General features: G+C 68.5%; 51 protein-coding genes, 1 tRNA gene and 5 pseudogenes. 5 read left to right on the top strand and 52 right to left on the bottom strand.

Features of this window, described 5'->3' with window-relative positions:
* The 27 genes and pseudogenes from BQ7388_RS01285 to rpsP all read right to left on the bottom strand — a co-directional run.
* Positions 1-664 (bottom strand): annotated as a pseudogene (locus BQ7388_RS01285) (1-deoxy-D-xylulose-5-phosphate reductoisomerase); the annotation flags it as partial.
* A complete protein-coding gene (locus BQ7388_RS01280; protein ID WP_072499580.1) occupies positions 661-1,632 on the bottom strand; it encodes a phosphatidate cytidylyltransferase in 972 nt (323 codons plus the stop codon). The gene BQ7388_RS01280 and the pseudogene BQ7388_RS01285, both read right to left, overlap by 4 nt.
* A complete protein-coding gene (locus BQ7388_RS01275) occupies positions 1,629-2,414 on the bottom strand; it encodes an isoprenyl transferase (RefSeq protein ID WP_072499579.1) in 786 nt (261 codons plus the stop codon). The genes BQ7388_RS01280 and BQ7388_RS01275 overlap by 4 nt, the downstream gene beginning before the upstream one ends.
* Position 2,415: 1 nt before the next feature.
* Positions 2,416-2,961, bottom strand: coding sequence for a ribosome recycling factor (gene frr / locus BQ7388_RS01270; protein ID WP_062531165.1), 546 nt, complete (start codon positions 2,959-2,961; stop codon positions 2,416-2,418).
* An 11-nt stretch (positions 2,962-2,972) separates the two neighbouring features.
* Positions 2,973-3,692: a UMP kinase gene (gene pyrH / locus BQ7388_RS01265; protein WP_072499578.1), complete on the bottom strand. Its 720-nt coding sequence runs from the start codon at positions 3,690-3,692 to the stop codon at positions 2,973-2,975.
* 197 nt (positions 3,693-3,889) lie between these two features.
* Positions 3,890-4,762, bottom strand: a complete 873-nt coding sequence (gene tsf / locus BQ7388_RS01260) for a translation elongation factor Ts (protein WP_009279195.1) — start codon at positions 4,760-4,762, stop codon at positions 3,890-3,892.
* Positions 4,763-4,807: 45 nt separating this feature from the next.
* Complete coding sequence (rpsB, locus tag BQ7388_RS01255) at positions 4,808-5,569, bottom strand: 30S ribosomal protein S2 (RefSeq protein WP_009279194.1); 762 nt, start codon at positions 5,567-5,569, stop codon at positions 4,808-4,810.
* Between the two features lie 228 nt (positions 5,570-5,797).
* Positions 5,798-6,352, bottom strand: a pseudogene (locus tag BQ7388_RS01250) (tyrosine-type recombinase/integrase); the annotation flags it as partial.
* Positions 6,353-6,396: 44 nt separating this feature from the next.
* The gene (trmFO, locus tag BQ7388_RS01245) at positions 6,397-7,728 is read right to left on the bottom strand and encodes a methylenetetrahydrofolate--tRNA-(uracil(54)-C(5))-methyltransferase (FADH(2)-oxidizing) TrmFO (RefSeq protein ID WP_009279192.1); all 1,332 of its coding nucleotides are present in this window, start codon (positions 7,726-7,728) and stop codon (positions 6,397-6,399) included.
* Positions 7,729-7,767: 39 nt separating this feature from the next.
* On the bottom strand, positions 7,768-8,661 hold the full coding sequence (locus BQ7388_RS01240; RefSeq protein WP_129583127.1) for a DNA-processing protein DprA: 894 nt from the start codon (positions 8,659-8,661) through the stop codon (positions 7,768-7,770).
* A gap of 11 nt (positions 8,662-8,672) precedes the next feature.
* Positions 8,673-10,172 (bottom strand): YifB family Mg chelatase-like AAA ATPase, encoded by a 1,500-nt coding sequence (locus tag BQ7388_RS01235; protein ID WP_129583214.1) that lies wholly within the window; start codon positions 10,170-10,172, stop codon positions 8,673-8,675.
* A complete protein-coding gene (locus tag BQ7388_RS01230; protein WP_009279189.1) occupies positions 10,169-10,660 on the bottom strand; it encodes a YraN family protein in 492 nt (163 codons plus the stop codon). Before BQ7388_RS01230 ends, BQ7388_RS01235 begins: the two co-directional genes overlap by 4 nt.
* Positions 10,661-10,841: 181 nt before the next feature.
* Positions 10,842-11,630 (bottom strand): ribonuclease HII, encoded by a 789-nt coding sequence (locus BQ7388_RS01225; RefSeq protein ID WP_072499575.1) that lies wholly within the window; start codon positions 11,628-11,630, stop codon positions 10,842-10,844.
* Positions 11,631-11,716: 86 nt separating this feature from the next.
* Complete coding sequence (gene rplS, locus BQ7388_RS01220) at positions 11,717-12,058, bottom strand: 50S ribosomal protein L19 (RefSeq protein ID WP_009279187.1); 342 nt, start codon at positions 12,056-12,058, stop codon at positions 11,717-11,719.
* A gap of 151 nt (positions 12,059-12,209) precedes the next feature.
* A complete protein-coding gene (locus tag BQ7388_RS01215; protein ID WP_072499574.1) occupies positions 12,210-13,949 on the bottom strand; it encodes an ABC transporter ATP-binding protein in 1,740 nt (579 codons plus the stop codon).
* Positions 13,950-13,953: 4 nt separating this feature from the next.
* A complete protein-coding gene (locus BQ7388_RS01210; protein WP_072499573.1) occupies positions 13,954-15,765 on the bottom strand; it encodes an ABC transporter ATP-binding protein in 1,812 nt (603 codons plus the stop codon).
* A gap of 107 nt (positions 15,766-15,872) precedes the next feature.
* Positions 15,873-16,559, bottom strand: a complete 687-nt coding sequence (locus BQ7388_RS01205; protein WP_234946748.1) for a TetR/AcrR family transcriptional regulator — start codon at positions 16,557-16,559, stop codon at positions 15,873-15,875.
* A gap of 3 nt (positions 16,560-16,562) precedes the next feature.
* A complete protein-coding gene (locus BQ7388_RS01200) occupies positions 16,563-17,630 on the bottom strand; it encodes a deoxyguanosinetriphosphate triphosphohydrolase (protein WP_072499571.1) in 1,068 nt (355 codons plus the stop codon).
* 95 nt (positions 17,631-17,725) lie between these two features.
* Complete coding sequence (gene ppdK / locus BQ7388_RS01195) at positions 17,726-20,488, bottom strand: pyruvate, phosphate dikinase (protein ID WP_062531188.1); 2,763 nt, start codon at positions 20,486-20,488, stop codon at positions 17,726-17,728.
* A 217-nt stretch (positions 20,489-20,705) separates the two neighbouring features.
* Positions 20,706-21,110, bottom strand: coding sequence for a kinase/pyrophosphorylase (locus tag BQ7388_RS01190; RefSeq protein ID WP_009279181.1), 405 nt, complete (start codon positions 21,108-21,110; stop codon positions 20,706-20,708).
* A gap of 68 nt (positions 21,111-21,178) precedes the next feature.
* Entirely contained in the window at positions 21,179-23,275 is a 2,097-nt protein-coding gene (gene glyS / locus BQ7388_RS01185; RefSeq protein ID WP_072499570.1) for a glycine--tRNA ligase subunit beta, read from the bottom strand.
* Positions 23,276-24,184, bottom strand: coding sequence for a glycine--tRNA ligase subunit alpha (locus BQ7388_RS01180; RefSeq protein WP_072499569.1), 909 nt, complete (start codon positions 24,182-24,184; stop codon positions 23,276-23,278). It lies immediately after the preceding gene.
* Between the two features lie 39 nt (positions 24,185-24,223).
* Positions 24,224-24,784 (bottom strand): signal peptidase I, encoded by a 561-nt coding sequence (lepB, locus tag BQ7388_RS01175; protein WP_062531194.1) that lies wholly within the window; start codon positions 24,782-24,784, stop codon positions 24,224-24,226.
* On the bottom strand, positions 24,781-25,530 hold the full coding sequence (trmD, locus tag BQ7388_RS01170) for a tRNA (guanosine(37)-N1)-methyltransferase TrmD (protein ID WP_072499568.1): 750 nt from the start codon (positions 25,528-25,530) through the stop codon (positions 24,781-24,783). Before trmD ends, lepB begins: the two co-directional genes overlap by 4 nt.
* The gene (locus BQ7388_RS01165) at positions 25,527-26,051 is read right to left on the bottom strand and encodes a ribosome maturation factor RimM (RefSeq protein ID WP_062531195.1); all 525 of its coding nucleotides are present in this window, start codon (positions 26,049-26,051) and stop codon (positions 25,527-25,529) included. Before BQ7388_RS01165 ends, trmD begins: the two co-directional genes overlap by 4 nt.
* A gap of 3 nt (positions 26,052-26,054) precedes the next feature.
* A complete protein-coding gene (locus BQ7388_RS01160; RefSeq protein ID WP_009279175.1) occupies positions 26,055-26,351 on the bottom strand; it encodes a KH domain-containing protein in 297 nt (98 codons plus the stop codon).
* Between the two features lie 5 nt (positions 26,352-26,356).
* Positions 26,357-26,677 (bottom strand): 30S ribosomal protein S16, encoded by a 321-nt coding sequence (gene rpsP / locus BQ7388_RS01155; RefSeq protein ID WP_009279174.1) that lies wholly within the window; start codon positions 26,675-26,677, stop codon positions 26,357-26,359.
* A gap of 257 nt (positions 26,678-26,934) precedes the next feature.
* Here rpsP and BQ7388_RS01150 point away from each other — a divergent pair, with 257 nt between their 5' ends.
* The 3 genes and pseudogenes from BQ7388_RS01150 to BQ7388_RS01140 all read left to right on the top strand — a co-directional run.
* On the top strand, positions 26,935-27,621 hold the full coding sequence (locus BQ7388_RS01150; protein WP_062531197.1) for a response regulator transcription factor: 687 nt from the start codon (positions 26,935-26,937) through the stop codon (positions 27,619-27,621).
* 9 nt (positions 27,622-27,630) lie between these two features.
* The gene (locus BQ7388_RS01145; RefSeq protein ID WP_062531430.1) at positions 27,631-28,860 is read left to right on the top strand and encodes a sensor histidine kinase; all 1,230 of its coding nucleotides are present in this window, start codon (positions 27,631-27,633) and stop codon (positions 28,858-28,860) included.
* Positions 28,861-28,873: 13 nt separating this feature from the next.
* Positions 28,874-29,404, top strand: a pseudogene (locus BQ7388_RS01140) (Y-family DNA polymerase); the annotation flags it as partial.
* A 17-nt stretch (positions 29,405-29,421) separates the two neighbouring features.
* Here BQ7388_RS01140 and proB (BQ7388_RS01135) read toward each other — a convergent pair.
* The 23 genes and pseudogenes from proB (BQ7388_RS01135) to acnA form a co-directional block, all read right to left on the bottom strand.
* Positions 29,422-30,135, bottom strand: a complete 714-nt coding sequence (proB, locus tag BQ7388_RS01135; RefSeq protein WP_234946746.1) for a glutamate 5-kinase — start codon at positions 30,133-30,135, stop codon at positions 29,422-29,424.
* A complete protein-coding gene (rsfS, locus tag BQ7388_RS01130; protein ID WP_072499567.1) occupies positions 30,132-30,536 on the bottom strand; it encodes a ribosome silencing factor in 405 nt (134 codons plus the stop codon). The genes proB (BQ7388_RS01135) and rsfS overlap by 4 nt, the downstream gene beginning before the upstream one ends.
* A 20-nt stretch (positions 30,537-30,556) precedes the next feature.
* Complete coding sequence (gene yqeK / locus BQ7388_RS01125) at positions 30,557-31,204, bottom strand: bis(5'-nucleosyl)-tetraphosphatase (symmetrical) YqeK (RefSeq protein WP_072499566.1); 648 nt, start codon at positions 31,202-31,204, stop codon at positions 30,557-30,559.
* A complete protein-coding gene (gene nadD / locus BQ7388_RS01120; RefSeq protein ID WP_234946744.1) occupies positions 31,194-31,979 on the bottom strand; it encodes a nicotinate-nucleotide adenylyltransferase in 786 nt (261 codons plus the stop codon). Before nadD ends, yqeK begins: the two co-directional genes overlap by 11 nt.
* Positions 31,980-31,988: 9 nt before the next feature.
* Entirely contained in the window at positions 31,989-33,101 is a 1,113-nt protein-coding gene (gene proB, locus BQ7388_RS01115; protein ID WP_072499565.1) for a glutamate 5-kinase, read from the bottom strand.
* Between the two features lie 2 nt (positions 33,102-33,103).
* Positions 33,104-34,220: pseudogene (cgtA, locus tag BQ7388_RS01110) on the bottom strand (Obg family GTPase CgtA).
* 53 nt (positions 34,221-34,273) lie between these two features.
* Positions 34,274-35,020, bottom strand: coding sequence for an energy-coupling factor transporter transmembrane component T family protein (locus BQ7388_RS01105; protein ID WP_072499564.1), 747 nt, complete (start codon positions 35,018-35,020; stop codon positions 34,274-34,276).
* The gene (locus BQ7388_RS01100) at positions 35,021-36,802 is read right to left on the bottom strand and encodes an ABC transporter ATP-binding protein (RefSeq protein ID WP_072499563.1); all 1,782 of its coding nucleotides are present in this window, start codon (positions 36,800-36,802) and stop codon (positions 35,021-35,023) included.
* A gap of 80 nt (positions 36,803-36,882) precedes the next feature.
* Complete coding sequence (locus BQ7388_RS01095) at positions 36,883-37,446, bottom strand: hypothetical protein (protein WP_062531213.1); 564 nt, start codon at positions 37,444-37,446, stop codon at positions 36,883-36,885.
* Positions 37,447-37,492: 46 nt separating this feature from the next.
* A complete protein-coding gene (locus BQ7388_RS01090) occupies positions 37,493-38,044 on the bottom strand; it encodes a hypothetical protein (RefSeq protein ID WP_072499562.1) in 552 nt (183 codons plus the stop codon).
* Between the two features lie 313 nt (positions 38,045-38,357).
* Positions 38,358-38,606 (bottom strand): 50S ribosomal protein L27, encoded by a 249-nt coding sequence (rpmA, locus tag BQ7388_RS01085; protein ID WP_009279161.1) that lies wholly within the window; start codon positions 38,604-38,606, stop codon positions 38,358-38,360.
* A gap of 50 nt (positions 38,607-38,656) precedes the next feature.
* A complete protein-coding gene (gene rplU, locus BQ7388_RS01080; protein ID WP_072499561.1) occupies positions 38,657-39,004 on the bottom strand; it encodes a 50S ribosomal protein L21 in 348 nt (115 codons plus the stop codon).
* 371 nt (positions 39,005-39,375) lie between these two features.
* Entirely contained in the window at positions 39,376-40,074 is a 699-nt protein-coding gene (locus BQ7388_RS01075; RefSeq protein WP_072499560.1) for a TIGR03936 family radical SAM-associated protein, read from the bottom strand.
* Positions 40,064-41,893 (bottom strand): TIGR03960 family B12-binding radical SAM protein, encoded by a 1,830-nt coding sequence (locus BQ7388_RS01070; protein ID WP_234946742.1) that lies wholly within the window; start codon positions 41,891-41,893, stop codon positions 40,064-40,066. The genes BQ7388_RS01075 and BQ7388_RS01070 overlap by 11 nt, the downstream gene beginning before the upstream one ends.
* A gap of 204 nt (positions 41,894-42,097) precedes the next feature.
* On the bottom strand, positions 42,098-43,297 hold the full coding sequence (locus BQ7388_RS01065) for an FtsW/RodA/SpoVE family cell cycle protein (RefSeq protein ID WP_009279156.1): 1,200 nt from the start codon (positions 43,295-43,297) through the stop codon (positions 42,098-42,100).
* Positions 43,298-43,309: 12 nt separating this feature from the next.
* Entirely contained in the window at positions 43,310-45,343 is a 2,034-nt protein-coding gene (gene mrdA, locus BQ7388_RS01060; protein ID WP_062531223.1) for a penicillin-binding protein 2, read from the bottom strand.
* A gap of 8 nt (positions 45,344-45,351) precedes the next feature.
* The gene (mreD, locus tag BQ7388_RS01055) at positions 45,352-45,930 is read right to left on the bottom strand and encodes a rod shape-determining protein MreD (protein ID WP_062531225.1); all 579 of its coding nucleotides are present in this window, start codon (positions 45,928-45,930) and stop codon (positions 45,352-45,354) included.
* A gap of 10 nt (positions 45,931-45,940) precedes the next feature.
* Positions 45,941-46,954, bottom strand: coding sequence for a rod shape-determining protein MreC (gene mreC / locus BQ7388_RS01050; RefSeq protein WP_082719560.1), 1,014 nt, complete (start codon positions 46,952-46,954; stop codon positions 45,941-45,943).
* A gap of 6 nt (positions 46,955-46,960) precedes the next feature.
* Positions 46,961-48,007: a rod shape-determining protein gene (gene mreB, locus BQ7388_RS01045; RefSeq protein ID WP_009279152.1), complete on the bottom strand. Its 1,047-nt coding sequence runs from the start codon at positions 48,005-48,007 to the stop codon at positions 46,961-46,963.
* A 49-nt stretch (positions 48,008-48,056) separates the two neighbouring features.
* Positions 48,057-49,457 carry a tetratricopeptide repeat protein gene (locus tag BQ7388_RS01040; RefSeq protein ID WP_062531226.1) on the bottom strand — a complete coding sequence of 467 codons (1,401 nt, stop codon included), beginning with the start codon at positions 49,455-49,457 and terminating at the stop codon, positions 48,057-48,059.
* Positions 49,458-49,488: 31 nt separating this feature from the next.
* A complete protein-coding gene (locus tag BQ7388_RS01035) occupies positions 49,489-50,037 on the bottom strand; it encodes a peptidylprolyl isomerase (protein WP_009279150.1) in 549 nt (182 codons plus the stop codon).
* A gap of 120 nt (positions 50,038-50,157) precedes the next feature.
* Entirely contained in the window at positions 50,158-51,162 is a 1,005-nt protein-coding gene (locus tag BQ7388_RS01030; protein WP_062531229.1) for a zinc ribbon domain-containing protein, read from the bottom strand.
* A 34-nt stretch (positions 51,163-51,196) separates the two neighbouring features.
* Positions 51,197-53,617: an aconitate hydratase AcnA gene (gene acnA, locus BQ7388_RS01025; RefSeq protein ID WP_234946741.1), complete on the bottom strand. Its 2,421-nt coding sequence runs from the start codon at positions 53,615-53,617 to the stop codon at positions 51,197-51,199.
* Here acnA and aroF point away from each other — a divergent pair.
* Positions 53,501-54,244, top strand: a pseudogene (aroF, locus tag BQ7388_RS01020) (3-deoxy-7-phosphoheptulonate synthase); the annotation flags it as partial. The gene acnA and the pseudogene aroF overlap by 117 nt on opposite strands.
* Before the next feature lie 186 nt (positions 54,245-54,430).
* Here aroF and BQ7388_RS01015 read toward each other — a convergent pair.
* Positions 54,431-54,507 (bottom strand) — tRNA-Arg (locus BQ7388_RS01015).
* 169 nt (positions 54,508-54,676) lie between these two features.
* On the opposite strand from BQ7388_RS01015, the gene BQ7388_RS01010 reads away from it, so the two are divergent.
* Positions 54,677-55,093, top strand: coding sequence for a hypothetical protein (locus BQ7388_RS01010; RefSeq protein WP_072499559.1), 417 nt, complete (start codon positions 54,677-54,679; stop codon positions 55,091-55,093).
* Here the strand turns inward: BQ7388_RS01010 and BQ7388_RS01005 are convergent.
* Positions 55,072-55,991 (bottom strand): HAD-IC family P-type ATPase (locus tag BQ7388_RS01005; protein WP_129583213.1); only part of this gene is annotated, 920 nt, incomplete at its 5' end. The genes BQ7388_RS01010 and BQ7388_RS01005 overlap by 22 nt on opposite strands.

The following is a 55,991-nucleotide window of genomic DNA, read 5'->3' as shown; positions in this document are numbered from 1 at the left end:
CGATGGTGATCTTGGGCCCCATGGACCAGGTGGGGTGCTTGAGGGCGTCCGCCGCCGTGACCTTGGCCAGCTCGTCGCGGCCCATGCCGAAGAAGGGGCCGCCCGAGCAGGTGAGCCAGACCTTGTGGACGTCGCACCTGCGCTCCCCCACGAGGCACTGGTAGATGGCGCTGTGCTCGGAGTCTATGGGAAGGAGACGGCCGGGCTGGGCGAGCGGCATGAGGAGGTCGCCCCCCACGACGAGGGACTCCTTGTTCGCGTAGGTCAGGATCTTGTGCGCCCTGAGCGACTCGTGCCCCAGGCGGATGCCGGCGAAGCCCACGAGGGCGTTCACCACCACGTCCACGTCGTCGAGCCAGGCGACCTCCTCGAGGGAGCGGCCGCCCACGCGGAGCTCGCAGCCCCGGGGCAGGCCCTCGAGCGACGCGTCATGGGCGTGGCCCTCGTCGCTCACGTACACGTGCGAGGCGCCGAACTCGCGGGCGGCGCGGACGGCCAGGTCGCAGGACGAGTGGACGGAGAGCGCGGTCACGCGCAGCTTGTCGGGATGCTTGCGGCACACGTCGAGGGTCTGGGTCCCGATGGATCCCGAGGCGCCCATGACGGCGACGCGCAGAGGCCAGCGCCGAGGGGAGCTCGGGGCCGTGTCCTCGAATATGTTCACAGGATTCCTCCCATACGAAGGACGAGGTATGCCGTCACGCAGCCGAAGAGCATGGAGTCCGAGCGGTCGAGGAGGCCACCGTGCCCGGGCATGAAGTCGCCCGAGTCCTTGACGCCCACGCCTCGCTTGATGCGCGACTCGAAGAGGTCTCCCACTACGGCGATGGTGCCGACCAGGAGGCCACCGGCAAGGGCGAGGGGATAGGTCACGCCCCTCACGCCGAGCAGGGCGAGGAGGCCCCAGACGAGGACGCTCGAGGCGAGGCCGCCCCAGAAGCCCTCGAAACTCTTGTGCGGGGAGATCCTCGGCGCGAGCTTGTGCCTGCCGAAGCGCGTCCCCACGAAGTACGCCATGGCGTCGTTGAGCCAGACGGAGCCCATGACGCCGAAGGTGAGGAGGCCCCCCGAGGAGCCGGGGTCCGTGCTACGGATGAGCACGACGCAGGAGAACGTGAGCGAGGTGTAGACCGGCCCGAAGGCCGTGAGGGCCACGTCGGATATGTTGGCACGCGGCGTCGCGACGTACCAGAAGGCGCAGGCGACGAGGAGCAGGACCAGGACCAGGAAGAGCCCCTCGGTGCCGAGCAGGAGAGCCGCAGGCGGGAAGAGCACGGACGCCGTGAGGCCAAAGACCTCGTTGGGCATGCGCCCGCCCATGCGCGCCATGCGGAAGAACTCCGAGCAGCAGAGCCAGGCCATCGAGGCGACCAGCACCGTCGTGGGGACGCGACCCCAGAAGAGGACGGCCACGATCACGACGAAGTAGATGGCACCGGTGGTGGTGCGGGTCAGGACCTTCTCGGTCCACCCCCTGGCCAGCTGCCCCCTCAGCTCGCCGGCGACGCGCGCGTCCTCCTTCGAACGACGCTTGCGCTCGAGCCAGCTGATCGCCCGCTCTATGCCGGTCGTGCCAGGCGCCGTCTCCTGGGGGGAATCCGAGGAGGGACGCCGTTCCTCTTCCCCGCTCACTTGGCCTCCACACCCCCGAAGCGACGCTTGCGCGACTGGAAGGCCCTGACGGCACGGAGGTACTCCCAGCGGTCGAAGTCGGGCCAGTAGAGGTCGGTCACGTAGAACTCGGTGTAGGCGAGCTGCCAGAGCAGGTAGTTGGAGAGCCTGAGCTCGCCGGAGGTCCTTATCAGGAGGTCGGGGTCGGGCAGGCCCTCGGTGTAGAGCCTCGAGGCGAGAAGCCCCTCGTCCACGTCGTCGGCGCGCAGGCTCCCCCGCTCCACCTCCTGGGCGACCTCCCGCGCGGCGCGGGCGATCTCGGCGCGCGAGCCGTAGTTGACGGCCAGGGCGAAGGTCATGCCCGTATGGTCCGCGGTCTCATCGAGGCCCCGTTGGAAGACGTCGAAGGTCTCCTTGGGCAGGGCGGAGAGGTCGCCGAAGAAGCGCAGGCGCACGTTCTCTTGGTGGAAGAGCGGCAGCTCCCTGACGAGCGTCGTCGCGAAGAGGTGCATGAGGAGGTCGACCTCGCTCTGCGGCCTCTTCCAGTTCTCCGTGGAGAAGGCATAGCACGAGAGCACGTCGACGCCGAGCCTCACGCTCGTGGTGACGGCCTCGCGTAGGGAGTCGACGCCGGCCACGTGCCCCTCGGGGCGGCTGAGGCCGCGCGCCTGGGCCCAGCGGCCGTTGCCGTCCATGATGATCGAGACGTGGCGCGGCACCCTCGAGAGGTCGACGTCCCTCAGCGAGACGTCCTCCGGGGGCTCCGCGTAGTATTCCTCGAGCTTCTGCTGGTCTATGTTCAAGCTAGATCTCCATGACCTCGGCGGTCTTGGACTTGAGCATCTCCTCGACCTTCTCCACGAAGCCGTCGGTCACCTTCTGGATGGACTTCTTCTCGCGCGCGACGTCGTCCTCCGAGAGCTCCTCGTCCCTCTCCGCGCGGGTGTTTGCGTCGCGACGCACGTTGCGGATGGCGATCTTTGCCTCCTCCGCGTACTTGTTGCAGTCCTTCACGAGCTCGCGGCGGCGCTCCTCGGTGGGCTTGGGGAAGGGCAGGCGGATGGAGATGCCGTCGTTGGAGGGGGTGATGCCGAGGTCGGAGGCCTCGATGGCCTTCTCGATGGACTTGAGGGCGGTCTTGTCCCAGGGCTCGACCACGAGCATGGAGGCCTCGGGGACCTTGACGCCGGCGAGCTGCGTGATGGGGGTCGCCTGGCCGTAGTAGTCGACCTTGATGCCGTCGAGGACGTGCGCGTTCGCGCGTCCGGTGCGCACCTTGGCGAAGTTGCCCCTCAGGACGTCGAGGCACTTGTCCATGTTCTTCCTGGCAAAGTCGGTGTACTCGCTCATGTGTGGCTCTCCTATTCGTCTACTACGGTCGTGCCGACGCTCTCGCCGCGGAGCGCGCGGTCGAACACGTCGTCTCCCAGCAGGTCGAAGACCATGATGGGCATGTGGTTGTCATGACAGAGGGCGGTTGCCGTGGCGTCCATGACCTGCAGGCCGCGGTTGAGGACCTCCATGTAGCTGATGCTCTCGAAGCGCTTCGCGTCGGGGTTCTTGACGGGATCGCTGTCGTAGATGCCATCCACCTTGGTCGCCTTCATGAGGACCTCGGCGCCGATCTCGCAGGCGCGCAGCGCCGCGGCGGTGTCGGTGGTGAAGTAGGGGTTGCCGGTGCCGGCGGCGAAGATGGTGATGCGCCCCTTCTCGAGGTGGCGAATCGCACGGCGGCGGATGTAGGTCTCGGAGACCTGGTGCATCTCGATGGCGCTCATGACGCGGCACATCATGCCGCTGTGCTCGAAGGTGTCCTGGAGCGCGAGGGAGTTGATGACGGTGGCGAGCATGCCCATGTTGTCGCCCTGAGCTCGGTCCATGCCCGCCGCCGCACCCGAGAGCCCACGGAAGATGTTGCCGCCACCGACGACGATGGCGATCTGGACGCCGGCGTCATAGGCCGGCTTGATCGCCTTGGCGATGAGCCGTGGGACCTCGGGGTCGATGCCGAAGTCCTTGGAGCCCATGAGCGCCTCGCCCGAGAGCTTGAGAAGCACGCGCTTGTACTTGTAGTTATCCAAGATGTGACCTCCAGAGACAGGCAATCGCTAGGGCCCGACGGACGTCTGACCCCACTGATTCTAACAGAGGGGAAGACCCTACCTGCGGCGCAGGCTGCCGGGGACGGCGAAACGGCGGGAACCTTGATGAGAAAAGGGACCCGCGCCGAGGCACGGGTCCCAAGGTTCGCGTCTGTCCTGGCAGGAGGTCTCCCGGCCTACTCCTCGCCGAAGGCGAAGCGCTCGAAGCCCAGGATCTGCACGTCATCGCTCACGGCCTTGCTGACGCCCTTGGCGAGCTCGGCGATGGTCGTGGAGGAGTCCTTGATGAACTCCTGCTCGGTGAGGACGCACTCCTTGTAGAACTTCTCGAGCTTGCCGACGGCCATCTTCTCCTGGATGAACTCGGGCTTGCCGGACTCGGCCGCCTGGGCCATGTAGATGGCCTTCTCGTGCTCGACGACGTCTGCAGGGACGTCCTCGCGGCGCGCGGCGACGGGAGCGGAGGCAGCGACCTGCATCGCGACGTCGTGGGCGAAGCTCTTGAACTCGTCGGCAGTGGCGGTGGCGTCGTTGGCGAAGCCGAAGGAGACGATGTCGCCCAGCTTGCCTCCCAGGTGGATGTAGCTGGCAAGGGCGCCGGACTCGACGGAGACACGCTTGAAGCGGGCCACCTTCATGTTCTCGCCGATGACGTGGATCATCTCGGTCAGCTCGTCGGCGACGGTGGCGTCACCCATCTTGCAGGCCTTGAGCGCCTCGACGTCGGCGGGGTCGTTCTCTGCGACGACCTTGGCGAGGTCGGCGGCGAAGCCGGTGAACTTGGGGTTGGTGCCCACGAAGTCGGTCTCGCAGGTGAGCTCGAGGATGGCGCCGAGCTTGCCGTCCTCAGAGATGTAGGTGGCGACGGTGCCCTCGTTGGTGTCGCGGCCGGCGCGCTTGACGGCCTTGGCGACGCCCATCTTGCGCAGGACGTCGACGGCCTTCTCGATATCGCCATCGGCCTCGACGAGGGCCTTCTTGCACTCCATCATGGGGGAGTCGGTCATCTCGCGCAGCTGCTTGACCATAGCGGCGGTGATCTGTGCCATGTTGTGCCCCTCCTTTGGGGATGTGAGTCTGCGGAAAGGGAAGTGCTACTCGGCCGCGGGGGCCTCGACCTCGACGGCAGGGGTGGTCTCGCCGGAGGCCATCTCCTCGACCGAGATCTGCTCCTTGCCGGAGCCGGCCAGGACGGCGTCGGCCACGAGCTCGCACATGAGGTTGACGGAGCGGATGGCGTCGTCGTTGGCGGGGATGCCATAGTCGATCACGTCGGGGTCGGAGTTGGTGTCGAGCAGGCCGACCACGGGGATGTGCAGGCGGTTGGCCTCGCGGATCGCGATCTCCTCGCGCTTGGTGTCGACCACGAAGAGCGCCTGGGGCAGGGCCTTCATGTCACGGACGCCACCCAGGTTGCGCTGGAGCTTCTCGAGCTCCTTGGTCAGGACGGCCTGCTCCTTCTTGCCGCGGGCGGCCATGCGGCCGTCCTCCACCATGGCCTCGAGCTCCTCCATGCGGTCGATGCGGGAGCGCATGGTCACGAAGTTGGTGAGCATGCCGCCGAGCCAGCGCTGGTTGATGAAGGGCATGCCGCAGCGCTCAGCCTGGGCCGCGATGGGCTCCTGGGCCTGCTTCTTGGTGCCGACGAAGAGGACGCGGCCGCCCTTTGCGGCGGTGTCCTTGAGGAAGGTGTACGCCTTGTCGGCGTCCATGACGGTCTGCTTGAGGTCGAGGATGTAGATGCCGTTGCGCTCGCCGAAGATGTAGGGCTTCATCTTGGGGTTCCAGCGGCGCGTCTGGTGACCGTAGTGGCAGCCGGCCTCGAGCAGGGTGCGGATGTTGATCTTGACAGCCATGTCTAACCTCCATTGGTTTGGCCTCCGCGTGAGGTCATCCCCGCTGGGGCCACCCTGGACTTGGCTGTTGTCCCGGGCACCGTGGCCTGCGAGTCGTCACGCGTGTGATATGGATGTCGTGCGAGCACACGACAGCAAGTCATAGTACCAGCTCTGGCATGAGGATGCCAGCAGGAATGCGCGCTCGCACACACGATGCCCACCGGGGTCCCGCGGGACCGGACGAGGCTACTCCCCCCTGGGATGGGCCTGCCTCGCGGCATCCTTGAGCCTCTGGGCCGAGAGGTGCGTGTAGATCTGGGTCGTGGAGAGGCTGCTGTGCCCCAGGAGCTCCTGCACGCTCCTCAGGTCCGCGCCGCCGTTGAGGAGCTCGGTCGCGAAGCTGTGGCGCATCGCGTGCGGGGTGAGGCCGGCGTCGAGCCCCGCCTGCGCGACCCTGCGCTCAAAGGTCGTGCGCAGGGCGTCGGCGCTCATGCGCCTGCCCCGGGTCGAGAGGAAGAGCGCCTTTCCCGCCGCCCCCCGCCCCCTTGCCGCAAGCAGCGGACGGAAGCGTTCGAGATACTCCTCGAGCCGCGACACGGCGAGCCGGTGGACGGGGACGATGCGCTCCTTCGAGCCCTTGCCGAAGAGCCTGGCCTGTCCCTGCCCGAGGTCCACGTCCCCCAGGTCGAGCGCCGACACCTCGGATATGCGGGCGCCGGTGGCATAGAGGAGCTCGAGGAACGCACGGTCCCTCATGCCCAGCTCGTCGTCCTCGCAGACGTCGAGCAGGCGTGAGACCTCNGGCGGGGCGCCTCCCGTCTGTCGGGCTGGGACGGGGCCGCCCACTACGAGAGCGCCCCCGCGAAGAGCTCGGGCCTCGTCGCGAGGTAGGCGTCGAGGTCGCGCCGGGCGCGGTCCGCATATGCCTGGTAGCGCTCCCTCTTCTTCATGCGGCCGCCCCCAAGGGGAGGAACCAGGCCGAAGTTGACGTGCATGGGCTGGTAGGGCTCCGTCTTGGGGTCGGTGGCGTAGCTCACGAGCGAGCCCAGGGCACCCGTGCGCGGAAGGCCCACGCGTTCGTAGCCCCTGAGGTCGGCGAAGCTGTTGAGCGCGGCGAGGAGCCCCGAGGCGATCGCCTCCGTGTAGCCCTCGGTACCCGTGATCTGTCCCGCGAGCCTGCAGCTGGTCCCCGGGATGGCAAAGCTGCCGTCCAGCACGCGCGGGCTGTCGACGAAGGAGTTGCGGTGCATCACGCCATAGCGGAAGAACTCCGCCCCCTCGAGCCCGGGGATCATGCGGAAGACCCTCTTCTGCTCGCCCCAGGTCAAGTTGGTCTGGAAGCCGACGAGGTTGTAGGCGGTCCCCTCGGCGTTCTCCGCCCTGAGCTGCACCGCGGCCCAGGGCCTCCTGCCCGTCGAGGGGTCCGTGAGTCCCACCGGCTTGAGCGCCCCGAAGCGCAGCGAGTCCCTGCCCGTCCTCGCCACCTCCTCGACCGGCTGGCAGGCGTTGAAGAGGTCGCTCTGCTCGAAGTCGTGCGAGAGCACGCGCCGCGCCGCGACGAGCTCCTCCCAGAAGGCCTCGTACTCCTCGCGGCCCATGGGGCAGTTGAGGTAGTCGCCCCTCCCCTCCTCCTCGTAGCGGGACTGCGAGAAGACCTTGTCCCGGTCGAGCGACTCGGCGTCCACCACGGGTGCCGCCGCGTCGTAGAACGAGAGGTGCTCGCCGCCCAACACGTCGCAGAGCCTCTGGAAGAGCGCGTCGGAGCAGAGGGGGCCTGCGGCGATGACGGAGGGCCCATCGGGGATGTCGCGCACCTCTCCCCTGCTCACCGTGATGAGGGGGGAGGACTCGATCGCCTCCGTCACGAGGGCGGAGAAGCGCTCTCGGTCCACGGCGAGGGCGCCGCCGGCGGGGACCTGCGCCCTGCGCGCGAGCCCCAGGAGGACGGAGCCCATGGAGTCGAGCTCCTCCTTGAGGAGGCCCGCGGCGCTGTCGTGGCGCAGGGACTTGAGGGAGTTGGAGCAGACGAGCTCGGCGAAGCCGTCGCCATGGTGCGCCGGCGAGCTCGCGAGCGGACGCTGCTCGCAGAGGGTCACCTCGACCCCCCTCCGTGCGAGCTGCAGCGCGCACTCGCTTCCCGCCAGGCCCCCTCCGACCACCGTGACCCTGTCTGCCACCGCACGACCCCCCCTCGCCGGCACCCGCCGGCAGCCCGATCATCCGTCCATTCTAGCCTGCGTGAGGTAGGCCTCGGACGAGAGGCTGTAGCGTCCGTCCCTCAGGCGCTCCACGACGCCGCGCGACTCGTAGTCCGCCAGGGCACAGAGCACGCCCGTCACCGGCTCCCCGAGATGGCGCGCGAGGTCGTCGGCACGCAGGGGCTCCCCCACCAGGGCGGACAGGAGCCTGCCCTCGATGCGGGACGGCTCCTCGCCCACGAGCCTGAGCGCGCCGTAGTCCATGGATATGCGCAGCTCGAGGTCCCGCTCGGAGCATATGATGCCCGCCCCCTCCGAGATGAGCTGGTTGGCCCCGGCGGACTCGGGGGAGAAGATGCTGCCCGGCACGGCATAGAGGTCCCTGCCTATCTGGTCGGCCACGAGTGCGGTGCCCAGCGTCCCCGACCTCTCCCCCGCCTCCGCGATGAAGACGCAGCGAGACAGCCCCGCGATGACGCGGTTCCTCTTGGGGAAGGCGTAGCGCCGCGGCGGAGAGCCCCAGGGCTCGAGCGAGACCACGGCCCCACCCTCCCTGGGGGCGCGCGCGAACACGTCCGACGAGCTGCTGGGATAGACGAGGTCCGCCCCGCAGCCCGAGACCACCACCGTGGGGCCTCCCGCGTCGAGGGCGGCGCGCGCCGCCGCGGCGTCGCAGCCCATGGCGCCGCCGGACACCACCACGACGTCGCTCTGCGCCGCGACGCGGCCGGCCAGGCGAGCGGCGGCGAGGCCGTAGGGCGTGGCCCGCCTGGCCCCGATCACCGACAGGCACGGCCTGGACAGCGCGGCGGCGTCCCCCAGCCCGTAGAGCCTCTGGGGCGGGTCTGGCAGGTCAAGCAAGGCGGGAGGGTACCCCTCGTCGTCCCGTGCAAGCTCCCAGCGTTCTTCCATGCGTCCTCCCATCATCCAAGGTGACAGCGGTAGGCACTCGCCTCGAGCACGTCCTCGCGCGAGACGGAGGCGCGCTCGGCCAGGTCCGCCATGGTCCTCGCGACCCGAGCCAGCTTGACAATCGAACGACCTCCCAGGTTGAGCCTGGAGGCCATGCCCTCGAGGGCGGCCTGGGCGCGCGGCTCGAACGAGAGCGCGCCCACGAGCGTCTGGCCGGGCCCGGACGGCATCCTCGCCTCGCGGTCCCTCCTGAAGGCGCGGGCGCGCAGGACCTGCTCCCTCATGCTCTCGCTGCTCAGCCCCTCGGCGCAGCGAATCAGCTTCCGTGACTCCGGGCGCCTCACGTCCACGTGGAGGTCGATCCTGTCCATGAGGGGGCCACCTATCTTCGACTGGTAGCGCTCCACCCTTCCGGGCGGGCAGCTGCAGACATGGCCGGGGTCTCCCAGATGGCCGCAGGGACAGGGGTTCGCCGCCGCCATGAGCAGGAAGTCGCAGGGGAAGCTGTAGACGCCGTCCACCCGCACGAGCCGGACGACCCCCTCCTCCATGGGCTGGCGGAGCGACTGCAGCACGTTGGAGGCGAACTCGGGGAGCTCGTCCAGGAAGAGGACCCCGTGATGGGCGAGCGAGATCTCCCCGGGGATGACGGGCCTCCCGCCTCCCACGAGCCCCGCGAGCGAGATGGAGTGGTGCGGTGCGCGGAAGGGCCTCTCTCCCCTGCAGATGCCCTCCACGTCCTGGCCGGCCACCGAGGTGAGGAGGAGCGCCTCCTTGCGCTCCTGGGGCGTGAGCCGGGGAAGTATCCCCGGGACGCGACGGGCGAGCATGGACTTTCCCGCGCCGGGAGGGCCCACCATGAGCATGCCGTGGCCGCCTGCGGCAGAGACGACGATCGCACGCTTGGCCTCCTCCTGGTCGTACACGTCCGCGAAGTCCGGCCCGGGCGCGCCCGGCGCCTCGGGCGCCACCACGGGAGGCGGTGTCGGCGCGGGCGAGAGCCGCGTCCCGCCCGACCTCAGCTCGCCCAGGGTCCTAATTCCCCTCATCCCCGCCCTGAGGTCGGCGGGCTCGGGCCCCAAGGAGGAGAAGACGAGCTCCAGCCCGAGCCCCTGGGCGAGCCCCTGGTAGGCCGCGAGCCCCCTCACCGGGCGGACGCAGCCGTCCAGGCCGAGCTCTCCCACGAAGAGGCAGTCCTCGAGCCCGGCACTGGGTATCTGGCGGGTAGCCGCGAGGATCGCCACCGCTATGGGCAGGTCGAGGCCCGTGCCCGTCTTCCTCATCTCCCCCGGGGCGAGGTTCACGGTGATGTGGAGCCGGGGCATGCTGTAGTCGCAGGCCCTGAGCGCACAGCGCACCCTCGAGCGCGAGTCGAGCACCGCCGAGTCGGGCATGCCGACCATCGTGAAGCCCGGGATGCCACCCGAGAGCGACACCTCCACCGTGACGGGCTGCGCCTCGATGCCGCGGATGCAGGCGCTCCTCACCTTGAGCGAGTCCCCGGCCATCATTCGTCCCATGCGTACGCGGCCACGAGGTGTCGCAGGTGGGCGCAGCGCGTGCCCGTCACGTTTATGGCGATCACGTCGAAGCGGATGTAGCGAACGTCGCCATTCTGGAGCATGTAGCTCAGCGCGATGTTGCGGTAGCGCTGGCGCTTCTGGAAGTCCACCGCGAGCTCGGGAATGCCCTCCTCCATGCCGGCGGGGACCTGCCTCGTCTTGACCTCGACGAGCACGGTCTCGTCGTCGATCTGGGCGATGAGGTCCGCCTCGCCGAAGCGGCAGCGGTAGTTCGCCTCGAGGAGCTCGAAGCCCCGCCTCTGCAGGTAGGCCGCCGCCAGGCGCTCGCCCAGCACTCCCAGGTCATGCGGGTCGATTGCCTCGTCCAGGCAGCCGTCGGAATCCGAAAGGCCCGGGCACAGCTCGTCGTCCAGGGGGAACTCGCCGTCCGGCACCCCCGCCCCGAAGACCTGCCTGAAGCCCCTCTGGTCGTCCATGTGCGTCTCCCTCCGCTCGTCCAATGGGAGGGCAAGCATCCCCGAGGAGGCTCGCGGGAAGCTCGTCGGCAGCTTGCGGGCAGCTGCGTGACAGATAGGAAAGTCAACGAGCGCGGGCTGGGTGCGCTGATGGCGGCAGGAAGGCCTGCATGGCAGGTGGGCGCCAGAACGACAGGCGGTGTCAGAAGAGAGGGGGCGTCTCCAGGAAGTTTCCACAGAACGAGACGCGGTGTATGGGAGAGAGGCCCTTCTCCCTTATGGCCGCGATGTGCTCCGCAGAGCCGTAGCCCTTGCACCGGGCAAGGTGGTATCCGGGATACACGCGGTCGTAGGCGACCATGAGGCCGTCACGCGTGACCTTGGCGACGATGGACGCCGCGGCGATGCAGGCGACGCGCGCGTCCCCCTTGACGAGGGTCTTCTCGCGGGGATGCACGTGGACCGGGTTGCCGTCTATGAGCACGCAGTCGGGCCCGACCCCGGCATCCCCTATGGCCTGCGCCATGGCCATGCGCAGCGCGGCGGACATCCCCACGGCGTCGATCGACGCAGGCTCCACGTGGGCGATCCCGATGGCCAGGGCGACCTCCGCGATGCGCGCGGCAAGCGCCTCCCGGCGCGCGGGAGAGAGCTGCTTCGAGTCGTTGATGCCCCAGACCATGGGGGACGCGGGAAGCGCCACCGCGGCGACGGTGAGGGGGCCGGCGATGGAGCCCCTGCCCACCTCGTCCACGCCCAGGACCATGCCGTCGCCCCCCAGCTCGCGCTGGAGGCGGTACATCTCCTCCACGCGCTCGCGCTCCCTGAGGGCCGCGTCCCTGCGCCTGAGGGCCGAGGCGACCGCGTGCCGCACCTGCTTGCGCGGGTCCTCGCCATAGCGCGCGACAAGGGCCTCGAGCTCCGAGGCGTCGGCATCGTTCAGGAGCGCCGTCACCTCCCGGGCGCTGGCTGCATGGCTTGAGGCTGGCATGGTCGTCTCCCCTGGTCGAGGCCTGGTCTAAGAAAAAGGGCCGCCCCGAGGAAACGGAACGGCCCGAAGAGGCAAATCCAGACGGACTAGCGCTTCTCGCGGATGCGCGCGGCCTTGCCCACGCGGTCGCGGAGGTAGTAGAGCTTCGCGCGGTGGACGTCGCCGTGACGGACGACCTCGAGCTTGGCGATCTTGGGGCTGTGGAGGGGGAAGGTGCGCTCGACGCCGATGCCGAAGCTGATCTTGCGAACGGTGAAGGTCTCGCGTGCGCCAGAGCCGCTCAGGCGGATGACGTCACCCTGGAAGACCTGCTCGCGCTCGCGGTCGCCCTCCTTGATGCGGTAGTGCACCTTGACGTTGTCGCCGACCAGCACCTGAGGGATGTCCTCGCGGATCTGCTGGCGCTCGATTGCGCGGATGTAGTCCATGTTCTTCCTCGTCTCTAGAGGTGCCGTGGCCTTAGCAGCGGCACATAGCTTTACACACGGTGTGCGATTATATGCCATGCCTTGCAGGGGGGCAAGGACGTCTCGTGGCCCTCGCCCCCGGGGCATAAACTCACCATAACGCCCGGCATGCCTAGCCCCGCGCTATCTTCCATCCGATGGCACGCTCGCGCATGCCGACGAAGTCGCGGTATATGCCCTCCTCCCGCATGAGGCTCTCGTGCGTGCCCCGCTGCACCACGCGTCCGGCGTCCAGGACCACGATCTGGTCGGCGTCGCGCACGGTCTTGAGCCGGTGCGCGATCATGATGACGGTCTTCCCCCTCTTCAGCTCGGCAATGGCGCGCTGGAGCTCGAGCTCGTTCTCGGGATCGACGTTTGCCGTGGCCTCGTCCAGGACCACGATGGGGGCGTCCTTCAGGATGGCCCGGGCGATGGACAGGCGCTGGCGCTCGCCGCCCGACAGGGTCGCGCCGCCCTCCCCTATGCGGGTCCCGTAGCCCTCCGCGAGCCTCTCGACGAAGTCGTCGCAACAGGCGCGCCGCGCGGCCTCCACGACCTCCTCGTGCGTGGCCTCGGGACGACCGAACTTGATGTTGTTCTCGATGGTGTCGTCGAAGAGGTAGACGCCCTGGAAGACCATGGAGAAGTTGGAGAGCAGCGCGTCGACCTCCCAGTCGCGCACGTCGCGCCCACCCACGAGGACCCTGCCCGACCCGACGTCCCAGAAGCGGGCCATGAGCTGCGAGAGGGTCGTCTTGCCGCTGCCGCTTGGGCCCACGATGGCACAGGACGTCCCCTCGGGTATGGAGAGGGACACGTGGTCGACGACGGTACGCTCCCCGTACGAGAACGATACGTCGTCGAGCTCGATGCCAACGCCGTCGCCCGAGCTCAGACCCGCCCCCTCATCCATCGGCGGAGTGGCGAGCAGGCCCGTGACCTTGTCCATGCTCACGTCGATCTGGCGCAGGAGGCTGGCATAGGAGCCCGCCAGCTCGAGCTTGGCGAAGACGATGAACGACGCGACGATCATGGTGAGGCAGGTCCCCGTCTCCATGGCGCCAGAGATCCAGAGGCCCACGGAGAGGAGACACAGAAGGATGCTCGCCGCCTTGCACGCCACGGTCTCGAGCACCATGAAGGCGATGAAGCTCAGCTCCAGAGCGAGGTTCGCGCGCTCGCAGTCGGCTATCGCGCCGTCGATCCTGCTCTCGGCCCCGTCCAGGAGCGAGAAGGCGCGCACGACCGAGATGCCCTGGACGTACTCGAGGACCGCGCCCACGATGGCGCGCTGGCTCCTCACGCGCCTGTCAGACACAGCTCGCGACGCGCGCTGCATGATGGCGTTGACGGCCAGGACCACGAGGATGGTAGCGATGGCGACCAGCCCGCAGAGGGGGTCCATGACCGCGAGCATGAGGGCCATGACGACGGAGAGGGTCACGCCGGCGATGACGTTGGTGTAGACGAGGCCGCCCACGTTCTGCACGTCGTCGAGGGTGTTCGTCATCGTGCTGGCAATCTCGCCCAGGCTGTTGGCGTTGAAGTAGCCCATGGGCAGGTAGCGCATGTGGTCGCCTATCTCCGCGCGCTTCTCGGCACACATCGAGAAGTTGCCGTCGCAGAAGTTCTCGCTCTTGAAATGGGCACAGACGGCGCTGCCCGCGATGGAGACGAGCATGACGACGAAGGACGAGACGGCGACAGACGGTCCGAGGGACTGCGTCGCCGCAGCCGACAGCACCAGGGCGAGGGCCAATATCTGCAGAGATTCGAAGACGGAGTTGGCGAGAGACCACGCCATGCCCCGCCGCAGGCGCCCGGCATGGCTTCCCCCGAAGCGAAAGTACTTGAGAATGGTCGAGATCATGGGACTACTCCCCCCTCGAGCTGGTGACGGCGATGTCACGGGCTCCGATGTGGGCCTGATACATTGAGCGGTAGAGCCCGCAGGACCCCATGAGCCCCTGGTGGGTGCCCGTCGCCTCGATGCGCCCATCGCTCACGACCACGATCTGGTCAGCGTCGGTGATGGTGGACAGGCGATGCGCGACGACGACGAGCGTGCGCCCCGCGACGAGTCTGGAGACAGCCTCCTCGACCTGGGCCTCGCTCTCGGGATCGGTGTAGGCAGTGGCCTCGTCCAGGATGACCACCGGGCTGTCGTGCAGCATGGCGCGCGCGATAGAGATGCGCTGGCGCTCGCCACCCGACAGGTGGCCTCCCCCGCCGCCCACCATGGTCTGGTAGCCCTGGTCGAGACCCATGATGAAGTCGTGGCAGCCGCAGCTGCGCGCGGCCTCGACGACCTCGTCGTCAGTGGCGTCAGGCCGTCCCATGCGGATGTTGTCCATGACGCTTGCGTCGAAGAGGTAGTTGTCCTGGGACACGTAGGCGACCTCATGGGCGAGCTGGTCTGCGGAGAGCTCGGCGAGCGGCACGCCCCCGAGGCTGACCTGTCCCTCGTCGGCATCCCAGAAGCCTGCCATGAGGCGGGCGATGGTAGACTTGCCCGAGCCGCTGGGTCCCACGAGCGCGCAGACCTGGCCCGCAGGGACCGTGAGGTCGACGCCGTGGAGCACCTCGCTGCGGCCGTACGAGAAGCGCACGCCCCTCAGCTCGATTCCGACGGCCCCCCTCGCGTCGAGCCGTGCGCAGGGGGCCGTGGCCCTCTGCTGGTCGCGCTGGTCGAGGACCTCGGCTATCTGCGAGACCGTGGTACCCACCTGCGCCAGCGCGTCCATGAAGCTCATGGCAGCATAGAGCGGGGGGAAGATGCCCACGGAGAGGACGGCGGACAGCACGAACGTGGAGGTGCTGACCTGTCCCGACGAAACGAGGAGGCAGCCTGCGGGCAGCACGCCGACGAGGGTCGCGGGCATGATGGCCAGACCCATGTCCGACCAGATCTGGCAGTGCGCCATCCAGTCTATGAAGGAGTGGGCATAGGCCCACACGGCCTTCGAGAACTTCTCGTAGGAACTGGCGGAACGCCCGAAGGCCTTGATGACCTCGATGCCGTTGACGTACTCCACCGCGGCGGACGACATCTCGTTACCCGTGGCCACCGTGTTGCCGTACCACTGCTCGTAGTCCCTCATCATCTGGCCGTACACGAAAGCACCCACGGGGATGGTCGCGAGGGAGACGAGGGCGAGACGCCAGTCGAGCGTGAAGAGGTAGACCACTACCACCACGGGGACGAGCAGGTCGCTCGTCATCTCGGGCACGACATGGGCAAGGGTGGTCTCTATTCCATCGGCCTTCTCGACCATGACGTTCTTGAGCTTCCCAGAGGGGGTGTCCAGGACGTAGCCCATGGGGACGTGCGCGAGCTTCGACGCGAGGCGCCTGCGGATGGACGAGATGGTCTTGAAGGTCGCCACGTGGGATATGGAGGTGGAGGCGTAGTGAAAGACCACGTACGCCGCGTAGCTTGCCGCGGCGAGAGAGCACCAGCCCAGGTAGAAGGACAGGTCGCGCTCCCCCTCCAGAACGCCCACGACCATCTGGCCTGCCGCGAAGTACGGCAGCACGCTGCCCGCCACCCCCACGACGGCGAGCACGACGGAGAGCGCGTAGAGCGCCCTGCCGCCGGGACCCGCCCAATCGAGGAGACGAGCCAGGGGGTTCGCCGACGCGATCGCCGTGGCGGTGTCGGTGTCCCGAGCATCCCTTTCTTCCATGCTTCCTCCCAACTTAAGTTAACCAAGACTATCTCTAGGTTATAACAACGTTATTTCATTGGGAGACAAGGGGGGAAGCAGGCGAAAAAAGTCCGATTGGGACTAGGTCAGGCCGTCTGGCCAGGTTCCATGAGAGCCTGGAAGCCGTGATGGAAGAAGAGTCCGAACCTCCTTGCGAAGGCCTGTGCGTCCTCGCGGCAGAGCCCACGCAGGAGGGGCTCGAAGAGGCCTTGGACGAGGTAGCGCGCAAGCACCTCGAGCAGCATCCCGTCAATCCCCTCCAGCTGGCCGCCCGCTGCCGCCTCGTACTTCACGGTGCTGGACTTCTCCGCCTCTACGAAGCGATCGAGGTAGCCCTCCCAGCGCGTGCCCGCGGACCCCCTGGCGATGATGAGGAAGTCCTCGGGATGGTCGTAGATGAAGTCGACGATGCGGGTACGCGCCTCGAGCTCAAAGTCGAGCATGGCGTCGAAGGAGCGCATCTCGGGAGGAAACGCGAGAAACTCGTCGATGAGAGCCTGGTAGAGGGAGAAGAGGCCGTCGCCGGATGGTGCCACCACGCGGTCGAAGAGGTCTTCCTTGCTGGAGAAGTGGCCATAGATCGCACCGGTCGTGACCTGTGCCAGCGCCGCGATGGAACGCAGGGAGACGCCCAGGAATCCATTGCGCAGGAAGGCGTCCCGCGCGACCGAAAGGAGCCTCGCACGGGTGGTCTCGAATGTATCCACGCTCGCCTGGACCATGCCCGCCTCCCCCGCAGATTCCGCGTCCAGGGCATCGTACCATGCGCCCACCGTTTACAGGTCCCTATGGAGCTCAGGCGCCCTCCAGGCATGAGGAACCTTGAGCTCCTCGTATATGCGGACGGCATAGCGGTCGGTCATGCCTGCCACGAAGTCGGCGACCTCGACGTCCGGTCGGTCGGGCTCGAGCCCCCTGTACTCGGCGGGCACCTCGTCCAGGTGAGCGATGAAGTAGTCGAACAGCTCTCCGATCATGCGGTTCGCCTTGGGTTCCTCGTACTTAGCGTCGCCGCGCGTGTAGAGGTTCTCAAAGAGGTACTCGCGAAGGCCCATCATGGCCTGCCACACGGGCTCGGACATGAGTATGTCGTCTGCACCGGCACTGGTCGTCACGACGTCGCGCACCATGGTCTCGATCCTCTCGGAGGAGCAGTGTCCCAGGCAGTCGCGGTACCGCACGGGGAGCATGTCCTCCGAGAGCAGTCCCGCGCGCTCGGCGTCGTCTATGTCATGGCACACGTAGGCAATGCGGTCTGCACGGGCGACCACCCGCCCTTCGAGCGTCGCGGCGCGAAGGCCGCCCTTGTGGCAGCGGATGCCGTCAAGGACCTCCCTCGAGAGGTTGAGTCCCCTGCCGCCCTTCTCGAGCCTCTCCAATATTCGAACGCTCTGCACGTTGTGCTCGAAGAGCACCCTTCCCTCCGCGCTCTCGGGATCGATGCCGCGATGGAGTGCCATGGCACGAGAGAGGGCGCGTTCGCCCGTGTGTCCGAAGGGGGTGTGGCCGAGGTCGTGTCCCAGGGCGATGGCCTCGGTGAGGTCCTCGTTCAATCCGAGTGGCCGGGCTATGTCGCGCGCTATCTGGGCGACCTCGAGAGTGTGCGTGAGGCGCGTGCGGTAGTGGTCGCCCTCGGGCGCCAGGAACGCCTGCGTCTTGTTGGCCAGGCGCCTGAAGCTCTTGCTGTGCAGGACCCTGTCGCGGTCGCATTGGTAGCAGGTCCTGAGGGGGTCCGCCTCTTCGGGACGCGCCCTGCCGAGGCTCTCGTCGCTGAAGCTCGCATGGGGACTCAGCAACTCGTGCTCGCGAGCCTCCAGGTCCCTGCGACGTATGACAGCTCCCATGGGAAAGCCTCCTTGCTCTGCCCGCCCGCAAACGACGAGGGAGGGGGCACGTCGGCCCCCTCCCTCACGTCAGGACTGTGACGCCACGCTTGCTCCTAGGCGAGCTTGGCGGGACCGCCATTCGACTTGATCTTGGCCTGGGCGCCGGCAAGGCGTGCGATGGGCACGCGGTAGGGCGAGCAGGACACGTAGTCGAGGCCGAGGTCGTAGTACATCTGGATGGACTCGGGATCGCCGCCGGTCTCGCCGCAGACGCCGCAGATGATGGTCTCGTTGGCCTTGTGGCCACCCTTGACGCCCATCTCGACCAGCTTCGCGACGCCCGTATCGAGGGTCTCGAAGGGGTTGGAGCGCAGGATCTTCTTGTTGAGGTACTGGGGGATGAAGGCGCTCTCGACGTCGTCGCGCGAGAAGCCGAAGGTGGTCTGCGTGAGGTCGTTGGTGCCGAAGCTGAAGAAGTCGGCGTACTGGCCGATCTCGTCGGCGGTGACAGCGGCACGCGGGAGCTCGATCATGCAGCCGATGGGGATGCTGAGCTCGACGCCCTCGGCCTCGGAGACCGCCTTGACAACGGACTCGATCTGGCCGCGGACGAGCTTGAGCTCCTCGACGCTGGAGATCAGGGGAACCATGATCTCGGGCTTGGGGTTCAGGCCCTGCTTCTTGAGCTTGGCGGCGGCGCCGGCGATGGCACGGACCTGCATGTCGTTGAGCTCGGGGTACACGATGCCGAGGCGGCAGCCGCGCAGGCCGAGCATGGGGTTGGCCTCCTGGAAGGAGTCCAGGCGGGAGAGGCGGGCGCGCATGGCCTTGAGCTGGACCTCGTTCTCGCCGCGGCCCTCGGCGTGCGCAATCTCGACGGCGAGCTCGCGGGGGTCGTCGAGGAACTCGTGCAGGGGCGGGTCGAGCAGACGGACGATGACGGCCTTGCCGTCCATGGCCTTGAACATGCCCTCGAAGTCGCCGGTCTGGACCTTGAGGAGCTGGCCGAGGGCCTGCTGCTTCTGGCCGTCCGTGTCAGCGAGGATGAAGGACTGGATGATCTGCTTGCGATCGCCCAGGAACATGTGCTCGGTGCGGTCGAGGCCGATGCCCTCGGCGCCGAAGTCGACGGAGAGCTGGGCGTCCTCGGGGTTGTCGGCGTTGGTGCGCACGCCGAAGATGCGGCCGCGAGACGCGTCGCGACGGACCTCGTCGGCCCACTCGAGGATGGTCTCGAGGTCGCCAGTGAGCTCGGGACGGGTCAGGGGCACGGCGCCGACGATGATGTCGCCCGTGGTGCCGTTGATGGAGATGATGTCGCCCTCGTGCAGCACGATGTCGGTGCCGGAGATCGCGACCTCCTTGGCCTTGGCGTCGATCTTCAGCGCCTCAGCGCCGCAGACGCAGGGAGCGCCCATGCCACGGGCGATGACGGCCGCGTGGGAGGTCTTTCCGCCATGCGAGGTGAGGATGCCCTCGGCGGCGACCATGCCCTTGAGGTCGTCGGGAGTGGTCTCCCAGCGCACCAGGATGCAGGGCTTCTCAATGTTGGCATAGTGGACGGCGGCGTCAGAGGAGAAGACGACTGCACCCACGGCGGCACCGGGGCTGGCGTTCATGCCCTTGGCGACGACGTCGACCTTCGCCTTGGGGTCGAACTGGGGGTGCAGGAGCTGGTCGAGCTGGTCGGGCGCGACGCGCAGGAGCGCCTGCTCCTTGGTGATGCGGCCCTCGTCGACCATCTGCATGGCGACCTTGAGGGCAGAGAGCGCGGTGCGCTTGCCGACGCGGGTCTGGAGCATCCAGAGCTTGCCCTGCTCGATGGTGAACTCGATGTCCATCATGTCCGCGTAGTGGTCCTCGAGGATCTCGAACACGTGGAAGAGCTGCTCGCCGGCCTCCTTGAGCGCGGGAATCTTGACCAGGTCGGCGATGGGCTCGGTGTTGCGGATGCCCGCCACGACGTCCTCGCCCTGGGCGTTGACCAGGAAGTCGCCGTAGCGCTCGTTGGTGCCGTCGGCGGGGTTGCGGGTGAAGGCCACGCCGGTGGCAGAGGTCTCGCCCTTGTTGCCGAAGACCATGACCTGGACGTTGACCGCGGTGCCCAGGCTGTCGTCGATCTTGTTCTGCTTGCGGTAGAGGATGGCGCGCTCGGTGTTCCAGGAGCCGAAGACGGCCTGCTCCGCAAGGCGCAGCTGCAGATAGGGGTCCTGGGGGAAGGAGGCGACGCCGTCAGGGGCGACCTCGGGGTGGGCCTGCGAGTCTACGTTCTTGGCGAAGATCGCCTTGAAGGTCTCGGTGAGGTCCTTGAGGTCGGCCGCGTCGAGGTCGGTGTCGAGCTTGACGCCCTTCTCGGCCTTCTTGGCGCTGATGGCGTCCTCGAAGAGCTGGCCGTCGACGCCCATGACGACGTTGGAGAACATCTGCACGAAGCGGCGGTAGGAATCCCACGCGAAGCGCTCGTTCTGGGTCTGCTTGATGAGGCCCTCGACGGAGTCGTCGTTGAGGCCCAGGTTCAGGACGGTGTCCATCATGCCGGGCATGGAGAAGGGCGCGCCGGAGCGGACGGAGACCAGCAGCGGGTCCTCCTTGTCGCCCAGCTTCTTGCCCATGCGCTTCTCGAGGTCGCGACGATACTCGTCGATCTCGTCCAGGACGCCCTCGGGCCAGACGTTGTTCTCAGAGTAGGCGACGCAGGTCTGGCAGGTGATCGAGAATCCCGGAGGGACGGGCAGGCCGATGTTGGCCATCTCGGCGAGGTTGGCGCCCTTGCCGCCCGTGATCCACTTCGCCTCTTCGACGGTGTTGCCGGCGACTTCGGTGACGTTGTTGCCGTTCTCGTCCGTGCCGAAGCGATACACATGCTTCTCAGCCATAGCACTCCTTCAAGGTCTTCCTTGGGCGCGAGAGGTCCCGGCCCCTTCCAAAAGAACACCTGCGCGTGCAAACGGCAGGTGCCCTCACTAACTCTGACTTATTTTATCGACCAAAACATGCAAGGTACACCTCGTCCAATCATCGGGGCAAATCAGCCTTCCGTAGATTGGACAATTAGACGAGCATGCTTTGCCCTATACTAGGGACCAGTTTTTGCTACGCCTCGTGAACCTCGGTCCTGGAACGACGGCCCGCCTGATAGTGCGGCTCCTCCCCCGTCAGGGTGGAGATGACGGTGATCGCGGGACCCAGGAGGTCGATGGAGGGGATACCCCTCTTGTCGAGCTCGCGACGGATGTCGCGGCGGAGGTTGCGGTCCACGATCGTGTGGAACACCGCGATGGGCACGTCCTCGTCGAGGTTCCTGTTGAGGTAGTCGCTCACCATCTCTGCGGAGTTCACGTTGCCGAGCGTCTTGATGATGACGGCGTCGTCACCAAACTGGTCTGCCGCCGCCTCGACCACGCCCGCGGCGGTCTTGCCACGCGCGTCCGATATGACGAACACGATGGGCGTGACGTCCTCGAACACCAGCGGGTCGTCGAATCTGTCTTCGGCCATGGGCCTGCCTCCCTGTCTATGGGGCCCTCTAGCACCCCGCCTCGACCTCCGCCGGGGCGGGGCCTTGCCTACTTCCTGCGAGAGAGTGCGCCGACGTTGGCCACGTCGGAGAAGACGCCGGCGAAGCGGTTGAGAAGGCGCAGCCTATTCTCTCTTACCAGAGTGTCCTCGTCCATGACGAGGACGTCATCAAAGAATCGGTCGATTGGCTCCCTTAGCTCGGCGAGAGCCTTGCAGGCGCCCTCGAAGTCCTTCCGCGAGAGGCACTCCTCCACATTTCGCCCACCATCCTCGCAGGCAGAGAGGAGGCGCAGCTCCGCCTCCCCGAGGAGGGAGCGGTCCACCTCGCTCCCGAGGCTGGCGTCGCCGAGGTGGGCGGCGCGGGCGTAGGCGGTGGCGAGGTCGTCGAAGAGCTCGGGCTGCTTGGCGCGGGCGTCCTCGAGGGCATGCGCACGGGCGAGGAACTCGGCGGGGTCGATGACGCCCACGGACGAGATGGCCTCGATGACGTCGACCGAGACGCCGTCGTCGCGGGCGATGGTGGCAAGGCGACCTGCGAAGAAGTCCGCCACCTTGCCGGCGACCGACGAGGCGTCGAAGTCGAGCCCCTGCGCCAGGTATGCGTCAAGGGAGAGACCGATGAGGCGGCGCAGCGACACCTCGGGGAGCGTGCGGAGGAGCGCGATGACGCCGATGGCGGCGCGCCGCACCGCGAAGGGGTCGGAGGAGCCGGTGGGTGGCTCGTCTATGGCGAAGATGCCGCAGATGGTGTCGAGCTTGTCCGCCACGGCGACGGCCTTGCCGACCTCGCCCGAGGGGAGCTCGTCCCCGGCGAAGCGTGGACGGTAGTGCTCGCGGACGGCGTCCGCCACCTCAGCGTCCTCCCCCGCCGCCTGGGCGTAGTAGCCGCCCATGACACCCTGCTGGCTCGTGAACTCGACCACGGCCTGCGTGACGAGGTCGGCTTTGGCCAGGCGCGCGGCGCGCCCGGCGAGCGCGGCGCGCCTGTCGTCCAGACCGGCCTCGCGGGCGACCTCGGGGGCCAGCGCCTCCATGCGGCCGACCTTCTGGAGCACGGTTCCCAGCCTCTCCTGGAAGACGACGCTGGAGAGTCGCTCCACGTAGTCCTCGAGCGGGCGCTTCAGGTCCTCCTCGTAGAAGAACTTCGCGTCGTCCAGCCTGGCGCGGACCACGCGCTCGTTGCCGTCCACGACGCGCCCGGAGTTCTCGGGCGCCGTGTTGGAGACGACGACGAACTCGCGGGTGAGCTCGCCCGCGACGTCGTAGATCGGGAAGTAGCGCTGGTTCGTGAGCATGGACTCGCAGATGATCTCGTGGGGGACGCGGAGGAACTCCTCGTCGAAGGTGCCCACGAGCACGGTGGGCCACTCGCAGAGGTTGACGACCTCGTCGAGGACCTTCCTGGGCGTGTCGACGTGGGCCCCGCCGCGCTCCTCCTCGACCCGGCGCACGCCCTCCATGATGACCGCGCGCCTGCGCTCCTCGAGGAGGACGCCGGCAGACTCGAGGACGGACTCGTACTGGGCGGGGTTTGGCACGACGTGCTCGCCGGGACCCAGGACCCTGTGCCCGCGCGTGGTGTTCGAGCTCGTCACGTCGGCGTAGCTCACGGGGACGACGTCCTCTCCAAAGAGGCAGCAGATCCAACGGATGGGCCTCACGAAGCTCGCGTGCTCGCTGCCCCAGCGCTGGCTACGGTAGTTGGGCCACTCGAGGGAGCCGATGACGCGCTCGGAGAGCTCCGAGAGGATGGGCGACGCGGGGCGGGAGGGGATGCTCTTCTCGGCAAAGACGTACTCGCGGCCGTCCGCGTCCACGCGCCGCGCGAGCTGCTCGGCGGCAAGCCCCAGCTTGCGCGCGAAGCCCTGCGCCGCCTTCGTGGGAGCGCCGTCGGAGTCGAAGGCGATGTTGGCCGCCGGACCGCGCTTGACCTCGTGGACCTCCTCGGTCTGGGCGGCGACGTCGCGGACGATCACGCTGAGCCTGCGCGGGGTGGAGCAGGGACGGACCTCGCCATGGGCGAGCCCCGCCTCGTCGAGCCCCTTGCTCACGAGCACCCCGAGCTGGCGGGTCGCGTTGATGAGGGGCGCGGAGGGCATCTCCTCGCAGCCGATCTCGAGCAGGAAGTCACGCGTCTGTGCCATCTAGGCCACCTCCACCTTCTGTGCATTTGCGTCCTTTCCGGCGACCTCTTCGAGGTAGGCCTCGCAGCAGGCCTTGGCGACGGTGCGGACGCGCAGGATGTAGTTTGCGCGCTCGACGGCCGAGAGCGCGCCACGGCTGTCGAGGAGGTTGAAGGCATGGCTGCACTTCATCACGCAGTCGTATGCGGGAAGCGGGAGCCTCGCCTCGAGGCAGGAGTGGCACTCGGCCTCGTAGTCATCGAACTTCTGGCGCATCATCTCGACGTTGGCGACCTCGAAGTTGTACGCGCTGAACTCGCGCTCATTCTCGAGGAAGACGTCGCCGTAGGTCATGGGGGTGCCGTCGGGGAGGTAGCTCCACACCAGGTCGTACACCGAGTTGACGCCCTGGGCGTACATGGCGATGCGCTCGAGGCCATAGGTTATCTCGACCGGGACGGGATCAACCTCGATGCCTCCAACCTGCTGGAAGTAGGTGAACTGGGTCACCTCCATGCCATTGAGCCAGACCTCCCATCCCAGGCCCCAGGCACCCAGGGTCGGGCTCTCCCAGTCGTCCTCGACGAAGCGGACGTCATGCCTGCTGGGGTCGAGGCCGATCGCGCTCAGCGACCCCAGGTAGAGCTCCTGGGAATCTGCGGGAGAGGGCTTCATGAGCACCTGGAACTGGTAGTAGTGCTGCATGCGGTTGGGGTTCTCGCCGTAGCGCCCGTCGGCGGGACGGCGGCAGGGCTGGGGATAGCAGGTCCTCCAGGAGCCGGGGCCCAGCGAGCGCAGCGCGGTCGCGGTGTGGAAGGTGCCCGCGCCAACCTCGCTGTCGTACGGCTGCATGACCGTGCAGCCCTTCTCCGCCCAGTAGTGCTCAAGAGCCAGGATCATGTCCTGGAAGGTCAACGCCTTCTCGCTCATGCCTTTTGCCTCTCCCATCGATGTCGTGCGCTGCCGACCCTAGAGCCAGCGCGCGTCCGTGAGGGGCCAGTAGATGAAGAGGCCCCTCGAGGTGACGCTTTCCACGCTCACCGCGCCGAAGTAGCGCGAGTCGAGCGAATTGGTGCGGTTGTCCCCCATGACCCATATGCTGCCCTCGGGGACGACGTAGGGGTAGCTGATGTCCGCGTCCAGCAGCCGCGAGTGCTGCTGGAGGGGGTAGCTCGGCTTGCCCATCACGTAGGGTTCGTCGAGGGCGCGGCCGTCCACGTAGACGACCCCGTCGCGAAGCTCGACCGTCTGCCCTCCCACGGCAACCACGCGCTTGATGAGGGTCGTGCCCGCATCGTCGGGGTCGTCGAAGGTGACGACGTCGCCCGCCTTGGGCGCGCTCGCGCGCAGGCTCAGCTTCTCTCCCAGGAGGCAGTCCCCCTCGTGGATGGTCTCGAGCATGGAGCCCGAGGGCACCAGGTAGTACTCCGCCACGTAGCTGCGGACGAGGAACGCGATGCCCAGGCCCACGACGACGCAGAGCACTAGCTCGAGGGCGAAGGGCATGCGATGCGGCGTGTCGTCGCTCATTTGGCTCCTCCTTCCCCAGAGGACTCGATGACGGCGCGGGCGAGGGCGCGCTCCTCTTCGGTGAGCTCGGCCCCGTCAAGCAGGTCGGGCCTCCAGAGGGCCGTGCGCTCGACCGCGTTCCTGCGCCTCCAGGCGGCGACGGCAGCGTGGTCTCCCGAGAGGAGGACCTCGGGCACCCCCCTGCCCTCATACTCCGACGGGCGGGTGTACTGGGCGTACTCGAGCAGTTCGTCAGAGAAGGACTCGTCCCGGGCGCTCATCTCGTCGCCCAGCGCACCGGGAAGGAGCCTCACGACCGAGTCGATCACGACGAGCGCCGCGAGCTCGCCGCCGGTGAGGACGTAGTCGCCCAGAGAGATGCGCTCGTCCGCGAGCTCGTAGGCCCGCTCGTCCATCCCCTCGTAGCGCCCGCAGACCAGAAGCACCCTCTCCTCGTGCGAGAGGCGCTCGGCGACCGACTCGTCGTAGCGCCTGCCGCAGGGGGTGAAGAAGACCACGTGAGGGCGGGCCGGGTGCCTCTTGCTGATGTCGCGGACCGCCTCGAAGATCGGGGCAGGCTTCATGAGCATGCCCTGGCCGCCACCGAACGGCGCGTCGTCTACCGTGCGATGGCGGTCGTGCGTCCAATCGCGCAGGTCATACGACTCGAACTCGAAGATGCCCCTCGCCTGGGCGCGCCCCATGATGGAGGTCTCGAGGTAGGGGGCGAACAGGTCCGGGAAGACCGAGAGCGTCTCGAACCTCAATTCCCCACCTCCCCCAGCAGGCCTTCGGGCGCGTCGACCAATATCTCCCCCTCGGGCGGGAGCTCGCTGACGACGGAATCCACCACCGGGAGCAGGACCTCCCCATGCGGCCCGCCGTCGATGACCCACACGTCGTTGGCCGGCCCCCTCATGAGCTCGACGACGGAGCCCAGGCGACCCCATCTGACGTCGCGGACGGGCCGCCCGACGAGCGCGTCCGCGTCGTGGAGGGCATAGCCCTCGGGGAGGTCCCCCACACGGGCGAGGAGGAGCTTGCCCACGAGCCTGGAGGCGGAGTCGATGTCGCCCACCCCCTCGAGGGAGACGAGCTGGCCGCGGCGACCCTCGTCGGCGGAGAGCACGCGGACCTCGCGCGGGCCCTTGAGCGCCGGAGGCACGACGAAGGTCTCGAGCCCCTCGCGCAGCAGAGGAGGAAGGCCGTGAACGGAAACCGTCACGACCTCCCCCCTCTTGCCGTGCGTCTTCTCCACACGGGCTATGGCCCTGTAGCGCGGGTGCAAGGCCTATCCCAGAACCTCGACCTCGACGGAGGTGCCCACCCTGGAGCCGAGCGCGCGGGCGAGCGTGCGGATGGCCTTGATGGTGCGTCCCCTCCTGCCGATGATGCGGCCTGCGTCCTCCTCGGCGCAGCTGACCTCGATGAGGGCCGAGCCCTCGCTGTCGGTCACGTCGAGGGACACCGCGTCCTCGTTGGTCACGAGCCCGCAGACGATGTACTCGACGAGGTCGGCGACCCTGTCGGAAGCGACCTGCCCCGGGACGTCCTCGGACTCGACGACTTCGCTGACTTCCTCGGACACGATGCCTACTCGGCCTCGGTGGCTGCGGCGGCAGCCTTGGCGGCGGCCTTCTTGGAGAGCTTCTGCTTCTTCTCGGGCGCAGGCTCGCCGGAGCGGGCGACGTCGATGAGGTGGGAGACGGCGTTGGTGGGCTGGGCACCCTTGGCAACCCACTCGTCGATCTTCTCGAGGTCGAGGTCGATGGTCTTGGGGGAGGTCAGAGGGTTGTAGCGACCAACGAGCTCGATGTAACGGCCGTCGCGGGGCATGCGGCCGTCGGCGACGACGACGCGATAGAACGGGTGCTTCTTGGCACCGTGACGAGCGAGACGAATCTTGACTGCCAAAGTAGAACTCCTTCAGACGAGCGGCGCCGTGGTAGTTGAATGAATGCACCGCATAGCCACACAAAAGCAGGCAATATGATACGACAGCGCCCAAGGGGCGCAAGGTGCAGTTTTTGTGAACTGCACCCCGCTCCCAGGCGATTGTGTTTCGTTCTGGGCCTGCGTTAAGTGGCCCTTAAGGTCCTTAACGTACCATCGGATGGTATTTGTCCCCCAAAACGAACAATAGCCTCTGTGCCCGAAAGATGGAGAATCCCATGAACATTCTGGTTGTGGAAGACGAGCGCAACCTAGCCGACGCCATCGTCCAGATCCTGAAGGGCGGCGGCTTCAACGCCGAGGCCGCGTACGACGGGAACGCCGGCCTCTCGTCCGCGCTCAGCGGCATGTACGACGCGGTCGTCATGGACGTCATGCTCCCTGGCAAGGACGGGGTCCAGATCGTCCACGAGCTGCGCCACGAGGGGAACTCCGTGCCCGTCCTCATGCTCACCGCCCGCACCTCGACCTCCGACAAGGTCGAGGCCCTGGACGCCGGCGCGGACGACTACATGACCAAGCCCTTCGAGGACGCCGAGCTCCTCGCCCGCCTGCGCGCGCTCACCCGTCGCCAGGGCGACGTCGTAATCGACGAGGTCAGCTTCGCGGACCTCACGCTGGACCTCGCGACCCATGACCTCAGCTGCAACGACAACTCCGTCCACCTCTCGGGCAAGGAGTTCGAGGTCCTGAAGATGCTGATGGGCTCCACCGCCCGCGTCGTCTCGAAGCAGGACCTGCTGGTGCGCGTCTGGGGCACCGACGGCGAGGCGTCGGAGAACTCCGTCGAGGCCTACATCTCGTTCCTGCGCAAGAAGCTGGGCCACATCCACTCGAAGGTCCAAATCACCACCCTGCGCATGCTGGGATATCGACTCGAGGAGTTTGACCTGCCCAGGGAGTAGGTGGGAGCCGTGCTCGAGAGGCTCAAGCGCAAGTTCATGGTGATCGTGATGACGCTCGTGGGGACCGTCCTCGCGAGCGTCCTTGGTCTCATGTACTACTCCTCCTTCACGACCCAGGCCAACCTCGTGAAGGAGTCCCTCAACCGTGGGCTCGAGGGGAGCCTCAGCCCCCTGCCCGTCATAGGCTCGGAGGGTGCGCGCGTGGGCGGCATGCTCACGGTCGTGGTCGAGGTGTCCGAGAAGGGCGTCATCCTCCAGACGAGCGAGTCGCCGGCATACATCAGCGGCCCCGTCCTCGCCCGCGTCATCGACGACGCCCTGACCCAGGGTGTGACGAGCGAGCGCATCGGGGACCTCCACGTCGTGTGGAAGAGCGCCGTCACCGACCAGGGGAACATCCGCATCGCCATCGTGGACACCACCATCGCCGACCGCGCCCTCACGAGCCTCCTGCTCAACGCCATCGTGGTCATGGCGGCAAGCCTCTCTATCCTCTTCGCCGTGGCGTCCTTCCTCTCGAACTGGGCCATTTCGCCCATAGCGAGGGCATGGGAGCAACAGAGGCGCTTCGTGGCCGACGCGTCGCACGAGCTCAAGACGCCGCTCTCCGTCATTCTGGCCAACTCGCAGATCCTTGCCCGGGACGACCGCATCCCCGAGGACGACGCGCGGTGGGTCGAGAGCACCGTCGACGAGGCGCAGCACATGAAGAACCTCGTGAACGACCTGCTCGAGCTCGCCAAGGCGGAGGAGGGCACGGACGGGCTGGGCTCGGCGCTCTCCTCGGAGGAGGTGGACTTCTCGAACCTCGTGGAGTCCGCGGCGCTCGAGTTCGACCCCGTCGCCTTCGAGCGCGGCTGCTCCATCGAGACCTCGATAGAGCCGGGCCTCAAGGTCAAGGGCGACCCCGAGTGGCTCGAGCGCCTGGCCAAGATCCTGATAGACAACGCCTGCAAGTACGCCCGTACCCAGAGCGTCGTGCGCGTGCGACTGCGACGCAGCTCAAGGCATGTGCAGCTCAGCGTGAACAACCAGGGAGCCCCCATAGCCAGGGAGGACCTCCCCCACATCTTCGACCGCTTCTACCGCAGCGAGCGGGCGCGGAGCAGGACCAACGGGGACGAGGGCGGCTTCGGGCTGGGCCTCGCCATCGCGAAGGGGGTCGCCGAGGCATGCGGCGGCGGCATAGCCGCCGAGAGCGACGAGGCGTCCGGAACCACCTTCACGGTCACCTTCTAGGGGAGGCCGGCGCATGGCGGAGGGAAGCGGGAGGGAGCAGGACCGGTCCTTGGGCCTCCCCTGGCAGGGGCCTGCCGTGGGGCTGCTGGACCTCGACGCGTTCTTCGCCTCCGTGGAGCAGCTCGACCATCCCGACTGGAGGGGGCTCCCCGTCATCGTCGGGGGCTCCCCCGAGCGCAGGGGCGTCGTCTCGACGGCATCCTACGAGGCCCGTCGCTTCGGCGTCCACTCGGCCATGCCGTCCTGGCAGGCGCGCCGGCTCTGCCCCGGCGCGATCTGGACCCCGGGCCGCTTCGACCGCTATCGCGAGCTCTCGCGGGCGGTCATGGGAATCGTCCAGGACGAGACCCCCCTCGTGGAGCAGGTGTCGATCGACGAGGCGTTCTTCGACGTGACCCCAGGGCGATGGTCGCGCGAGAGCCCCCTCGACATCTGCCGCCGCATCCAGCTGCGCGTGCGAAAGCTGGGCATCACCTGTTCGATCGNCTCGCCTGGCTGCAGATGTTCGAAGGGCAGCGGCTCGAGGCCGCGGGGGCTGGGTGTCTGCTGCATGCGTCCCTCCTAGAGCACGAGGAGCTCGTCACGGTGGACGGCGGGCTGGCCGCCCCTCTCGGGCATGAAGCGCGCGATCACGTCGAGCCGGAGCCCGTGCACGCGGGCCATCTCATCGGAGGAGTAGCGGCTCACGCCCCTTCCCACGAGGCTGCCGTCCGCGCCGACGACGTTGACGACGTCGCCCACCGCGAACTCGCCCTCGGCCCTCAGGACCCCCACGGGAAGCACGGACGCGCCGGACTCGACGACCGCCCTGCGCGCGCCGTCGTCGAGGACCAGGGTCCCGCGCACGACCTCGGCAAGCCCGATCCAGAGCTTGCGAGCGCCCTCGTGGCTGCCCTCCACGGGCTCGAAGCGCGTCCCCACGCCGTCCTCGCAGGCCGCGCGCAGAAGCACGCCGCCCTCGCGTCCACGGCAGATCACGAGGGGGATTCCCGCCGCCATGGAGGCCCGGGCGGCCCGGAGCTTGGCGGCCATCCCGCCCGTGCCCACGGAGCTCGTGGAGCCGCCCGCCATGGCGGCTATCTCCGGCGTGAGCTCGCGCACCAGGGGGACCAGCCGCGCGTCGGGGTCCTCCTGGGGATTCGCGGTGTAGAGCCCGTCCACGTCAGAGAGGATCACGTAGAGGTCCGCCGAGACGAGCGTGGCCACGATGGCGCCAAGGGTGTCGTTGTCCCCGAAGGCGAACTCGGCCACGGACACTGTGTCGTTCTCGTTCACCACGGGCACCGCCCCNCCTCGGACGTCCCCTCCGTCGCGGCCTCGCCCTCGAGGCCCAGCGTGACGCGGGGCGCGTCACCCCACAGGCGCTCGAGGCGATAGAAGTCGCGGGTCTCGGGCCTGAACACGTGGACCACGAGGGAGCCGAAGTCGAGGAGCACCCAGCTGCCGGAGGCCTTTCCCTCGACCGAGAGGGGCTTGGCGTGACAGTTCACCTGGAGCTTTTCCTCGATGTGGTCGACCACGGCGTCGACCTGGGGCTTGCTTGACGCGCTGCACACGAGGAAGTAGTCGCAGACGTCGGACACGGACGAGAGGTCCAGGAGGACGATGTCGCTGGCCTTCCTCTCGTCTGCGGCGGTGGCGGCGATGCGGGCGAGCTCGAGCGGGGTTGCGGGCATTCGTTGCCTTCCCTTCTGGGTCATCGGCCCCGGCGCTCGTGCGCCAGTGCCAGTGCGTTGTATACCTCGATGGTACCCGGATACAGGTACCTGCGCGTCTTGATGACGTATTCCACCCCGCCGGCGAACGCGCTCCAGTAGACCTCCCCAAGCGGGGCGCGAGACGAGACCAGGTCTCGCGTGGCCTGTATGCCGGGACTTGCGGGACGGAGCGGCTCGATGCCGTCCGCGACGAAGATGACCATGTCGAGCGGGCTCATCTCCGCGGAGCCCAGGGTGTGGAGCCCTATGGCACGGAACACCTCCGGGGGGAGCTCGGGATAGAGCCCGGGCAGCTCGCGGGCCGCCGTGAGCCCGTGCAGGAGCGGGAGGACGAGGTGCAGGTCGACCCCAAGGTCGATGCCCAGGTCCCTCGCCGCGGAGAGGAGCTCCTCGTCGGTGAGGACCTTGTCCCAGTCGTGCAGGGTCCCCGCGGCGCGCGCCAGGAAGGGGTCCACCCCGTAGGAGAGCGCCAGCGACTCGGCGCAGCGAGCCACCGAGAGCGAGTGCTCCAGGCGGCGGGGCCTTGCCACGGCCATGCGGGCGCGGAGGTCGCCCTCGAGGCGCTCGAGGCAGGACGCCTGTCCCTCGTCGTAGTCCGCGCAGGTGCCGAGCGGCTCAGTACCCAAGGTCGTCGCCTCCCGCCACGGAGCCGTAGCGCGTGGGCCTAACCCCATAGAGCTTGTGCTTGTGGATGTAACCCGTCACGGGGTCGGGGGTGAGGTAGCGCAGGCTCTGCCCGCCGCGCACACGTTCGCGCAGGTAGCTGGACGATATGGCGAGCGCGGGGACCTCGAGGTAGGTCACGTCGAAGTCGAATCCCGACTCGGCGATCGCGCTCTGGGCGCGGCTCAGGTCGTAGCCGGGACGGGTGGCGCCCACGAGCTTGGCGAGGTGGGCTATCCTCCCCGCGTCACGCCAGGTGACGATCTCTGCGATGGCGTCGGCGCCGGTGATGAAGTGGAGCTCCACGTTGTCCGGGTAGATGGCGCGCATGCGCTCGAGGGTGTCTGCCGTGTAGGTGATCCCTTCGCGGTCGACCTCGAAGCGGCTGGCCACGAAGTGGGGGTTGTCGGAGGTGGCGAGCAGGGTCATGGCGTATCGGTCCTCCCCCGAGGTGACCGACCGGTCCTGCTTGAAGGCGGGACGTCCCGCCGGCATGAAGACGACCACGTCCAGGCCCAGATCGTCGAAGGCCTGCTCCGCGGCGACGAGGTGCCCGTTGTGGATGGGGTCGAAGGTGCCGCCCATGATCCCGATGCGGTAGGTGCGCGTGGGGTCCTGGCCCAGGATGGGGAGGTCCCCCTTGCGGATGACGTCCTCGGCTATCCGCTCGACCTCGCCTGGCTGCAGATGTTCGAAGGGCAGCGGCTCGAGGCCGCGGGGGCTGGGTGTCTGCTGCATGCGTCCCTCCTAGAGCACGAGGAGCTCGTCACGGTGGACGGCGGGCTGGCCGCCCCTCTCGGGCATGAAGCGCGCGATCACGTCGAGCCGGAGCCCGTGCACGCGGGCCATCTCATCGGAGGAGTAGCGGCTCACGCCCCTTCCCACGAGGCTGCCGTCCGCGCCGACGACGTTGACGACGTCGCCCACCGCGAACTCGCCCTCGGCCCTCAGGACCCCCACGGGAAGCACGGACGCGCCGGACTCGACGACCGCCCTGCGCGCGCCGTCGTCGAGGACCAGGGTCCCGCGCACGACCTCGGCAAGCCCGATCCAGAGCTTGCGAGCGCCCTCGTGGCTGCCCTCCACGGGCTCGAAGCGCGTCCCCACGCCGTCCTCGCAGGCCGCGCGCAGAAGCACGCCGCCCTCGCGTCCACGGCAGATCACGAGGGGGATTCCCGCCGCCATGGAGGCCCGGGCGGCCCGGAGCTTGGCGGCCATCCCGCCCGTGCCCACGGAGCTCGTGGAGCCGCCCGCCATGGCGGCTATCTCCGGCGTGAGCTCGCGCACCAGGGGGACCAGCCGCGCGTCGGGGTCCTCCTGGGGATTCGCGGTGTAGAGCCCGTCCACGTCAGAGAGGATCACGTAGAGGTCCGCCGAGACGAGCGTGGCCACGATGGCGCCAAGGGTGTCGTTGTCCCCGAAGGCGAACTCGGCCACGGACACTGTGTCGTTCTCGTTCACCACGGGCACCGCCCCCAGCTCGAGCAGGCGCTGGAGGGTGTTGCGCGCGTTGAGGTAGCCGTCGCGGTCGGTCACGTCGCGGCGGGTCAGGAGGACCTGGCCACAGGCGACCCCATGGCGCGCGAGCTCGACGGCGTAGGCCTCCGTGAGTGCCGCCTGGCCGGCCGAGGCGCAGGCCTGGAGCCCGGGGATGTCACGGGGCCGCTCCTTGACGGCGAGTCGCCCCATGCCCGCGGCGACGGCGCCGGATGACACGATGACCACCCCTACGCCGCGCGCGACGAGTTCGGCCACCTGGTCGCAGACGGAGGCGATGAGCCCCAGGTCGGGGCTGCCGTCACCGGCGACCAGGGTAGACGAGCCCAGCTTGAAGACGACGCGCGTGGGAAGGTCCGCCACCCCTACTCGCCCTCCTCGTCCGAGGCCGCGAGCTCCTCTTCGAGCTCGTCGTACGCGTCCTGCGCGCCCTCTCCCTCGTAGTCGAAGGCGAAGCCCAGTATGCGCACCTCGTCCCCGGCCTGGCAGCCCGCCGCCGCGAGCTTGGCGTCGAGGCCCATGCGGTCGAAGCGGTGCTGGAGGTATGCGATGGCCTCGTCGTTGTCCCAGTCGGTTTGGACCACCATGCGCTCGACCAGCCCGCCCGAGACGCGCCAGATGCCGCGGGACTCCATGCGAATCTGGACCGCCCGGTCGCGGCGCTGGCGCTCGCGTTCCACGGCCTCGTTGAAGTCGGGGAGGATGGCCGTGGGCTCGATCCTGCTCCTGAGCTCCGCGACCTGCGCGGCGCAGGCGACGACGAAGTCCTCGAGCCCCTCGCCCGTCACGGCGGAGACGGCGAAGAAGGGATGGCCGTCGGCCTGGGCCGCCTCCCTCAGGCGCCCGAGCGCGTCCTCCGTGCCCGGCATGTCGCACTTGTTGGCGAGAACGATCTGGGGCCTGGAGGCGAGCTCCTGCGCATAGGCGGCGAGCTCGGAGTTGATGGTGCGGTAGTCCTCGAGGGGGTCGCGTCCCTCGTAGCCGCCCGTGAGGTCCACGACGTGCAGGATGAGCGCTGTGCGCTCGATGTGGCGCAGGAACTCGTGGCCGAGGCCACGGCCCTCGGAGGCCCCCTCGATGAGCCCCGGCACGTCGGCGACGACGAAGGAGGCACCGGTCTTCGCCCTCACGACCCCCAGGTTGGGAACCAGCGTGGTGAAGGGGTAGTCGGCGATCTTGGGGCGGGCGGCGGAGAGGCGGGCTATGAGGGAGCTCTTGCCCACCGACGGCATGCCCACGAGGGCGGCGTCCGCCATGAGCTTCATCTCGAGCTCGATCCAGTGGTCGAGCGCGGGCTCGCCCTTCTCGGCGAAGGCGGGCGCCCTGCGCACCGAGGTCACGAAGTGTNCCGTCGCCGCCGTCGCCGCCGTCGGGCCCTCCCTTGGGGACGAAGGCCTCGCGGCGGAACGACATGCAGCCGGCACCGCCGTCGCCGCCCTTGACGTTGATGCGGCAGAGGTCCGTGAAGGTGTTGGTGGGCATGGTTCTCTCTTTCGTAAGGTCATGCCATGGTAGAGCATCGGGACGTGGGGACGCTAGAAGAGCGCACCCAACGCCACGAGCGCCACGCCGGGAAGCAGGCAGGCGAGGTCCACGGCCGAGAAGGGATAGCGCTTGTAGGAGGACTCCCTGCCCCTGAGGTAGAAGCCCCTCTCCTCCGCGGCGAGCGCCGTGTCGTCCGCGCGGGCGACCGAGGAGATGAGCAGGGGGGCCGCGAGCGGGAGCATGAGGCGGAGCCTGCGGAGGGGGTTGGGCGTGTCGAAGTCCACGCCGCGCGCGGTCTGGGCCTCCACGATCTTGGCCATCTGCTGGGAGAAGATCGGCACGAAGCGCAGGGCCGTGGTGATGGTGAAGGCATAGCGGTAGGGCACGTGCAGAACCTCGACGGTGGCATTGGCGAGGTCGGTGAGCCTCGTGAGCGAGAGCATCATGACCAGCGGGAGGGCGAAGGCGACCAGGCGCAGGGCCACGCGCGCACCGCGGTCGAGGCCCTGGTCGGTGACCCAGAGGAAGAGCGGGGTGCCGGAGCGCACCACCACGGTCTGCACGAGGAGCATGAGCGCGCCGAGCGAGAGGAAGCCGGCGAGGAGCGCGAGGGTGCGCCTCAGGATGCCCGCGTAGGCCCCCAGGGCGACCAGGAAGAGCAGCACCCCGAGGAGCATGCCGTAGCCTTGCGCCAGGAAGGTCGCCACGCAGACGCAGACGGCGAGGACAACCTTGGTCACGGGGTTCGCGCGATGCAGCAGGGTCGTGCCCTCGGAGTAGTCCAGCACGGACGCCATCTAGCCCACCAGCCCTTCCGTCACGGCGACGATGTCATGGACCTCGGTGACGCCCTCGTACCCGCGAGAGACGTCGGCCGAGAGCCTGCGGGCGAGCTGGGTCACCTGCGGGGCCGCGACGCACGCGCGCGCGAGCAGGCCCTCGTCGGCGAAAACCTCGCCCGGGAGGCCGTCGGCGAGCACCCGCCCGTCCGCCATGACCACGACCCGGGTCGCGAAGTCGGAGACGACCTCCATGTCATGGCAGACCATGGCCACCGCGCAGCCCCTCGAGCGGGCCACCTCGACCGCCTCCATGACGGTCATGCACTCGCGGTAGTCGAGCCCGCTCGTGGGTTCGTCCAGGATGAGCACCTCGGGGTTGGTGACCACGACGGAGGCCAGGGCGACGATCTGCCTCTGCCCACGTCCCAGCGAGAACGGGGCGGCCTCGGCGGGAAGCCCGAAGTGCTCGACGCAGTCGCGCGCGCGGGAGAGCGCCTCGGCGTCGGACGTCCCGAGGAGCTGGAGGCTGAAGGCGACCTCCTCGACCACCGTCTCCTTGCAGATCTGGCGGTCGGGGTCCTGGAAGAGGGTCGAGACGTGCTGCGCGATCTGGCTGGTGCGGGCACGGGAGGTGTCGAGCCCGGCGATGGTGACGCGTCCGGAGGAGGGCTTGAGGAGGCCGTTCATGAGCTTGGTCACGGTCGTCTTGCCGGCGCCGTTCTGCCCCACCACGGCCACGAGCTCCCCCGGGCGCAGCTCGAGCGAGACGTCCTCGACGGACGCCGTCCCACCCGGGTAGCTGAAGCCGACGTGGTCGAACGTGAGCATGGGGTCGCTCGCGAGCTCGAGGGCCGTGGGCTCGCCGTGCCTGCGACCCCCCTCAAGGCGCAGGGGAGGCCGAGTGGCCGCCCACGCCAGGGAGCCCCTCTCCCCCACCACGCGCGAGACGAGCGCCGCCGCCTCGCCCACCGTGAGGCTCACGTCCCCCTCGCGGGCGAGTCCGCGGCTCCTCAGGAGGTTGGACACGCGCGTGACGCGCGGGCTGTCGACCCCCATGCTCCTGAGCTCCTCGGAGTGGGAGAAGACCTCGCGCGGCGTGCCGAGGAGGGCGAGCCTCCCCTCCCTGAGGACGGCGACGTGACGACAGAACTCGCAGAGCAGGGCCACCTTCTGCTCGACGACCACGACGGTGATGCCCTCGCGCCGGTTGAGCTCGCGCAGAGTCTGGAACACCATGAGGGAGGAGGCGGGGTCAAGGGCCGCGGTGGGCTCGTCGAGCACCATCACCGAGGGACGTATGGCCAGGATGGCTGCGATGGCGAGCTTCTGCTTCTGGCCGCCCGAGAGCGTGGCGACCTCTCGGTGGAGGAGCCCGGAGATGCCGCAGGTGGCGAGCGCTTCGCCTATGCGGCCGGGAATCTGATCGTGGGGCACGCCGAAGTTCTCGAGGCCATAGAGCATCTCGTCCTCGACGCTCGAGGCGACCATCTGGGCGTCGATGTCCTGCAGGACGGAGCCCACCTTGCGCGAGACGTCGGTGAGCCCCACTTCGCAGCTGTCCATCCCGCAGACCGTCGCCACCCCCCTGAACTCGCCGGCGAAGTGATGCGGAACGGCACCGGAGAGGACCGAGCAGAGGGTGGTCTTGCCCGCGCCGGAGGGCCCGATGACGCCCAGGAAGTCGCCCGGGGCGATGTCCAGGCAGAGGTCGTCCACCGCCGGGGAGCCTCCCCCCTCGTAGGTGAACGAGACCCTGTCCAGGCTGACGAGGGGATTTGTGGGACCTTGCTGAGACACGCTACCTCCAGAGCCGGCTTCGCCTGCATGACTGCGCCCGGGCGCTGGCGGGCGCTCGGGCGATGGTGACGGTCGGGCGACTAGCGCTTGGCCGCCTTCTTGAGCGGGAGATACAGTACCTGCACGATGACGCAGTTCGCAAGCGCGGTGCCGAACACGACGGGAAGCATGGCGACGACGGACGAGGGCGCCGCACCCAGCACGACGACGGTTGCGACCGTGGCGAAGATGAGGCCGGAGACCGTGGTGGTCACGAAGGCACCCACGAGGGGAAGGACGCCCGCGGACCCACGTCGCGCCACGGCCTGCGCGAACAGGAACATGATGGCACCGCCAGGGATGTCGCAGAGGTACTCGAGGCCGGGGACGGACGTCGTGAGCTGGATGACGGTGGCCGCCAGGACGCCGATGAGCACCGACTGGGGAAGGCTGGGCCTCAGGATGAGGATGGCGAGGCAGTAGGCGGAGATGACGAACTCCGGCTGGATGCCCGTGATCGCGAGCGCCTTGCCCACGGTGATGTTGAGCACGAAGCCCGCCGCCATGAGGACGGCGAGGAGGACGAGGGACGCCACGTCGAGCTTGCCGGCCTTGTCCTGCGCGCTGCTGACGAAGGTGCGGGGTGCGTTGTTGTTCTCTGGCATGGTCTCGTGAGCCTTTCTCTTGTTGGGATGGCCTGGTTCCGCGCGGCTACCGGCGGTGCGACGCGCGCGTGACGACGGGAGCGAGGAGCTGGACGACGATGGCGTTGAAGGCGGCGGTGCCCACGACGATGGGGAGCTTGACGAGGGTGGTCGCCATGCTCGCCCCCATGACCACGTTGCCCAGCGTAGCAAACAGCAGTCCCGAGACGAGCGTGGCGACGAAGGCTGCGATGAGGGGCATCGCTCTGCCCTTGGAAAGCGCGCTGCCCGCGAGCAAGGACATGGCGAGCGCGCCCATCGACTCCGTCACGAAGTTGAGGCCGGGGATGGAGGTCGTGACCTGGCACACGACGGCCGAGAGCAGCCCGAGCACGACCGCCTGGGGGTGGCTGGGCCTGGTAGCGACGATGGCGAGGCAGTAGGCGGCGATGATGAACTGGGGCTTGATGCCGACGATTGCAAGGGCGTTGCCCAGGGTCATGTTGAGGATGAACGCGGCGGCGAGGAGCGTGGCGAGGAGCATGAGGGAGGAGATGTCGAGACCAGTCCCACTGGCGATGGGGCGTACGGTCCTGACCTCGGGGTTCTGAGTGGACATGGTGTTCTCTCCTTCTGACTTTGCTTCTTTGCTGGAACGGAAAAAGGGACCCCCGGTCAACCCGGGGGTCCCTGCTCGGTTGCTATGCGGCAGTGACGCGACTCAGAGTCGACCGGACGAGACGAGGGCCTGCCACCACCAGTTCCTGCGAACGACGCTCTGCTTGCTGCTGGACATGGCTTCCTCCCATCGCTTGGTCTGGACTGCTGGATGCAACCCTATCGCAGCCCTTGCGCGCGGGGACACACGGCTGCGATGCCGTTTCAATGCCGAAACAAAGAAGGGACCCCGAAGGGTCCCGAGGGATGCGGTGCTAGGCGGTGCGGACGTGCACGTAGTGCTTCGCGCCCTTGGTGAACTCGACGGTGCCGTCGGCGAGCGCGAACAGGGTGTCGTCCTTGCCGCGACCGACGTTCTCGCCGGGGGTGATGTGGGTGCCGCGCTGGCGAACGATGATCTGGCCAGTCTTGATGGCCTGGCCGCCATAGATCTTGGTGCCGAGTCGCTGCGCGTGGGAGTCGCGACCGTTCCTGGAAGAGCCCAGACCCTTCTTGTGAGCCATTGTGATACCTGCCTATCTAGTCAAGGGAGAGAAACTGTGTGCCGGGGTGGCTACTCCTCAGTGGAGGCCGACTTGGCAGCCTCGCCGGCCTCGCCGGGGATGGCGACGACCTGGAGCTTGGTGAGGTTCTGGCGGTGACCCTTGGTGCGGTGGTAGCGCTTGCGCTTGTGGAGCTTGAAGACGATGACCTTCTTGTCCTTGAACTGGTCGACGACCTCGGCGGTGACCTTCTGGCCCTCGAGGGTGACAGCGTCAACGATGGTCTTGGTGCCGTCATTGATCATGAGGACATCCAGCTCGACCTTGTCGCCAGGCTGCGCGTCAAGCTTCTCGACATCGATGATGTCGCCCTTGGCAACCTTATACTGCTTGCCACCAGTGGTAACGATTGCGTACATGTGTTAGCCCTTCATACTGGTCCTAGTGCAACAGTCGTACATCTTACTAGCGAATACCTGCTCGGTCAACAGAAAGTATGGGTTCACACGCCGACCACGACAGCGGCCCCCGCCTGCGCGAAGCTTACTCCCCGGGACCCGGCGCGTCCAGCCTCGAGGCGCCGCCACCCCATCGCGCACGCCGTTTCGCACGCCTTCTCCGGCAGGCACGCTCCAACGCACGGTCGTGCTTGCGTTTGCCCAGTTGGGCAGCAGCCCGCCTGTGCGCAAGAGCGTGCGGGACTCGCGGCGCGTGCGTTGGCGCGTGGGCGCCGGAGAACGCGTTGGCGCGTGGATGGCGGAGCGGGGCGAGAGGGCCACGCCTGCAATGCCTACTCCCAGGGGCCCAGCGCGTCCAGCTTCGAGCCGTCGTCGCCCACGTGCCACTGGGCCTCCCGGGAGACCCTGAGCGAGGGAGGGCGGAGCCCCATGAGGCGGAAGGCGGCGTCGAGCAGGACGGCAGGCCTGAGCGACGCCTCGTTGGTCGCATGCGTGACGATGGCGAGCTCGCGGCCGCCCGCGTCAACATCCCAGTCCCTGAGGGCGCTGCCAAGGTCGACGACCTTGCGCCTCTCCCCCCTGAGGTACTCGAGGCTCCCCCTGCACCGCAGCTCGCCAATCGCGTCGCCGAGCTGAGCCGGCACCGCCTCCCCCAGGAGCTCCACCCTCCAGAGCGAGTCGGACAGCCATGCCTCGAGCGCGGGAAGCCGGTGCGGCACGTAGCAGAGCGCCTGCGGGGCGAGGCCGGCGGGGGTCGCGTCGCGCAGCGCCGTGAGCGCCTCCCCCTCCCCCACGCGATCCGTGAGCAAGAGGTCGAAGTACTCGCCCCTTGACGACGCCCCCACCGGCAGCGCCTGCGAGAACTGCAGCCGGATGCGACGCGCGAAGCCGTTGCCCACGGCAAAGGGCAGGCCGGAGCGCCTGACGGAGCGGTTGATCGTCGCCAGGACCTCCAGGTGGCCCAGGTAGGCGAGGCGGCCGTCCTTGCCGTAGCGGACGCGCAGCCTGTGCTGCTCTGCCCTACTTGCCATCGCGGACCCCCTCGATGCGGTTCGAGACCGCCAACGTGGGACAGACCCCGCAACCCGTGCAGCTCTCCATGGTGCAGTCGGCCGTGGTGACGCCCACGGCAGCGCGCCTCCACTCCCTCTTGAGGAAGCCCTTCGAGACGGCAGGAGAGGTGTGGTCCCATGGCAGGCGCTGGTCGAGCGACATCGGGGCCGAGGCGACGCCCTCGAGCGAGACGCCGACCTCCCGACCCGCGTCGAGCCAGCGCTGGAAGTCGAACTGGTCGGTCCACGCGTCGAAGCGGCAGCCATGCCTCCAGGCGGCCATGACCAGGTCGAAGCCGGCGCGTCCCATCTTCGAGAGAACCGCCTCCACGAGGGAGACGTCGGCGTCGTGGTACGAGACCTTGATGTCCCTGTCGTGCGTGGAGGCGAGGAGGAGCCGCTGGCGGCGGATCACCTCGTCACGGCCGAGCTGCGCGGACCATTGGAAGGGCGTGTGCGCCTTGGGGACGAATACCGCGACCGAGATGGAGACCGAGACCCCGCTCTTGTAGCCCCTGCCCACCACCTCGCGACCGATGTCGAGGACGCGTTGGGCGACGGAGGCTATACCCACGACGTCCTCGTCGGTCTCGGTGGGAAGCCCCATCATGAAGTAGAGCTTCACCCGCCTCCAGCCGACCTCGAAGGCGTTGCGGGCGGCGAGCTCGATGTCCTCCTCGCTCACGTTCTTGTTGATGACGTCGCGCAGGCGCTGGCTGCCTGCCTCGGGGGCGAAGGTGAGCCCTCCCCTCCGGGCGCCACCCACCTCCGCCGCCATCTCGACGCCGAAGGAGTCGAGTCGCTGCGAGGGAATCGAGACGTGCACGCCGCTGCCGGCGAGGTCTGCGTTCAGCTGGTGAAGGATCGCCGCGCAACCGGAGTGGTCGGTGGTGGAGAGGGAGGTCAGGGAGACCTCGTCATAGCCCGTGATCGCAAGCCCCCTCTCGGCGGCCTCGACGACCTGCGCCCGGGGCCGCTCGCGCACGGGGCGGTAGGTCATGCCCGCCTGGCAGAAGCGGCAGCCCCGTGCGCAGCCCCTGAGCACCTCGACGGCGAGGCGGTCCTGGACGATGCCCATGTAGGGGACGATGGTCTGCGGAAGGGGGTCGGTCGCCGCGAAGTCGGCGACGCAGCGCTTGGTGACCACCTGGGGCGCACCGCTCCCGGGCTTGGGGACGGCGTAGCCCCAGCGCGTCGAGCGCTCGTCCACGACGACGTCATAGAGCGACGGCACGTACACGCCGGGGATGCGGGAGAGCTCGAGCAGCAGTTCCCTCCTGGCGAGGCCTCGCGCCCGGCAGTCTCGCACGCAGGCGCAGACCTCGACGATGGCGTCCTCGCCGTCGCCCAGGATGATCGCGTCGAACATGGGCGAGACGGGCTCGCAGTTCCAGACCGAGGGCCCGCCGGCGATGACGACGGGGTCGTCCTCGTCCCGCTCCGCTGCCCTGACCGCCACGCCCGCGAGGTCGAGCGCCTCGACGATGTTGGTGCAGGCCATCTCGTGGGCGAGCGTGAAGCCCACCACGTCGAAGGAGGCGACGGGCGCGGAGGACTCCAGGGAGAGCAGGGGAACTCCCGACTCGCGCATGAGGGCGGACATGTCAACCCAGGGGAGGTAGGACCTCTCGCACGACATGCCCTCCTGGGCGTTGAGGCAACGATAGAGGATCGCGAGCCCCAGGTTGGGCTGCCCCACCTCGTACACGTCCGGATAGATCAGACAGGCGTGGAAGGGGCCCTCCTGGTCCTCGCAGGCGCCCCACTCGTGATCGAGGTAGCGGGTCGGCTTCTCCACGCGTGCGAGCAGGGGCTNCGTCGCGGGCGACCACGACGCCGACGCGCACGCCCTCCGAGCGCTTGCGCTCGCTCTGCCTGCCCGCCCCCAGGATGTCGGCGACGTCGCCGACGCTGACCCGCTTCTTGCCCGCCATGCCCACGCTCCCGTGCTCGGAATTTGACGTACTGCCAAGTGCCCCGACGAGTCGACCCCTCCGGAAGGCTAGCTCACCTTGGTCCGATGGTGCCACACGGACTGCACCATGCCCACCGAGACGAGCTGGGAGACCATGGAGGACGAGCCAAAGCTGATGAAGGGCAGGGGGATGCCCGTGATGGGCATGATGCCGATGCACATGCCCACGTTCTGCAGCAGCTGGAACGACCACATGGTGGCCACGCCCGCCAGGATGAGCTTGCCGAAGGGGTTCTCGACCTTCTGGGCGAGGAGGATGGTGGAGAGGATCGTGACGCCGAAGAGGGCCAGGAGGGCGACCGACCCCACGAAGCCGAACTCCTCGGCGAGGAGGGCGAAGACGAAGTCCGTGTGGGCCTCGGGGAGGAAGCCCCCGGCGGCCTGGCTGGCGTTGCCGACGCCCTTGCCCAGGAGGCCCCCCGACCCGACGGCGATCTTCGCCTGTTGGAGGTTGTAGCCGTTGCCGGAGGGGTCGACCGACGAGTCCACGAACACTATGAGTCTGTTGAGCTGGTAGTCCTTCAGGACGTGCGGGAGTCCTGGCGTCATCGAGGTGGCGACCACGAGCGACGCCATGGCCACGATGCCCGCGATGGTGGCGATGACCCAAGTGCGGCGGGCACCGGAGCAGATGATCACCGACGCGCCCGTGACCAGGATGATGAGGCCCGTCCCGAGGTCGGGCTGGGTGAGGATGAGCACGAAGGGGATGGTCAGTATCCCGCAGAGCTTGAGGTAGTCTCGCAGGGACTCGATTTTGCCGTTGTACTCCGCGCCGAGGGAGGCCATGAGGAAGATGGTGACCAGCTTCGCCGGCTCGGAGGGCTGAAAGCGCAGGGGGATGAGGGGGACCTTGACCCATCCCGTCATGCCCAGGGCGGACACGCCGAGGCCGGGGACGCTGGGCATGAGCATGAGGATGACGTCGGCGACGAGCAGGGCCTTCGACATGTTTGCGAGGGCGCGGTAGTCATAGCGGTACATGCCGTAGGCCCCCAAGAGGCCGATGGCGATGCCGACGAGGTGCCGCGCGAACGACGCGTTGGCGATGGTGAGGGACGCCGACCAGATCACCACCGCACCAAAGGCCACCAGGGCGAGGGCCGAGAGGAGCTGCGGCAGGTAGAACCGACCTCCCCTCACCGGCTGGCGCATGCCACGGGGTATGAGGGCCTGGAGCTGGGCCAAGAGGCCCTGGGGCTGCTGTGCGGAAAGCGGCTGGGGCATCCTTCCTCCTCCCTAGCGCACGCCGGACGAGTCGACGGCGGTCGAGGAGTCGGGCTCCCCGTAGATCTGGCCCAGGATGTCGCGGACCACGTACATGGCGCCCTCCGAGCCGTAGCCTCCGTACTCGATGAGCGAGGCGACGACGTACTTGGGGTCGTCGGCCGGCGCGTAGGCGACGAACCAGCCGGTGGGGTTGGAGCGCGAGGTCTCGGCCGTCCCCGTCTTGCCGGCCACCTTGTGCGAGAGGTTGGTGAAGTGCGAGGCCTGGGCCTCGGACTCCTCGTAGATGACCCCCACGAGGCCGGCATGCACGAGGTCCATGTAGGAGGGGTCCTCCTGCACCTCGCGCAGCACGCTGGGCTTGTAGTCGACCACCGAGCCGGTGCCCACCGAGGACTTGACCGCCTTGAGAACGTGCGGCTGCCAGACCTTGCCGCGCGTGGAAACGCCGGCATAGGCGCAGAGCATCTGCAGCGGGGTCACCAGGAGGTCGCCCTGGCCGATGACGAGGTTGGTGTTGTCTCCGCCCTGCCAGGAGCGCGCATCGTCGTCGGCGTAGCTATAGTACTCCCACTTCCAGTCGGCGTCGGGAACGCGCCCCGCCGTCTCGCCGGGCAGGTCTATGCCCTCGTTCGAGCCCAGGCCCCACTTCCTGAACGTGTCTTGGAGCCCGTTCTTGTCGTTGGAGTAGAAGAAGCCCTTGCCGATCTCGTAGAACACGACGTCACAGGAATAGGTGATGCCCGTCTGGAGCGTCATGTCGCCGTGGCCGTCGTGGTTCCAGCAGTACTGGCCGTAGTCTTTGCCGAACCCCGTCCAGTAGCCCTCGCAGTTGAAGTGCGAGCCCATGGTGGCGATGCCGTAGTCGAGCGCGGCGAAGGTCGAGAGGGGCTTGATGGTCGAGGCGGAGGGGTACTGCCCCGCGATGGCGCGGTTGACGAGCGGGTTGTAGGAGGTCTCGGACGAGAGCTTGTCCCAGTCGTCGGTCGAGATGCCGCCCACGAAGACGTTGGGCGAGAAGGTCGGCTCGCTGGCCAGGGCGATGATCTCTCCGTTGGTGACGTCCATGGCGATGGCGCAGCCGCCGTAGCACTCGGAGCACCCCGCGTCACGCCGCGCCTTGATGTTGCGCGCGAGGGACTCCTCGGCGACCTGCTGGACGCCCGCGTCCAGGGTGAGGATGACGTCCGAGCCACTCCGCGCCTCGACGGCGCTCGAGTACGAGAGGACTTTGCCGTCCGCGTCGACGTAGACCTTCTGCTCGCCCTTGACGCCCTGGAGCACCGACTCGTACTGGTACTCCACGCCCGCCTGCCCCACCGTGTCGCCAAGCTCGTAGTCTATCGAGCCCTCGGTGGCGTTGGAGTCGAGCTGCTCCGCCTGCTCGGCGGTGATGGAGCCCGTGTAGCCCAGGACGTGGGCGGCGAGGCTCCCCTTGGGATAGAGGCGCTGGGTGCGCTGCTCGACGCTCACGCCCTCGAAGAGGTAGGGATGCTCGTCGATGTAGGCGACCACGCGGCGCGAGACGTCCACCGCGACCGTCCTGAGGTTCTGGGCGCCGGCGGAGCTGTTCTGGATCTTGCGCCTCACCGCCATGGCGGGCATGCCGATGAGGTTGGCGAGCAGGCGGACCTCGACGTCGTCGTCCGCCACGTCGCCCTTCGCGACCACGGTGAGGCTCGCCCGGTTGGTGACGAGCTCCTCGCCGTTGCGGTCGAGGATGCGCCCGCGCGGGGCGGCGACCGAGATGGTGCGCGTGCGGTTCGACTCCGCCTGGGAGGCGTAGTCGTCGCTCGATATGAGCTGCATCGACCAGAGCCGGGCGAGGAGGACCGCGATGATGGACCCCGAGAAGACGCCGAGCCCGAAGAAGCGGGTCTTGAAGCCCGTCTCGGAGGAGGTGTCCGAGCCGCCCGAGGCCTTGGGCGAGGCTCCGCCGATGTCGAAGGTGAAGCGCGCCTCTCCCCTACCCACGAGGAAGAAGCTGACGAGGAGGGCCACCAGGACCAGAGACAGGATGACTATGACGACGAGGATGGGACTCAAGGTGGCGCCTACAGGCTTCCGAGGTCGAAGCGGCCGCCGCCCTTGCCCTTGCGGCCGTGGAGGCCGCGCGAGCCGCCACCGAGCGAGAGGGGCGAGCCGCTGGAGCGCGAGCCCACGTAGGCGAAGGGCAGGAAGGCGACGGCGCTCAGGAGGAGCGTGGGAAGGGTCCTCAGGAACAGCACGTCGAAGAGCGAGCTCGCCTGCCCGACGAGGAACATGGCCAGGTGGTAGGCGAGGGTGGTGGCCGCGGCAGCGAGCAGGAAGAGGACGACCGAACCCGAGGGGTCCTCCGCGAGGCGGTTCCGCTCCTCCATGCCCATGGCGAAGGAGGCCACGGTGAGCAGGAGGGACATGAGCCCCACGGGTCCGGTGGTGCAGAGGTCGAAGGCGAGGCCCGCGAGGAAGCCGCAGGCGACGCCGGTGCGCCCCCCGATCGTCAGTGCCATGTAGGCCGCGAACACGAGGGCGAAGTTGATGCGCCCGTTGCCGAGGGCGAGGTTGGGTGCCAGCGCGAGCTGGAGGACGAGGCACCCCAGCGCGAGCAGGGCGATGCTCCTGCGGTTCCTGTTGCTGTCGTTTACCTGCATGCTCGCCCCCTCACTCCCCGTCGCTCGACGCCGCGTCCGAGCCATCGGCCGAGGTGCCGGCGTCACCGTCCTTGGCCGAGCCGGCCTTCTCGGCCGCCACAGCCGTGGCCGAGCTGTCCTGCTCGTCCGCGGCCTTGATGTCCTCCGCCGTCGCCTCCTGGTCCTCGGTGAGCGAGGTGACGACGAGGACCTCCTCGAAGCCCTCCGCGGCACCGGTCCCCTCCACCGCGATCTCGTAGTAGAGGGCTCCCTCCGTCTTGTTGACGCTTATGACCTTCCCCAGGGGGAGCCCCTTGGGAAACACGCCGCCGAGGCCGCTCGTGACGACGGTGTCCCCCACGGCGACGGTCTGGTCGGTAGCGATGAGGGTGAGGCGGAGGGACCCGTCGGGAGAGCCCCTGAGTATGCCCTGGGCCCTGCTCGACTGAACCATGGCCGAGACGGACGAGTTCTCGTCGCTGACGAGGCGGACCGTCGAGGAGGTCGCCCCGCACTCGATGATCTGCCCTATGGCGCCGGAGGAGTTGGTCACAGGCATGCCCACGGCGAGCCCGGACGCGCTGCCCTTGTCGATGGTCACCGTGCGGCTCCAGGAGTCCGTGGACCCCGCGATGATGCGGGCCGCCGTCGACTGCAGCTTGTAGCTGCTCTTGAGGGCGAGGAGGTCCTGGAGGCGCGTCGCGGTCTTCTCCGCCTCCTCGAGCTCGGCGTTGCGGGTGGTGAGCTGCTCGTTCTGCTCGCGGAGCTCCTGGAGGGTCGCCTGGTCCGCGGTGAGGTTGGCGAACACGTTGCCCAGGCCCTGGAAGGGCACGGTGACGGCGGAGCCGAGGTAGCGGATGGGCATGGCGATGGTCGAGAAGCCGCCGCGCAGGGTGGTGAAGAAGCCGCCGCCCGACTCGCGCGCGCTCACCGTGAACATGACCAGCGAGAGGGCGACGAGCGCCACCATGAGACGCATGCCGGACTCGGGCTCGTTTCGCCGTATGCCGGGCGCGCCCTTCAGGCCGCCCCCCTTGAGCTGCATGGTCGCCTACAGCCCCGCGCTCTGGACGAAGCCGCCCGAGAGCGCATTGGCCTCGAGGACCTTCGCGCAACCGTTGACGACGTTCTCGAGCGCAGTCGGGCTCACGTTGACGGGCACGCCCGTCTCGTCGCGCAGGCGCTGGTCGAGCCCACGGAGCAGGCCGCCGCCGCCCGTGAGGAGGACGCCGTAGTACATGAGGTCGCTGGCGAGGTCGGGCGGGGTGACGTCGAGGGCGTCCTTGACGGCCTTGGTCACCTCGTCGAGGGGCTTGTCCAGGGCGCGGCGGATCTCCTCGGACTCGATGCGCACGGTCTTGGGCAGGCCGCTCATGACGTCCCGTCCGTTGACCTCGACGTCAAGCTCCTCCGCCAGGGGCGCGGCGGAGCCGACCTTGATCTTGATGTCCTCCGCAGTGCGCTCGCCGATCGAGAGGTTGTAGGCGTCGCGGACGTGCTCGAGGATCGTCTGGTCGAACTCGTCACCGGCGGTGCGGATGGACTGCGAGACGACGATGCCGCCCATGGCGATCACGGCGACCTCCGTGGTGCCGCCGCCGATGTCCACGACCATGGAGCCCGTCGGGTCCTCGATGGGGAGGTCCGCGCCGATCGCGGCAGCCATGGGCTCCTCGATGAGGTAGGCCTGGCGCGCGCCGGCAGAGATCGTGGCCTCGAAGACGGCGCGCTTCTCCACGGACGTGACGCCGGAGGGGACGCAGACGACCACGCGGGGCCTGGGCGACCAGGGATAGCGACGCGTGCCGCGCGCCTTCTCGATGAAGTAGCGCAGCATGACCTCGGTGACGTCGAAGTCGGCGATGACGCCGTCCTTGAGGGGGCGCTCGGCGATGATGGAGCCGGGGGTGCGGCCGATCATGCGCTTCGCGTCGGCGCCCACGGCCAGGACGCGGTCGGCGCTCTGGTCGATGGCGACGACGGAGGGCTCGTTCAGGACGATGCCCTGCCCGCGTGCCGCCACCAGGGTGTTGGCCGTGCCGAGGTCGATGGCGAGGTCGCCGTCATATTCGCCGAAGAGTGAGTCGAGAATCGGCATTGTCTTCCTGTTCCTATCGAATGGTTACCGTGACGGTCCCAAGGTGACGCTAGTCGGTCGCGATGCTGCCGGTGGAGGTCCCCGCAGCGTCACCGCTCGTCGCGGGCTCGCCCGCAGAACCTGCAGCCGTGGCCGCGGCGTCGCTCGAGGCGCTGGTGGTGGCAGCCGTCCCCCGCTGGGAGGCGTAGGACGCGCTCACGCCGCTCACCTTCCAGCCGATGCCGTCGCGCACGAGCTCGACGGTGTAGCTCTGCTGGCCGCCCGCGGGGAGCGTGGCGGTGGCGAGGACCTTGGAGGCGGCCATGGACTGGTCCACCCCGTCTATGCTGAGCGAGCTCACGGAACCCGGCAGCACGGCCTTGATCTGGGCACGTGCCTCGTCCGAGACCGAGCCGGAGAGGTACGACGCCACGTCGCCGCCCGTCACGCCCGTGGAGAAGAGCTCCTTCACCACGGACTCCTGGGTGGGCCAGCCGTAGCCGCGCCAGTACGCGTAGCCACCGCCGGCGCAGAGGATGAGGGCGACGACGAGGAGGGCAAGCAGGAAGCGGAGGAAGGGGTGCCTGCGCTTGCGGCGCACCTTGCGCTCCTGCTGCACCAGGTCCTCTTCGCTGACCGAGAAGAAGCCGGTGTCCTCGGGCGAGGGCATGAACTCGCCGCTGGAGCCCGTCGGGTCGAGGGGGTCGTAGCCGGCGCTGCCATAGCCCGCGGCCGCGAGGAAGGCGTCCGTCTCGGAGGGGCCGCTGCCGGCGATGGCCGCGACGGCGCGCTTCGCGGCCTCGAAGGCGGCGTTGGCCTCGGGGCTCAGGGTGTGGGAGCCGTCTGCCGTGGCATGCCCGAAGGCGTCGACCGCCTCCGCCATGCGGTTGGCCGCCACGTAGGCAAGACCCAGGTCGCCGTAGATGGCGCTCTGGCTCGCGAGCGGGGTCGAGAAGTCAAGCGCGGTGCGATAGGCCTCGACCGCGTCGACCGCACGGCCCATCTGCATGAAGCAGCCGCCCAGCTCGCGCAGGCTCGAGGAGGGGTCGGGGTTGGCCTCGTCAATGGCGGCGCTGCGGTACGCGACGCCGGCCTCGCGGACGTTGCCCAGGCGCTTGTAGGCGTTGCCCAGGGCCACGTAGGCCTTGTAGGGGGTCGAGTACTGCTCGTCCTGGGTTGCCAGGGTGAGGGAGGCCACGGCCTCCTGGGGGCGGTTCGCGGCGAGGAGGGCGCGGCCCCTGTTGCAGGCGAGTGCGCCGGCATGGCCGTACGAGGCGTCGCCCAGGGCGTCCGCGTAGGCCTGGGCCGCCTCCGCATAGCGCCCGAGGCGCATGAGGCAGTTGCCCCTGAGGTGGTCGATGGTCCCGGAGACCTCGCCTGGTCCCTTGGCCGAAGAGAGTTGGGCGAGGGCCTCCACGAGGTTGCCCTGCTTGTAGGCGCTCTTCCCTGCCTCGAAAGCCTGCTGGTTCACGTTTCGCTCCTTATCGCCGCGCGCAAGGCGCCTAGTTGTCCTCGACCTCGATGCGCACCGACTCGATCACGTCACCCGCTCGGAGGGCCGAGATGACGTCCATGCCCTCCAGAGTCGTGCCGAACACAGTGTATCCCGAGTCGAGCATGTGCTGCGCGCCCAGGCAGAAGTAGAACTGCGAGCCTGCGGAGTCGGGGTCCTGGGAACGCGCCATGGCGAGGGCGCCGTCGACGTGGCTGTTGCGGGGGTTGGTGCTGTACTCCTGGCGGATGCGGTAGCCGGGTCCGCCGGTCCCGGGCATGCCGGAGGGGCCGGGCATGCCCGAGGCGACCTGCTCGGGGGTCATGTCGCGGGTGTTGGGGCAGCCGCCCTGAATCACGAAGCCCGGCACGTAGCGATGGAACTTGAGGCCATCGTAGAAGCCCGAGCTGGCGAGCTCGCAGAAGTTGGCGACGTGGACGGGCGCCCCCTCGCCGTCGAGGGCGACGCGAATCGTGCCCTTGCTGGTGGTGAGGACGGCGACCTCGCCCCCCTCGAGCTCGTAGCTGGGCGTATAGAGCGGGTCAGAGAAGAATCCCATGGCTTCAACCTCCTGGGACGCAGATGATTCGGGCTTTGGTCGGGCTCGACGGAGCGTGCGGACCATCTGCTGATTCTACCAGCAGGGGGTCCCTTTCACACATTCGGCAGAGAAGCGCGGTCAGGGGCGCGACGGGCGTTCCTTGGGCTCCCACTGGGCATAGCCCTGGTCGAAGAGTGCCTTGAAGGACTCGGCCGGCGAGCCCCCGTCGGCGCTCACGGTCGAGAGGATCTCGTCCGCGTGCTGGGAGGGGTCCTGGAACGAGACAGCCTTCGCCCAGCCGGACGACACTGCGTCCATGCGGTTGCGAAGCCAGTTGCCCAAGGTGGTGAGGTTCTGCTTGTCCTCGGCGTAGGTCCCCGAGGTCACGTCTATCTCGGACAGGGACGATATGAGGTTGCTGATGTCGATGGAGAGCTGGTCGGCGCGGGCCTTTCCGGCCAGGAGCTCGTCCGATGACGAGCTCGCGTAGCCCGAGACGAGCTCGTCCTGGCTCTGGTCGAGCCTCTCCGAGAGCTCCCCGAGCTGCCCCCAGGCGTCACCAAGCAGCCTCAGGGTGCGCTCGTCCCCGCTCTCTATGGAGCCGCTAGCCGAGCCACTCCCCGCGTCCTGCCCCTGGAGCTGCTTGACCAGGCCGGGGAAGCCGGCCATGGAGGTGTCTGCGTCCTCCTTGGCGCGGATGTCGTTGGCAGCGGGGTCCCAGGGATGCGTTATCAGCACCACTCCCCCGCCCACCACGACTAGGGCGCATGCCACGGCGAGCACGAGCACGCGCAGCCTGGGGAGTCGGTCCATCTGGGCGGAGGGCAGGGCGAGCTCCTCCTCCGAGGGGATGGCGCTCTCTATGCGGGGTATGGAGTGGGTCTCGCCCAGAGGGGACTCCTCGCCGCGGGCCTCACGGGGGGCGAGCCCGTCCACCGCCCTCGCGCCGTCGCCACACGCCGGCTCCTGCGGCATCCCGCAGGAGGGGCAGACCTCGTCCCCCTCGCCCACGAGCGCCCCGCAGTTGGGACACCAGCGGCCCTCCTGGCGCGGCATCGAGACCGTCATGCCGAGGTCGGCCCTGCAGGCGGGACAGACCGCCGAGCCGTCAGGCACGTTGGACCCGCAGTTGGGACAGATCATGGCGGAACTCCTTGGCTCTTCCGGGCGAGGCGGCCTACGAGAGGCTGTCGAGGACGTAGGGCAGTATGCCACCGGCAGTCATGAAGCGCGCCTCGAGCGGGGTGTCGACCCTCGCGACGCAGGAGAAGCGCAGCTCGCTGCCGTCCGCCCGACGCGCCACCACCTCGCAGTCGCGCTCGTTGGGGAGCCCCCGGGAGAAGTCGATCGCCTCGACGTCGAACGACTCGCTGCCGTCCAGGCCGAGCTCCGCGACGCCCTCCCCCTCATGGAACTGGAGGGGCAGCACGCCCATCTGCACCAGGTTGGAGCGGTGGATGCGCTCGAAGCTCTGCGCCAGCACCGCACGCACGCCCAGGAGGGCCGGACCCTTGCCCGCCCAGTCGCGGCTGGAGCCGGAGCCATAGAGCTTGCCTGCGAGGACGACCAGGGGCACGCCCTGGGCCCTGTAGTGGCAGGAGGCGTCGTATATGCTCTTGACCTCGCCGTCGAGCAGGTCGCGAGTCCAGCCTCCGCTCCTCCCGCCCGCGAGGGCGTTCCTCAGCCTGACGTTGGCGAAGGTCCCGCGCATCATGACCTCATGGTTGCCCCGACGGCTCCCGTAGCTGTTGAAGTCCTCGGGGGCCACGCCCCTCTCGCCCAGATAGCGGGCGGCGGGAGAATCCGGCGCGATGGAGCCGGCGGGAGAGATGTGGTCGGTGGTCACGAAGTCGCCGAGCAGGGCGAGGCAGCGCGCGCCCCTGATGGCGGGCGTGCCGCCGCGCTGGTCCGCGTCGAAGTAGGGGGCCCTCCGGACGTAGGTGGAGTCCGGGTCCCAGGGGAAGGTGTCGGACGAGCCGGAGTCGATGCGCGCCCAGGAGGCGTCGCCCTCGAAGAGGCGGCGGCCCCCCTCCGCGAAGAGGCTCCCGTCGAGGGCGGAGGCCAGGGCGTTGTCTATCTCGGCCTGGGTGGGAAGGAGCTCGGAGAGCATGACCGGCCCGTCGGGGCCGACGGCCACGGGCTCGCGCGAGAGGTCGACGTCCACGCTGCCCACGAGCGCGTAGGCGACGACGAGGGCGGGCTGGCAGAGGTAGTTCTGGGCGACGTCGGGAGAGATGCGCCCCTCGAAGTTACGGTTGCCCGAGAGCACGCTCGCGAGCTCCAGCTCGTCCGCGACGGCATGCAGCCCGGGCAGGATGTCGCCCGAGTTGCCGATGCAGCTCATGCAGCCGTACCCGCAGGTGGCGAAGCCGAGCTCGGCAAGGGGGGCGAGGAGCTGCGCGCGCTCGAGCAAAAGCGTCGTGGCGTGGCTGCCCGGCGCCAGGATCCGCTTGACCCAGGGCTTGGCGGAGAGCCCCCTCCCCCTCGCCTTGCGCGCAAGTATGCCCGCGGCGACCATCATCGCCGGGTCGGTCGCGGTGGTGCAGCTGGTGATGGCGGCGATCGCCATGGTCCCGTGCCCGAGCTCGAACTCGCGGTCGCCCACGGTCACCTTCCTGGCCAGGCCCGGTTCGCGGCCGTGCTCCGCCAGCGAGGCACGGAAGCGCGTGCGCAGCTCGGAGGGCACCAGACGGTCGTGCGGGCGGGAGGGACCGGCAAGGCTCAGCTCGACCTCAGTCAGGTCGAGCTCGACGCTGCGGGAGTAGCGCCTGCCCTCGGAGCCGCCGAAGACGCCCTCCCGCTCCAGGAAGGCCCGTGCGAAGGCGAGCTCGCCCTCGTCGCGGCCGGTGAGGACGAGGTAGTCCATGGCCGCCTCGTCCACGGGGAAGAGGGTCGTCGTGGCGCCGTACTCGGGGGTCATGTTGGCCACGCAGGCACGCTGCGTGGCGCTGAGGGTCGCCGCGCCCTCCCCCGTCACCTCCACGAGGCAGCCCACGACGCCCTCGGCGCGCAGGCGCTGCGCCACGGTGAGGGCGAGGTCCATGCCGCTCACCCCGTCCGGGAGGTGGCCCCGCAGCCTGAGCTCGACCACGGGAGGGACCAGCATCGAGATGGGCTGGCCGAGCGCGGCGGCCTCCGCCTCGATGCCACCCACCCCCCAACCGAGGACGCCGAGCCCGTTCGCGGTCGTGGTGTGCGAGTCCGTGCCGACGAGCGTGTCGAAGCAGGCCATCTGCGACCCCGCCGGCGCCTGGGCGTCGCGCGAGACGACTTCGCAGAAGCGTTCGATGTTGAGCTGGTGGCAGATGCCGCGTCCGGGCGGGACGATGCGGACGTTGTCGAAGGAGCCGGCGGCCCACTTGAGGAAGGAGAAGCGCTCGTGGTTGCGCCGTGCCTCGAGCTCCTGGTTCTGGGCGACGCACCCCTCCGCGCCCGTGTGGTCGGCGATGACGGAGTGGTCCACGACCAGGGTGCAGGGAATCTGCGGGCTCACGGCGGCGGGGTCTCCCCCGCGCTCGGCCATGGCGTCGCGCATGGCGGCGAAGTCGACGAAGACCGGCACGCCGGTGAAGTCCTGGAAGAGCACGCGGGAGGGCATGAANTCGCCGGCCCCTGCTCAGTCGAGGGCGCGAACCTCATGGACATCGCCCGCGCCGTCAAGTCGGCCGGCGCGGGGCTCCTGCGCGGCGGCGCCTACAAGCCCCGCACCAGCCCCTACTCGTACCAGGGCATGGGCGAGAGGGGCCTCAACCTCCTCATGGAGGCAGGAGGCGAGCTCGACCTCCCCGTCGTGACCGAGGTGATGGACCCCCGCGACGTCCAGCTCTTCCTGGACAAGGGCATCGACGTCATGCAGATCGGCGCCCGCAACTCCCAGAACTTCCCCCTCCTGCGCGAGGTGGGCAAGACCCAGGTGCCCATCCTCCTCAAGCGCGGCATCTCCGGCACCATCGACGAGCTCCTCATGGCCGCGGAGTACGTCATGAGCGAGGGCAACCCCAACGTGATCCTCTGCGAGCGCGGCATCCGCAGCTTCGAGACCCGGACCCGCAACACCTTCGACGTGAACGCCATCCCCGTGCTGCACCGGCTCTCGCACCTCCCGGTGGTGGGAGACCCCAGCCACGCCACGGGCCACACTCGCTACGTGAGGCCCATCGCCTATGCCGCCTGCGCGGCAGGGGCCGACGGCCTCGAGATAGAGGTCCATGACCAGCCCTCGAAGNTTGGACTTGCCTTGCGCCTCGAGCCGACGGGCCTCCTCCCAGCTCAGCCCCCGCTCCGCACCGGCGCCCGCGCGGGGCACCCCGTTGCTCTGGTTCGTCGTCACTCGACCTCCCGGACGGCTTGTCCCAAGGCTCTGGGCATGAAAAAGGCCGCCGGCTTGCGCCATCGGCCCTTCGAGCTTGCTTGGTGACCCCGGTGGGGCTCGAACCCACGGCCTTTCGCTCCGGAGGCGAACGCTCTGATCCACTGAGCTACGGGGCCATGGCACGGAAGTATAGACCAAGCAGGCGGATGCGCGCGCAAGACCAAAAGCTCCACAGGCCCGCCTCCCCCGCCGGTGTAACGCTTTGGATAAGGCGCCGGGGCCATCGGCCCGCTGTAGTAGCATCGATGAAAAACTCGCTGGGCCCTGGCCCGGAAAGGCCCGCACATGATTGCAATCGTCAAGGAAAGCGCCACCCCCGAGCAGCTCGACCACTTCGTGAGCTGGATAGAGGACCGCGGCTTCAGGACCAACGTCTCGCACGGAGAGAACGAGACGATCGTGGGGATCATCGGCGACACGACGCGGATCGACCCCTTCCTCCTCGAGTCGATGGACATCATCGATCAGGTCAGGCGCGTGTCCGAGCCCTTCAAGAAGGCGAACCGCAAGTTCCACCCCGCCGACACGGTCGTCGACTGCGGCCACGGGGTGCTCCTGGGCGGGGGCANTGGCGCGCGCCGGGGATCCCCGAGACGTCGATGTAGCTGCGCTCCACGCCACCAGCCGCCAGCGCCTTCGGCACGCGAGCCTCCGCCACCGCCGCCTCGAACGCGGCTGCGTCAATCTTCTGCAAACCCATGAGAGCTGCCTCCAGTCATCCTGTCCATCAGGCGCACGACCGCCCCCGCCACGCGGCCGTCCGAGCACGAGCGCTCGAAGAGCCGGCCGAAGAGCCTCCATGACGCCAGCGAAATCGCGCCCAACACTATAAGCATGGCAGGACTTGGCGGAGAAAGCCTGTAAAAGTCCGGAAACGCGAGGCTTCCGCCCGCGACCACGACGACGACCAACGCGAGGAGCGCGACCCTCAGCCCGTTGAGCGGATGGCAGATGCGCCAGACCAGCGCGAAGCCCACCACGCTGACGATGGCCATGCACATGGCCGAGGACTCGGAGAAGCTCATCTGGTCTATGCCGCGCGAGAGGAGCGCGACGAGGAGGCCCAGCGAGATGACCGCCGCGGCGGGCAGCGACCTCCTGAGCACGTTGTCGAGGAAGCGGCCCGAGACGCGGTCGTGGTTGGACTCGAGGGCGAGCACGAAGGAGGGGATGCCGATGACCGCCGTGGAGACGAGCGACATCTGCACGGGTATGAAGGGGTACGGCGGGAGCACCACGCAGAGCGCCGCCACGACGGTGGAGAAGACCGTCTTCACGAGGAAGAGCGACGCGGAGCGCTGGAGGTTGTTGATGGAGCGCCTGCCCTCGGCCACCACCTCGGGCATGTGAGAGAAGTCGTCATCCGCGAGGACGAGGTCAGAGACGTTTCGAGCGGCGTCGGAGGCGCAGGCGAAGGAAACGGAGCAGTCCGCCGCGCGCAGGGCGAGGATGTCGTTGACGCCGTCGCCCGTCATCGCGACGGTCCCGCCCTCCGCCTGGAGGGCGCGCACCAGCGTGCGCTTCTGCTCCGGCGTGACGCGGCCGAAGACCCGCCCCGACCGCACGCTGCGCGCGAGCGCCTCGTCGCCGAGGCCAGAGG

This window comes from Olsenella phocaeensis (assembly GCF_900120385.1).
GTDB lineage: Bacteria > Actinomycetota > Coriobacteriia > Coriobacteriales > Atopobiaceae > Olsenella_I > Olsenella_I phocaeensis.
The sequence above is the reverse complement of the archived record's forward strand: the minus strand, read 5'-3'. Positions and strand labels throughout refer to the sequence as shown.

What these genes read in the sequence shown, in the direction of transcription:
- frr (WP_062531165.1), bottom strand. Translation starts at nt 2,961, where the DNA reads ATGAGCGAGTACACCGACTTTGCCAGGAAGAACATGGACAAGTGCCTC.
- tsf (WP_009279195.1), bottom strand. Translation starts at nt 4,762, where the DNA reads ATGGCACAGATCACCGCCGCTATGGTCAAGCAGCTGCGCGAGATGACC.
- rpsB (WP_009279194.1), bottom strand. Translation starts at nt 5,569, where the DNA reads ATGGCTGTCAAGATCAACATCCGCACCCTGCTCGAGGCCGGCTGCCAC.
- BQ7388_RS01240 (WP_129583127.1), bottom strand. Translation starts at nt 8,661, where the DNA reads ATGGAAGAACGCTGGGAGCTTGCACGGGACGACGAGGGGTACCCTCCC.
- BQ7388_RS01235 (WP_129583214.1), bottom strand. Translation starts at nt 10,172, where the DNA reads ATGATGGCCGGGGACTCGCTCAAGGTGAGGAGCGCCTGCATCCGCGGC.
- BQ7388_RS01230 (WP_009279189.1), bottom strand. Translation starts at nt 10,660, where the DNA reads ATGGACGACCAGAGGGGCTTCAGGCAGGTCTTCGGGGCGGGGGTGCCG.
- BQ7388_RS01225 (WP_072499575.1), bottom strand. Translation starts at nt 11,630, where the DNA reads ATGCCAGCCTCAAGCCATGCAGCCAGCGCCCGGGAGGTGACGGCGCTC.
- rplS (WP_009279187.1), bottom strand. Translation starts at nt 12,058, where the DNA reads ATGGACTACATCCGCGCAATCGAGCGCCAGCAGATCCGCGAGGACATC.
- BQ7388_RS01215 (WP_072499574.1), bottom strand. Translation starts at nt 13,949, where the DNA reads ATGATCTCGACCATTCTCAAGTACTTTCGCTTCGGGGGAAGCCATGCC.
- BQ7388_RS01210 (WP_072499573.1), bottom strand. Translation starts at nt 15,765, where the DNA reads ATGGAAGAAAGGGATGCTCGGGACACCGACACCGCCACGGCGATCGCG.
- BQ7388_RS01200 (WP_072499571.1), bottom strand. Translation starts at nt 17,630, where the DNA reads ATGGGAGCTGTCATACGTCGCAGGGACCTGGAGGCTCGCGAGCACGAG.
- ppdK (WP_062531188.1), bottom strand. Translation starts at nt 20,488, where the DNA reads ATGGCTGAGAAGCATGTGTATCGCTTCGGCACGGACGAGAACGGCAAC.
- BQ7388_RS01190 (WP_009279181.1), bottom strand. Translation starts at nt 21,110, where the DNA reads ATGGCCGAAGACAGATTCGACGACCCGCTGGTGTTCGAGGACGTCACG.
- glyS (WP_072499570.1), bottom strand. Translation starts at nt 23,275, where the DNA reads ATGGCACAGACGCGTGACTTCCTGCTCGAGATCGGCTGCGAGGAGATG.
- BQ7388_RS01180 (WP_072499569.1), bottom strand. Translation starts at nt 24,184, where the DNA reads ATGAGCGAGAAGGCGTTGACCTTCCAGGACATGATCCTGGCTCTTGAG.
- lepB (WP_062531194.1), bottom strand. Translation starts at nt 24,784, where the DNA reads ATGAGCGACGACACGCCGCATCGCATGCCCTTCGCCCTCGAGCTAGTG.
- BQ7388_RS01150 (WP_062531197.1), top strand. Translation starts at nt 26,935, where the DNA reads ATGAACATTCTGGTTGTGGAAGACGAGCGCAACCTAGCCGACGCCATC.
- nadD (WP_234946744.1), bottom strand. Translation starts at nt 31,979, where the DNA reads ATGCAGCAGACACCCAGCCCCCGCGGCCTCGAGCCGCTGCCCTTCGAA.
- BQ7388_RS01105 (WP_072499564.1), bottom strand. Translation starts at nt 35,020, where the DNA reads ATGGCGTCCGTGCTGGACTACTCCGAGGGCACGACCCTGCTGCATCGC.
- BQ7388_RS01095 (WP_062531213.1), bottom strand. Translation starts at nt 37,446, where the DNA reads ATGCCAGAGAACAACAACGCACCCCGCACCTTCGTCAGCAGCGCGCAG.
- BQ7388_RS01090 (WP_072499562.1), bottom strand. Translation starts at nt 38,044, where the DNA reads ATGTCCACTCAGAACCCCGAGGTCAGGACCGTACGCCCCATCGCCAGT.
- rpmA (WP_009279161.1), bottom strand. Translation starts at nt 38,606, where the DNA reads ATGGCTCACAAGAAGGGTCTGGGCTCTTCCAGGAACGGTCGCGACTCC.
- rplU (WP_072499561.1), bottom strand. Translation starts at nt 39,004, where the DNA reads ATGTACGCAATCGTTACCACTGGTGGCAAGCAGTATAAGGTTGCCAAG.
- BQ7388_RS01075 (WP_072499560.1), bottom strand. Translation starts at nt 40,074, where the DNA reads ATGGCAAGTAGGGCAGAGCAGCACAGGCTGCGCGTCCGCTACGGCAAG.
- BQ7388_RS01065 (WP_009279156.1), bottom strand. Translation starts at nt 43,297, where the DNA reads ATGCCCCAGCCGCTTTCCGCACAGCAGCCCCAGGGCCTCTTGGCCCAG.
- mreD (WP_062531225.1), bottom strand. Translation starts at nt 45,930, where the DNA reads ATGCAGGTAAACGACAGCAACAGGAACCGCAGGAGCATCGCCCTGCTC.
- mreC (WP_082719560.1), bottom strand. Translation starts at nt 46,954, where the DNA reads ATGCAGCTCAAGGGGGGCGGCCTGAAGGGCGCGCCCGGCATACGGCGA.
- mreB (WP_009279152.1), bottom strand. Translation starts at nt 48,007, where the DNA reads ATGCCGATTCTCGACTCACTCTTCGGCGAATATGACGGCGACCTCGCC.
- BQ7388_RS01035 (WP_009279150.1), bottom strand. Translation starts at nt 50,037, where the DNA reads ATGGGATTCTTCTCTGACCCGCTCTATACGCCCAGCTACGAGCTCGAG.
- BQ7388_RS01030 (WP_062531229.1), bottom strand. Translation starts at nt 51,162, where the DNA reads ATGATCTGTCCCAACTGCGGGTCCAACGTGCCTGACGGCTCGGCGGTC.
- acnA (WP_234946741.1), bottom strand. Translation starts at nt 53,617, where the DNA reads ATGCCCTCCCGCGTGCTCTTCCAGGACTTCACCGGCGTGCCGGTCTTC.